We start from the raw sequence: 57,671 nt of genomic DNA, 5'->3' as shown, positions 1-57,671 counted from the left end.
TATTAAACCAAAATCTCCAACACCCTACATCATCATATAAAATTCTTATTTTAATACCTTCCTTAGCTTTTTTTATAAGCTCTTCTTTTAACACCCTACCTATTTCACTGTCTTTGATTATAAAGTACTCTAAATGAATATGGTCTTTAGCTTCTCTTATATCTTCTATAAGTCTCTTGAATTTTTCATTTCCATCTACAAAAACATCTACTTTATTGTTCTTAGTAAATGGAAACATCCCAGTCTTTAGTAGCATACTTATGACTCTTTTTCTATAGCTACCATCTTCCTCATCTCTTAAAAGCTTATTTTGCCTTATAGATTCTTTTTCTAGTTCAACAATTTCTGTTATCTTTTCTAATGTATCAAAAAGTTTCTTTTCTTTTATATTATTAGCTAGTTTTTGAGTTTTAAATAATTTTCGTTTTCTAATATTTCTACCCGAAATAGCATATATAATTAACCCTATCCCAGGAAATATGATAAACATCAATAACCAAGACATGGTTTTTGCAGGATCTCTATTTTCAAGTAATATAATTACAGAAATTATGGCTCCAGCTAGATATGATATAATTAAATAGAACAGAAATATTGTGCCTATCACTCCCATAATTCCTTCCCCCTTAAGTCTATTTTCCTATACCCAACTCTCTTGCATAGTAAAATAGATATTGTTGTGCAAACCCAGACATTTCTCCAAATTTATCAATCCCATAAGTTCTCATTTTAGGTAAACTCATATCTTCATTTATGTAGAACTCTTGCATAACTCTCTTAACCCACACATCAACTGGAAAAGAATCATATTTTTGCATACCAAATAACGCAATACAATCACATACCTTTGGACCTACTCCATTAAATTTTAAAAGCTCTTTTCTACAATCATCTGTACTTAAATTTACATATTCAGATACCTTATCATTATTTTCTATAACTGCCTGTGTAGTACTCTTTATGTACTTGTCTCTAAAACCTGTTTGACATGCTCTTATTTCCTCTTGTGAGGCTTTATTTAACTCTTCTGGTGTTGGAAATGCATAGTATTCTTTACCTTCATACTCACCTATGTATTTACCAAAACTTTTTGATAAGTTTTCTATAGCTCTTTGTATCATAGGAATTCTATTATTAGAAGAAATTATGAATGATATAAGCATTTCCCATCCATCTTGTCTCAAAATTCTTATTCCCCATCCAAATTCAGTAGCTTTATTTAAATATTCATCCATACTTTTTAGATTGTTTTTTATTTCTGTATAATCAGTCCCTAAATCAAAGTAATTATACCAAATGCTATTAAACTCCTCTAAATTTGTATTATTTAAATATACTTTATCATCTTCTTTTTTTACATTTAATATTCTACCTTTTGCAACTCCTGTGTATGAGCCATCTTCTTGTTTATGCCATCTAAAACATTGACCACACTCAAATATATGTTTTGGATCAAAATCTGTTACTCCTTCTAGTATAACTACATTATTCTTTTCATAAACATTCATATAAAAAATCTCCTTAATATTTATATTTTTATTTTATTTATCTACTTAAATACTTAACTGTGATATGTGCATTTTTCTTATTTTAACACAAAGATAAGTAATTTCAAAATTTATAATGTTATTATTATGTAAAATAATATTTTACTTTAAATTTTCACTATAAATAAAAAATGAACTCCAATAAGCTTATACCCATCTACACTTATTAGAATTCATTTTTTATTTATATTATCAGTTATTAATAACATATTATTTTGATTAAGTAAATTGATATTATAATCAATACTTCTATTCTATATAAATATTTTTATCAAAACTATCGCTGATATAACTTGTATTGTTCCTACAAATAGACCATATAAAGAAACTGCTTTACCTTGTCTTACTAAGTCTTTTACATTAACTTTTAATCCAATTGCTGCTAGTGCTATTATTTCAAATTTATTACTTATTTCTTTGCACAATACAGATACTTCTTTTGGTATAATATTAATTGAAAAAAGTGCACAAGTTATGAAAAAACCAATTACATACCATGGTATATTTATTTTTTTCTTTTTTATTTCATCTTTTTCTTCTTCAATAATTTCACTGTTAGACTTATTTTTCAAATGTCCAAATACTAAAACAACTACAACTAAGAATATTACTCTCACTATTTTGAAAATAGTTGCTAAATCCTTTACATTTTCCCCAACTATAGCTCCACTTGCCACAACTTGACCAATTGATTGTAATGTTCCACCTATCATTGCTGATGTTTTTACAAGCTCATGACTATATAAGAATTGAGATATTATTGGAAGTAAAAACATAAGAAATATACCAGTAACATTGACAATAGTTATTGCTATTCCTTTTTCTTTGTCTGTAGCATTAACTACTGGAACTGTTGCTGCTATAGCAGAAGAACCACATACTGCATTCCCACTTGCCATAAGAAATCTAAAGTTTTCACCAAAACCTAGCTTTTTACCTATATAAAGTGCTGATACTATTGTTATTGTCATTTGTAATATTATAAACAATATACCTGAAATTTTTAAATCTATTAGAGTAGATATACTAAGGGTTGCTCCTAATAATACTATTGAATATGATAGCAAATCTGTTTCTGAAAATTTATAGCCCCTTTGAAAGACTTTCTGATTTAAAAATAAATTTCCTACAAACATACCTAAAAATATAGAAATTGATGCTGCTCCTACTTTAGGTATTAATGTTGAAATAAATATACTAATATAACCTACTAATACAGATACAACCAACCCAGGTAATATTTCTTTTATATTCTTTAATGTAAAACTGCTTTTATTCTTTAACATAATATACCTACCTTCTAATTAATATAGTTTTCTTTACAATAATAGTATATAATTGTAATAACCATAAGTAAAATAAATATATAATATCGTAATGATTAATAATTTTAATGATTAACGTATATATTACAATTATCTGTAAGTAACTGATAAAAAATACAAAATTTTTATTATGCAAAGGAGATGTAAAAAATTGTTTGAAGAATTAAAAACATTTGTTGCTGTTGTTGAATATAAAAACTTCACCAAAGCTGGTGAATACCTAAATTTATCACAACCAAGTGTAAGTAAACATATTAAAAACTTAGAAAATTACTTTAAGGTTGTACTTATAAATAGATCTATTAAACAGAAAACTATTTTTATTACAGAAAGTGGACAAATATTATATAAAAGAGCCAAGGAAATACTAAATCTTTTAAGTGTTACATATCACGATGTAAATCAGGTTTCAGATGCTATAACTGGGCGTTTAAAGATTGGCGCAAGTTTAACTATTGGAGAATATATTCTTCCTAATTTTCTTGCACTATTTTCTCAAAAGTATCCTGATATAGATGTAGAAACTTTCATAGAAAATACATCCATTGTATCTTCTCATGTTAAGGATTATATTTTAGATATTGGACTTATTGAAGGGACTTGTTCTTCTCCCTCATTTATGCAAGAATATTTTTTTGAAGATAAGATGGTTTTAGCACTTCCGTATAATAGCCCTTTATTAAAAGATTTTAGTTTTGATAAGCTTCAAAATCAAAAATGGATAGTTAGAGAAGACGGTTCTGGAACTAGAGATTATTTAGATATGTTTTTAAGCATTAAGGAAATTATTCCAAAAAGTATGATGGTCTTTGGAAGTAATTATGCTGTCAAAGAATCAGTTAGAAATAATTTAGGAATTACAATAGTATCTAATCTCGTAACAAGCTTACCTGTTTTAAACAACGAACTGTCTGTCATAGAACTTGGAAGCAACTATAACAGACATTTTTCATATATCTTTCCAAAAGATATAACTTTATCAAAAGCAGCAAGTATTTTCATTGAAGAGTTAAAAGTATTTAGTAATTTAAATAGCATAAAAGATTAATATAATTTAAAGCTAACAATAAATTATAAGTTTTTTGAGAATGTTTATAGATTTGTGTAAATATATTTTTTCTTACTCAATATTACTGGAAATTTCTGATTCCAGTAATATTTTTATTCTCAAAATATTAAGTAAGTAATTATTTATAAATTTTTTGTTTCTTTCCTATTCATATTTAATTATTGTTTAAATAAACTTTTCATAAAGAACTGGATAGTATTTTCAATCATGTAACATTATTCAATAACTATATTTTTTAATGTTTCTATTATGTTTTTTTTATATAATCCACCATGACTAAAAACTATTTCCTCTATATCATAGTTACTTAATTTTTTAATAGCTTTTATCAATTCTTGCTTATCACTATGCATTACATCAACTGGTCTAAGTTTACCATCTTTTATCTCTAATAAATCTCCAGCAATAAGTACTTTAGATTTTTTTAAATAAAGACATATATGACCCCTAGTATGACCACCTGTGTGTATAACCTCTACTTCTTCACTTAAATTTAAAACTTCATGATTGTTTAAAGATACATCTACTGTAGTATATGATGACTTAAATCCAAATTTCATAGCATTTAACATATCAAGCATTTTATCATTAAGACTATCTATTTCTTGTTCTAACATGCAAAGTTTAAATGGGGTTTCTTCCCCTGTTATATAGTTGACTTCACTTTTGTATGCATATACCTTTATATCATTTTTAGATTTTTCTCTTAAATATTTTATATTTCCTATATGGTCTATATCATGGTGAGTTATTACTATATTTTTTAATTTATTAAAACTTGTATTACTATTATTAAGAGCATCAATTATTAAATCTCCTTGACCTGGAAGTCCAGTATCAACAAGAGTTACCTCATCTTCTGTATAGATTACTGGAATATATATAACTTTATCTTTGCCTAATATACTTGATGGAATTTCTAAAATATCTAATCCTTTTTTTAAATTCATAATATTTCTCCTTATAAGTATTGAACTAGAGGTAAATTTAATCAAAAAAATTAAAAAACATAGATTGTCCTCTAGTTACATTATATTTATCAAAAACTATTAAAACCTAGTATATCACTGAAATAGAGAGATTACTCGACTTGATTTTTTTGTTATTTTATGATATAGTATTTAATATAAAAATAAGTAATCCCAATAGTTGTAGCTATTAAAAATATTTTTTAATTCGCATTTGATATATTCATTATTTAAGTTAACATAAAAAAATATTCTACAAGCCTTTTATGACTTTTAGAATCCTTTTTATATTGTAACCTATCCTCAATAAATAGTTATCCCTTTTCTTACTTCCTATTCAATTACAAAATTTATTTATAACATTGGTGCAATAATACCAGCTACCACTATAGAAATCATACCACCAACTACTAGCTTAGGCATTATTTTAGACATCAAATATGTTCTTTCTTCTTCTGTTTCTCCAATAGCATTACATACTTCATTTGAAATCAAATATGTTGTTGGGAATCCTAACATCTGACAGAATCCTACTCCAAAAGCAAGAGGTTTAGAACCAATGATTTTCCAACCTGGAAGAACCTTCATCATAAGGAATATACCAATAATAGAAACTGCAAACATACCTACAATTGGTACAAAAAGACTGATTAAATCTGTCAAAGAAACTTTTGCTAAAGAAGGAATAACAGCTGCGAACACAACCATGTTGATAAAACCTTTGATTTTTACTTTTGCTTCATGATACTCTACTAAAAGACAGTTTGCTTCCTTTTTTACCAATTATGTCTACTAAAAAAGCTGTAGATAAATTTGTTTTGCACAGATTTACTTACAGCCTCAATTTTTTCTAAAAATTTTCTAAAATCTACTTTCAATTACTTTTATCATATAAAAAAAAGTCTGATTTATAGGAGTTGGTATGTTATACTTTCTTCCAAGCTCACAAATATTCTTAGAGAACATATCTACTTCTGTAAGTCTATGAGCCTCTACATCCTGAAGCATTGATGTTCTACCTTCTCTTGAATGTTCTAGTATTCTATGTAATGAATTTTCTACATCATCTTCTGTAAGGCATATACCTTTTACTCGAGCTATATCAACCACTTCTCTCATTGCAGATTTTGCTAACTCTCTTAGATATTCAGAATCTTGAAATACTCCATAAGAAGCGCCAAGTATAGCTGAAGTTTGATTCACCCCAATATTAACCATGTATTTCCACCACATATCTCGTTGAATATTTTTTGATAATACATATTCTATATTTACACTATCAAAAACTTCAGTTATTATATCTGTTTTTCTATCTTCACTATTATCTTTATTTCCAAATACAATTATTCCATCTGTAGTATGTATAATATTATTTTCTATTTTTTTTGCATCTATATTTGTTACATATGAATATACCATTTTTTCAATTCCAAATCTTTCTCCTATTATCTCTTCACTATTAACTCCATTTAGTAAAGACATTAGTACTGTATCTTTTCCAACTAATCCATCTAACTCTTCTATATTTTCTTTTAGGTTATTATATTTTAAACCTATAATTATAAAATCAGCTTCTTGTTTATATTCATCTTTAGTTATATAATCGAAGTCATATCTTTTTCCATTTATTATAAAACCCTCTTCTAAATATCTTTTTTTTCTTTTTTGGTCACAAAGAATTTTAAAATCATATTTAGAATTTAAAAATTGTTCTGCAAAGGTAGCTCCAACAGCACCAACACCAAAAAATACAACCTTTTTTTGATTTTTCTTTAATTGATTACTCATACCGAAACCCTCCCCAATATATATAATAATTTTTTATCTTATAATTATATTGTACTGCTACCAGCTACTGTTTTGTAAATATATTTTTAACAAAAAAACAGCTAGCTTTTTAAATGAAAGCTAGCTGTTTATTATATCTTATTTATATATTTAAATTGATATTTATTTAGTAAAAAAATTTGTATTTACTAAAATAATGTTAAATTTAATTAATTGGTTATTACATTCCTAATTCTTTAAATTCTCTACTTCCAGGTTTAACAACTGGTAATTTTCCTTCTTTACATAAAGGACATTCATCAGCTTCATAAACTTGAATATCAAGTTTTATTGCACTATATATAGGCATACCTATGTCATGATTAGTTCTATCAGCTATACAAGCGACACCTATAACTTCGCCACCTAACGCTTCTAATACTCTTTTTGTTTCCATAGTTGACTTACCAGTAGTAACAACATCTTCAGCAATTATTATCTTTGCACCTTTTTTAACTTCAAATCCTCTTCTTAACTCCATTGTATTATCTTTTCTCTCAGTGAATATAGCTTCTTTTCCTAATTGTCTTCCTAGCTCATAAGAAACTACTACTCCACCCATAGCTGGACCAACTACTAAGTCTATATCTAAATCTTTTATTTGTTCAACAACTGTATTTAATACCTCAGCTGCATACTCTGGAAATCTTAATAGCTTTGCACATTGCACATATCTGTTACTGTGCTTTCCTGAAGATAATAAAAAATGTCCTTCTAATAATGCATCACTTTTCTTTAATATATCTACTACATCTACTTTACTCATATTATTTTTTCCTCCATGTTAAATATTATAAAATTATATTTATTTTAATTTATATTCTTTGCTTTAATTGTACTTATTTGTCATACCTGTAACCTATATAATTCCTCTTATTTCTTCTAAATTCTTTATTCCTTCTCTATCCATAAATTCATTGATTCCATCTATTATCTCAAGCCCAATTTTAGGATTCATGAAATTTGCAGTTCCAACTTGAATACAAGTAGCTCCTGCCATTATAAATTCTATCGCATCTGTAGCTTTAGTTATTCCACCCATTCCCATTACTGGTATATTTACATTTTTACAAACTTCATGTACCATTCTAAGAGCTATAGGCTTTATAGCTGGTCCAGATAATCCAGCATATACATTTTCAAATACTGGCTTTCTATTTTTTATATCAATTGCCATTGCTTTAAAAGTATTAACTAAAGATACTCCATCAGCACCTTCTTCTTCACAAACTTTTGCCATACCCACAATATCTTCAGCATTAGGTGATAATTTTATTACTAGAGGTAGTTTAGTTGCGTTTCTTACCTCACGAACAACTTCTCTTGCCACTTCATTTTTTATACCAAAAGCCATTCCTCCTGCTTTGACATTTGGACAAGATATGTTCAATTCAATAATATCTATAGGTTTATCATTTAACAGCTTAACCCCAAGTAGATAATCTTCTAATGTTCCACCTCCAACATTAGCAATTCTAACTAAATCTAACTCACTGAAGAAAGGAAGTTCACTGTCTATAAATCCTTGAACTCCAGGATTTTCAAGTCCAACACTGTTCATCATACCTGATGGTGTCTCATGAACTCTCATACCATTGTTACCAGGTTTTTTATTTAAAGTAAGACCTTTACTACTTATACCACCAAGTTTTTGTATATCATAAATTTCATTATATTCTCTTCCAAATCCAAAAGTCCCAGACGCCATTATTACTGGATTTTTAAAATCAATATTTCCAAATTTTACGTTTAAATTAGCCATTAAAAATCACGTCCTCTCCCCAAAATACTGGACCGTCTTTGCAAGTTTTTTTATTTCCTTTAGTAGTCTTACATGTACATACTAAACACGCTCCTACTCCACATGCCATATGATTTTCAAGTGACACCATAATCCTTGTTTTAGTACCTTCTACCATTTTAACCAATTTTTCCATCATTGGAGTTGGCCCACATGTTAATATATAGTCATATTTTTCTACATCAATTATGTCTGTTACAAACTTATTTCCTACTGTTGTATATACCTCATTGCAAACTTCTCTATATTCATTTTCTAATATAACATCTTCTCTAAATCCAAGATAAGCATCGCAGTCTTTTATGTTTTTAGCAACTAAATATAATGGTGCTATACCGATTCCACCACCTACTAGAGCTACTTTTCCATCAACTTTACTATATCCATTTCCATAAGGACCCTCTAGTTTTATAGTATCGTTTACTTTTAGATTACTAATAATTTGAGTTCCTTCTCCTACTACTTTATAAAGAAAAGTTATACCTTCTTCATCTATATCATGTATACTTATAGGTCTTGAAAGGACTGGATAAGTATCCCATGCTCTTAGCATATAAAATTGCCCCATCTTACCTTCAAAAGCGCCTTTTACTTTCATTCTATACATATCTTCACCTATGTATATATTTTCTAGAATTTTATACATCCCAAAATCTCCTTTACTTCACTATTATATAATGTAACTACTAACCTTCATTTACACCTAGAAGCTTTATTATTAATGCCATTCTAACGAACATTCCATATTTAGCTTGCTTAAAATAAACAGCTCTATCATCTGTATCTACATCAACATCTATTTCATTTACTCTTGGTAGTGGATGCATTACTAACATACTTTCAGATGCTTTTTCTAATTTAGCTTTATTTAAAATATAATAGTTTTTTAGTCTTTCGTATTCTGATTTATCTTCAAATCTTTCTTGTTGAATTCTAGTCATATATAAAACATCCAAACTTCCTATAACATCATCTAAATTATTAGTTTCATAGTAAGCATGTCCCTTTATAGCTTCTTTTATATAGTCTGGCATTTTTAGTTCTTCAGGTGCTATAAATACAAACTTAGTATTTTTGTATCTCGCCATAGCCTTAACTAAAGAATGTACAGTTCTTCCATATTTTAAATCACCACATAATCCTATTGTGTGATTTTCTAAAGTTCCTTTTAATGATTTTATAGTAAGTAAATCTGTAAGTGTTTGGGTTGGATGCTGATTTCCGCCATCTCCTGCATTTATAAATGGTACTTCTGTAAATTTTGATGCTTCTGTAGCTGCACCTGATTGAGGGTGTCTCATAGCTATTATATCAACATAACTAGATACTATCCTCATCGTATCACCTAAAGTTTCACCCTTTGATGCAGATGATGAATTTGGCTCTGAAAAACCTACGACACGACCTCCTAGTCTGTTCATAGCAGATTCAAAACTTAATCTTGTTCTTGTTGATGGTTCATAAAATAATGTAGCTAATAGTTTACCTTCACATATATGAGAATATTTTGACGGATTGTCAATTATTTTTTGAGCTAATTCTAATATTTCATCTATTTCTTCTATAGAAAAGTCTTCTGGTTGGATTAAATTTCTTGATTTTAACATCTTTCGTCCTCCTTTTTTAGCCTCTCTGAACTAAAATTAAAAGTATTTTTGTACTGTTAGTAGCTTATCACCTTTACCTTATCCTGTCAAGGTATTGCGCAAATAATCATTATCTGGAAAGAATACTATTTAATAGTAATATTAATATAAATCCACATCAAAATTTAAGATAATACAAAAACACTCTATATTGCATTTAACATATAATCATTTTATATTTCCTGATTAAATTAAATATAATATAGAGCATTTGTATTTATGTACTTATCAATTTGTTATAGTACAAATCGATTATAAGATTCTTTTTGCTGTAACAAATCTCGCTGTATAGTATGCTGAATTTATACTAGTTACACGAACTGTTTTTCCTGTTGATGGTGAATGTATCATATTACCTCCACCTACATATATACCAACATGACTAACAGAACCAGAACCATTAGTTGTAAAGAATACTAAGTCTCCTGGCTGTAAATTTGCCTTACTTACAGTTTGTCCATAATTAGATTGTGCCTTAGATGTTCTTGGTATCTTCTTTCCTACTGCATTTCTGTACACATATTGTGTAAATCCTGAACAGTCAAAAGTATTTGGCCCTTCTGCTCCCCAAACATATGGGCAACCTTGCTTAGAATAAGCCAAATTAAGTACAGCTTGAACTGCATTAGAGTTAGCTGTTGGCACATTTGAATTATTATTTTGTTGATTATTATTTATATTGTTTTGTTGAGTGTTATTTGTGTTTGTAGAATCTCCATTTTGAGTAACATTTTGGTCTACTTGCGGTTCTTCTATTACTGGAGCTTTATCAGTTACATAAGATGATTTTACATATCCTTCTGTTTCTCCATCTTTAACTTTCAACCAATCTTCATTTTCCTCTAAAACCAATAAAGAGCTTCCTTTTTCTAGCTCTCCAATTACTTCTGAATTTTCACTTTTATCTTTTCTTAAGTTTACTTTATCAGCGTTAGTGTATCCTACCCCTTCAGATATATCTACATATCTAGTAGCTAACCAACCTTCGCCATCTTCAACTTTAACTTTAACCCATTCTCCTTGAATTCCTAGAACTGTAAATTCATCTCCAGAATAAGCTATATTTTGAACTTGACCTTCTTCTCTTATCTTTATAGCTACTCCATCTTTTATTCTTGCAACTTTATATTTTACTTCTTTATATTCGCCTAAATTTAATTCAGTATTTGTTTTATCATCTTTATTTTGAGATGAATCATTTATTTCATCTGCATTTACAATTGAACTTACTGATAATGCCATAACTGATGCAAATACTGGTATTAATATCTTTTTCTTCACGATAAACCTCCTAAAATTTTCCCATAATTATCTTATGATTCTATTTTGTAGGTGAAGAGTACCTAAGGATAAAATACTAATACACAATACATTAATAAAAGCTCTATCTGTAACTTTTTTGTAAACCTCTTTATATAACTTTTATAGTATCATTATATTAATAAATAATAATTAATTAGTTTATCCAATATGTCACCTAAATATACATTATTTACTTCATTATATAATATGAGTTTGTAAAAGTAAAGAATTTTGTACCTTTTGAAGCTAAAGTACGCATAAATATTGTTTTATGTGTTTTTTTGTGCGTTTTTATGCATCGTATATTTTTTAATAAAACTTCTATAAAGTTAGAAATATAGTGAATTTTTTAACTTATTCTAAGTAAAAAGTCACTTATATAAAAGTGACTTTTTGATTATAATTTTTTTAAAATTTGATTATGGTTTTAATTTATTATAGAATTTTATATGAACTTCTATTTTATCAGAATCTTTTGGAATCTTCCCTAAATTCTCACAGTTTTCTTTATGCTCTTTTCTAACCTTTTCAGGAGCATCTGCATATGTAAATGATACAAATCCAATGATTGCTCTATTAGTAGTTTCTGAATAGTATACTTCTTCAGGTAATACATTTAAATTAGTAATACTAGTTGAATTGACCTTTAAAAAAGTAATAGAAGATAATAAACATAAAATTAATGCCATCAAAATACCATTTTTATATTTTTCATTAAACATATTCATTACTCTTTTTCTAATATCAGATTGTTTATGTAATCCGGCCACAAATTTATTTGAAAAATTTGAACCTCTTCTCATTGCATTTATAATTGTTAAAGCATAATCTTGTTTTTCTTCTTCACTACGGTTCTTTAAAACTCTCTCATCACAATAAAGTTCACAATCTAAGTCTATATGTTTGTCCATTATATATACAAATGGATTAAACCAATATACTATTTTCAAAAATATCATTACATACTTTAGATAAAGGTCTTTACTCTTAAAATGCATAAGTTCGTGCCTAAAAATCCAATCAAGTTCTTTTAAATTATAGTCATGTGGTGGTAAAAGTACGCATGAATCAAAAAATGCTGGTGTTTCAACTTCATAAGAATATTTTAATTTTATATCTTTTGTTATATCAAATTCTTTTAATAAATCTTTATAAAGATTTATTATTTCTTTATCCTCAACATCATAAGATAAATCATTTATTAAATTTTTAAGTTTTAGGTATTTAAATATAGTATAAATTAAATATATTACTACAGTTATAAGCCAAGTATATAAAAAAATATTATTCTTTAAATTTGAAACATTATTAAAGCCTTCTAAATTTATGTTATTAATATTGATATTTTCTTTGCTTCTCAAGATATTTATTGTAAAGGTATAGTATGTAAAAGGTAACAACAGCTTAATAACTATTATCATCCATATGTAATAATTAAATTTTTTACTAAATCTTTTGAATACATTTTTCTTAAAAACCAATATCAGAAAAACACTTAAGCTACTTACTATAGTAGTTCTAAAAATCCCATTTAGAATTAAGTTAGTCATTAATTCTCACCCATCTTATTTTTTAATATTTTATATTTAAGTTTAATTATTTGTTAAATTTTTCATAAAATGTTTTTAAATTTTCAATTTAAATGTTTATTTAATAAAATTATTTTAATATTTATATACATTTAATATTATATTAAATATATATTATTTCTTGTTTTTATTAGATATTCTTTACTCTTTAATATATCTATTTCTTATTGTTTTGAATTATCATAAGTTATAATAATAAATAATCTTTGTTTAATTATAACCTAGCAATAATTAGCTCACAATTTTCATTAGTTAATTAAAATAATTATCTACAAATTTTATTTTTGATGTTGTATCATAATATTATAAATAACAGATGAAAAATGGCTTAAATAATTTTGATTCATCTAATTTTTAATGGTTGTACACAATACAACTTTTTTATACCTTAAATAATTATATTTTATTATTTGATATGGATAAATTCCTATACCCATATCATAATTGAGCATCTATAAGAAGATTTGATTGATAACTCTAGACAATTTAACTATTTCATTAATACATCATTATATTGTATGGGGATATCTATAATATCAGAATCTTTAGGAATCATGCCCAATGCTTCACAATTTTTTTTATATCTTTCTCTAACTTTTTCAGGAGCATCTGCATATGTAAATGGTAAAGTTAAAACTACTGTACTACCAATAATTTGTGTTTCTTCCATATTTTTAGGTAATACATTTAAATTAACAATACTGGTTGAACTAATTTTCAGAAAAGTAATAGAAGATAATAAGCATAAAGTTAATGCCATTAGAATACCATTTTTATATTTTTCATTAAACATATTCATTACTCTTTTTCTAATATCAGATTGTTTATGTAATCCAGCCACAAATTTATTTGAAATGTTTGAACCTCTTCTCATTGCATTTATAATTGTTAGAGCATAATCTTGTTTTTCTTCTTCACTACGATTCTTTAAAACTCTTTCATCACAATAAAGTTCACAATCTAAATCTATATGTTTGTCCATTATATATACAAATGGATTAAACCAATATACTATTTTCAAAAATATCATTACATACTTTAGACAAAGGTCTTTACTCCTGAAATGCATAAGTTCATGCCTAAAAATCCAATCAAGTTCTTTTAGCTTATAGTCATGTGGTGGTAAAAGTACACATGAATCAAAAAATGCTGGTGTTTCAACTTCATAAGAATATTTTAATTTTATATCTTTTGTTATATTAAATTCTTTTAATATATCTTTATAAAGATTTATTACTTCTTTATCCTCAACATCATAGGATAAATCATTTATTAAGTTTTTAAGTTTTATGTATTTAAAGATATTATAAATTAAATATATTACTACAGTTATAAGCCAAGCATACAATAAGATGCTATTCTTTAAAGTTGAAATATTATTGAATCCCTCTAAATTAATATTATTAATATTGATATTTTCTTTGCTTCTCAAGATGTTTATTGTAAAGGTATAGTATGTAAAGGGCAATAACAGCTTAATAACAACTATCATCCATATGTAATAATTAAATTTTTTACTAAATCTTTTAAATACATTTTTCTTGAAAATCAATATCAGAAGAATACTTAAACTACTTACTATAACAGTTCTAAAAATACCATTTAGAATTGAATTAACCATATATTTTCACCTAACTTATTTATTAGTATTTTGTATTTGAATTTAATTAGCTCTCTAAGTTCTTTCTATGACTTTTTATGTAATAATAAATGTCCATCTTACTTCAATGTGTATTGATTCTATATAAACATGGAGATTTAACTAAAGTTAAACTAGTTTTTGATTTCCTTTACAAAACCTCTTTTATTTAAATCATATTTATTTTAGAAATATATTTATTTTTATTTAATATTTTTTCAATTAAGTTTATAAAACTATTTTTATTTAATTATAGCTTATTCATAATTAGCACGTCAATTGACAAGAATTAGTTTAAGTCATAAATATAGACTCTATCTAAAACCCATTAATATTACATTATAAATGTTTTGAAAGTAAATAATTTTAATTGCATCAACTTTAGTTTTATTGCTTCTAATTGTATTTAATTTTTTTCATAAGTTACATTAATATGTTCTACAAAATAAAAAATGACCCAAATCATTTTGAGTCATATAACTTTTAAGGACTGTACATAGTACAGCCCTTTTTATATATTAAATAATTATATCCTATTATTTATTAAGAGTAAATTCTAGTACCATCCTCTTAATTTCATAGCTTCAGCAACTCTCTTAATTGAATGCATATAAGCAGCTTCTCTCATTGTAACATTGTACTCTTCTTTGATTTTCCAAATAGATTCAAATGCTTTAACCATAGCTACTTCTTCTTTTTGCTCTACTTCTTCTTCTGACCAGTAGTATCCATATAAGTTTTGTACCCACTCGAAGTAAGAAACTGTAACTCCACCAGCATTAGTTAATATGTCTGGAGTAAGAACTATTCCTCTTTCAGCAAATACTTCATCAGCTTCTGGAGTAGTTGGTCCATTAGCAGCTTCACAAACTAATTTAGCTTTTATAGATTCAGCAACTTCTTTAGTTATAGAGTTTTCTAATGCAGCTGGGATTACTATATCAACATCTGAAGCCCAGAACTCTTCTAAAGATATTCTCTTAGCTCCTGGGAAGTTTAATAAGTTACCATGCTCTTTCATATGATCTAACATAGCTTGACCATCTAAACCATTTTCATTGTATATAGCATAAGAACCTTCTGATTTACACCATTCAGCCATAGCTACAACAGTACCACCAAGTTTTTCACAGTTAAGAACTGTGTAAGAACCAACGTTTCCTATACCTTGAACAGCTAATTTAGCTTTTTTCATATCTATTCCTAATTTAGCAGCAGCTTCTCTTGCAGTTACAGCAACACCAAATCCAGTAGCAGCTGTTCTTCCTAAAGAACCACCAAATTCAACTGGTTTACCAGTTAAAACACCTATAGCACTTTGTCCAGTTAATTTATTATATTCATCAACCATCCAAGACATTATTTGTCCATTAGTGTTTACGTCTGGTGCAGGAACGTCAACTTTTTCACCTATTAATTTATATATTCCATCTATGTATCCTCTACTTAATCTTTCTAATTCACCTTGAGATAAAGTTGATGGATCTACTATTATTCCACCTTTACCTCCACCATATGGTATACCTGTTACAGAACATTTGAAAGTCATCCATATAGATAAAGCTTTTACTTCGTCTCTTGAAACATTTGGATGGAATCTTATTCCACCTTTTGTTGGCCCTACTGCATCATTATGTTGTGATCTAAATCCTTTAAAAGTTTTTATAGAACCGTCATCCATTTTTACTGGAATTGAAACCTCAATAACTCTCATAGGTTCTTTTAATAATTCATAAACTGCTGGTTCCATACCTAATTTATCACATGCATTTTTTACTTGAGATTGCGCCATCTCGAAGACATTTACATCTTTTCCTGACATTTGAAAGCCCCCTTATAAATACGTTATAATTATGTATACTCCATTTAGAAAAACCATTTCCTAAATTTACAGTTTAATTATAGCACACTTTATTGCAAATTAGTATATCATTTTTTCAGTTTATTTTTTAACATGGGAGGAAGTTTATTTTTTTAATTTTATGAATGTTAATATCTATTTTTTGTACATTAACTAAAGTCATTCTCTCAATAGACTTTTTTATTATCTGTTGCATACTTTCAATTTTTTTTATAATTTCTAAATCATTGATATTTATACTTACAAAAATATTCATAAAATTATTGCAATTCTCTATATTGATTTTATTTATTCTATCAATGCTTCCAAAGTTGTACACTTCATATTCAATTATTTGTTTAATTACATCTGCATCAATATAAACTTTGCCAATATAACTAAAAGTAGGTCTTATAATTGTCTTTTCTAAAACGACCATATTTATATTATTTCCTTTTCTAAAAAGCCTTTTTAATGGATTTATACTAAGACCACTTGTCATATTTTTTATTTCAACTGCTGGAACAGGAATTACATGATTTCCTTCTTTTCTAGATTGTTTTGCTATTTCTATTTCATATTTAGTACTTATATCTTGAATATTTATAAATTTATAAACTTTTCCGATTGATAATCTATCTACAATCTGATTAATCATTTTTTTTGAAGTTCCTATAACAAGAATCTTATTTATATTTTCCTTCTCTATTACCTCTCTAACCTTCTGCCGATGTTCTAAATTATAAAAAATAGCTCTTTTAACTGCCTCAACAGTAGTCTTTGCTTGTTTTGCTGATATACCTGCTAAAACTTTATTTCTATATATTAAAATACCATCATCAATTATATAATCTATGTCATTTTCATATGCAAACTCTAGTGCCTTATAACTTTTTCCTGTACCACTTGACCCAACTAAAGCATATACTTCCATTTGATATCTCCTTTATTAAATAGTTTCAGATTAATTGCTTCAAAACTTTATTATTAATTAAAGTTATTATATCACTACTAATTGAATATTATATCCAATACTAAAATTTATAAAATAAATAAAATACTAAAAGATAAGATTCCTTTATAAAGTAAAAAGTTGATTCAACGAAAAATCAACAAAAAAAATTTTACTTTTTAAAAAAAAGGAATATAATATACTTTAAAGCAAGGAAAACTTACTGGATTTACATTAAAAGGAGCTGGTAATATGAACATTACAAAAAATTTTTTAAAAGACTATTTAGAAAAATTTAATGAAACACCATTTCTAGTTAGGCTTAAAGACGGGGAAGAATTTCTAGTTGGAGATAGCTCTCCTCAATTTAAAGTTATTGTAAATAATGATATTAGCAAATCTGAATTATTAAAAAGTACATCTTTAGCACTTGGAGAGGCCTATATAAATAGAGACATTGAAATTGAAGGAGATTTATTTTTAACCTTAAATCTACTTCTAAAACAAATAGACAAATTTAGTATTGATAACTCAGCTGTAAAACATTTGCTACATTCATCTAATTCGATGAGACATCAAAAGAAGGAAATACACGCTCATTATGACATTGGAAATGATTTTTATAGTTTATGGCTAGACAAAACACTTAGTTATTCTTGTGCATATTTTAAAGATGATAATGATAATCTTTACGAGGCTCAGGTTAATAAAGTTCATCACATATTAACTAAACTAAATTTAGAAGAAGGTATGAGTCTTCTTGATATTGGTTGTGGATGGGGATTTCTATTAATAGAAGCTGCAAAAAAATATAAAATTCATGGTGTGGGAATTACACTTAGCGAAGAACAATTTAAAGAGTTTAATACTAGAATTAAAGAAGAGAATCTTCAAGATTACCTTGAAGTAAAACTTATGGACTATCGAGAACTTAAAGAATCAAACCTTACATTTGATAGAGTTGTTAGCGTTGGTATGCTTGAACATGTTGGCAGAGAAAACTATGAACTTTTTATTAAAAATGTAAATGCTGTCCTAAAAGATAGTGGATTATTTTTGCTTCACTATATAAGTGGCTTAAAAGAATCTTATGGAGACCCTTGGATAAAAAAATATATTTTCCCAGGTGGAGTTATCCCTAGCTTAAGAGAAATGATACATATTTGTAGCGATTATAACTATCATACTATAGATGTTGAAAGTTTAAGATTACATTATGTAAAAACTTTATTATCTTGGCATGAAAATTTCTATGATAATCTTCCTAAGATTAAAGAAATGTTTGATGATAAATTTATAAGAATGTGGGATTTATATCTTTGTTCTTGTGCTGCTGCTTTTAATACTGGCATTATAGATATACATCAAATACTTTTCACTAAAGGCATAAAAAATGATTTACCTCTAACTAGAGATTACATGTATTCTTGTTCAAAATAGATATTTTTATAAATTAATCAAATTTTGAACTTAATTATAAAAATAGAGCTATCTTTAAGTAAAGATTTTTATAAAGTAAAAATTCTCTATATTAAAATAGCTCTATTTATTATATTCTTATAAGCTTCTATTCAGCTATGTATTATACACTATAACAAAACTCTCCATTTTCTTTTATGTTAAAGAAGTCTGCATAACACACATCAAATATCCTATTTTCTAAATCAGATATTTCAACCTTATTTTTTATCAAATAAGTTAATACACCTACATATGAAATATCTCCTTGTATAACTGCTCCATAGATTATATTATCTTTAAAAATAAACTTTTTATAACAATCATTTCCATGTCTAGTTAATACTTTATAACTATCATCTACAGGTGTATTCATGCCTATAGAAATGGTTGGTATATCCATAAAATTCATACTATTTTTAAAAGCAAATTCATCTTCTACCTTTTTATCTTTTCCAACCATATTGTGTGCAGCTATAATTCCTTGTTTTACAGCTATAGGCCAGATAGCATTTTTACCTACAACATCCCCTGCTGCATAGATATCTTTTTGCGTTGTTTGGCATCTATCATCTATTATTATGCCTCTATCATATTCTATTCCTGTTTCATCTAAAAAGTCAGCATTAGGTTTCACTCCTGTAGCTACGATTACCATGTCTGCATCAAGAATTTCTCCATTTGAAAATGCAACGCCTTTAACATCTTTACTATCATCTAAAACAATTTCTTGTATTGATGCACTTGGATAAAATTTTACGCCTTTTTCTTTAAATTTATTTTCGTATACTGATGCTGTATATTCATCTAATTGTCTATCTAGAATATATTTTTCCATAAAGGCCACTGAAATATCCAGCTGTTCATATTTAAATAGACCAATTAAAGCATCTATTCCAACTAATCCTGCCCCTATTATAACAACTTTCTTTGATTTTTCTGCCTTCTCTTTTATTTTATAAATATCATCTATGTTTCTTACAGAGTATACAAAATTTCCTTCTCTTAAATTCTTTATAGGAGGAATAGCAGAAGATGCACCTGTAGCTATTAAAAGCTTATCATAATTTACAGCGATGTCTTCCATTTGAACTAGTTTTTTATCTGTATCTATTCCTTTAACCGTTTTACCTGAAATCCAGTTTATGTTGTTTTTCTCCATAAAGTCTTCATCAACAAAGTTTATTTGCTTTAAAGTTCTGTGTTCAGATATAACATGATGTAGCATACATCTTGAGTATATATTTTCATCTTTAGAAATTACCACTATATTAGAATCTTTATCTAATTCTCTCAATGTTTTTGCTGCATTTATACCAGCAGCACTAGCCCCTAACACTACATAATTCATCATTTTCCTCCTTCTGTAATTCAATTGCACCACTTGGACAATTAGCTACACATCTAGGATATTCTTCATCTTTACATAAATCACATTTAAGTATGTTTTGCTTGCTTCTATCATCTGGTTTTAATAATCCATATGGACAAGACATTACACACATATAACATGAACCACATTTTTCTTCATCATATGAAACGATTCCACTCTGACTATCTTTATGCATTGCACCACTCATACATGCTAAAGCACATTCTGGCTCATCACAGTGTCTGCAAAGAATTGGAACTGGATTATTATGTTTGCTATCTAGTTCTATATGCCCTCTACTATCATTATCTACATTTTCTAAATCAAGAGTATACATGTTATAATCTTTATTATGCTTTAACATACAAGCTAATACACAACTTTTACAGCCTGTACATAAATCTTTATTTATAAAAATTCTATGCATTACATTCCACATCCTTTAACCCTAAATTTTTTCTTCTGTCTATTATTATTTGTTCTAATTGATCAGCTGAAGATTTAGGATCTGGATTCACTATAACATGTCCTCCTGTTAAGTCTTTTAATTTTTCTGTTAATACCTCTGTTACTAACTTTCCTCCTGTTATAAATGGAGGTAATGCTAAATGAAGAGGTAAACCAAGAGCAAGTCCAAAAGCTCCATCAGCTAATGCTTGTTCTTCCAACCATTGTGGAGCTGAAAGCACTAATGGTAATTGTGGTAAATCTATTCCAAGCTCAGCCGCTAACTCTGTTGCTACTATTTCAAGTCTACCTATAGCTAAACATGGCCCGAAATTTAATACTGGTGGTATTCCTAAAGTCTTACATACTTCTTTTAAGTTTTCCCCTGCTAATTCTTCTGCTCCAGGTGACATAAGACCAACATTTTCTAATCCTCCAGTAGAACATCCTGCTGAAAGTACTATAATATCTTTTTTAATTAACTCCTTAGTCAATTCAACAGTATTTATATCATGACCTCCTGCTGTCATATTTGAACATCCTACAACAGCTGCAACCCCTTTAATTTTTCCTTCTGCAATTAAATTAATAAGAGGTTTCCATGAATCTCCTAAAAATGCTTTTAAATTCTTTTCACTTACACCAGTTAAAGACTGCTCAAATCCATGGTCTTTTGGTATATCTATTTCAACACTTCCTCTTCTCTCCTTATAAGATTCTAGTGATTTTTGTATTAATGAATTACTAAGTTCATCTAAATTACTTCTATCTAATTCTATATATTCTGCATTTGCTTTTTTAGCAACATCATCTAAGCAAACCATTTTTACTTTATACTTATCTGCTATTGGCTCAAGTCCAGGTATAGTACAGTTAAATTCAGAAAGAACTATATCTATTGCTCCAGTTGATAAAACAGCTTCACTTGTAAAGTTATTACCCGCATGACCAGCAAATACTTCTTGATAATGTTCTCCTCTTAATTGTAAGTCTTGACCAACACATGTACATCCTACTAACTTAAATCCTTTTGCCCCAACAGATTGAGCTAACTTTATAACATCTTCATCTTTTAATCTATCTTGGAAATTTGCAAATGTTGAATGTTGATGACCTGTTATCATTATATTTATGTAGTCTGGATCTATTACATTAAATCCTACAGGAGCCATTCTTATAACTGGTTCTCCTAACATAACATCATTTAAAAGATTCGTTAGAGTAAGACCATATAACCCTGTTGATATTCCTAAATTTAAACAGTTAACTAACATGTCTACTGGGTCACTGTTTAAGTTTGTTGATGATTTTACTATTGCATCAAATACTTCTGATTTTGCACCACCAGGCATTATGCCTAACTCTTTCCATTTTTTTACTCTAGGTGCATAAGCTATTTTTTCTACTAATTCCATCTTGTCATCTCTTGATTTATATAAATCATTTATAACTTTATCAGCTACTTTTATACATTTATCGTATTTTTCATCACTTTCTATTCCAAACATCTCTGCTAATTGATTTAATGTTTTTTCTCCCTTAATAACACCTTTAGTTATTCCAACATTTTTTAAATTCTTAGCTGTATTTTCTACCACATGTAAATAACAAGCTGCTCCTGATGCTACTGCTCTTAAAAAGTTTCTTGCTACTATAGTATCTGCATCTGCTCCACATACACCTCTTGGTGATTTTGGAGTTACTCTACATGGTCCATTTGAACAGAGTCTACAACAGACTCCTTGAAGTCCAAAACCACATTTAACCTTTTGATCTTCTGTTCTATGAAATGCTGTTTCAACATCCTTTGAAGCTACAAAACTTTCTAATTTCTTGTCCGCACTTTCGCACATTTTACAAGTGTTACAAGCCATTACAAATTCCCCCTTATATTTTTATATTAAAAAAGTAGATTTGATAGTATTATAGCAATTGACTATAATTTAACTATTAAAATCTACTTATTTAATACCACGTTTTCCCAACTTTAAAACAAAATATAAATTATTAAAATAAATATATATATTTATTTTTTTTTACACTTTTAATTATTTAAATCTTTACTTATTTTTTCTAGCTTATTTAAAACTCTACCTTTCTCACTTCCATCTAGTACTTTTGGTTGATAATTATTCCTAGAACTACTAGATGTTATTGCTGTTGGTATTATATTTGGCTCTTTAATTGAAGATAGTTTATTATCTGAGAAGGTAAAAGTTTGTTGATATATATAGCTATCTGTATCAGAAGGATTTTTATTTCCTCCAAAACAAAAATTTCCTAAACTGTAAGCTATATACTTATCTTTATACTTTTCTATACCTTGAACTACATGAGGATGAGAACCTATAACCAGGTCTGCACCCTTATCTATTGCATAATGAGCAAAATCTTTTTGTTTTTTATCTGGATAATATTCCAGTTCTATTCCCCAGTGAAAATAAACCATAACAACATCTGACTTCTCTTTTATGGCTTTAATATCATCTTCCATTTGTTTTAAGTTTTTTTCATTGTATTCAGTTGACAATCCATTATATCCCAATAAACCTACTTTAATTCCATTAACATCTATTACTGCGTCTTTACCTAAACCAAAATAATTTATCTTATTTTCATCCAGTATGAACTTTGTATCTTTCATACCTTCCTCAAAATAATCCTCTGAATGGTTATTTGCAACACTTACTGCTTCTACACTTCCAGACTTCAAAATGTTTATATATTCTGGTTTGCCTTTAAATGCAAACTTCTTCTCTTTCGCCTTTGATGCATTAGTAAGAGGACCTTCTAAATTAACTACTGTTAAATCATCTTTTTCAAATATAGATTTTACATTTTTAAGAAAATAATCATTATCTTTTCCTTGTCTTTCAAATTCATGGTCGAAACTACCATAGTATGATGAACCTTTATAGTTTCCCATAGTTACATCACCAGCAAAACTTATAGTTATATCTTGTTTTACAGGCTCTCTTTTTTGTTCTTCAACCTGACTTTGATTATTATTAGAATCTTTTTTAATGTTATTTTCCTTCTCAGAATTATTAGAACACCCTACTACAAATAACAATAAACTCATAATACATATGTAAACTAACTTATTTTTCATGTTAAATCTCCTTTAAAGCAACAAATTCTTAATAAAATATACTCTTTTAAAAGTATAACATTTTTAAATGTACTCCATACATAGCTTTTAAACTTTAATTTTATTTTTAAGGTAAACTTCTTTAAGATAAATAAAAATATAAGCAGATTAAACTTTATTGTAAAACTTTAAAATAAGAATATCATAATAAAGTTTTTGTTGTAGAATTAATTTAATTGTTATATTCAATAATATTTGTTATAATGTTATTGAATTACAATACATATAAAAGGGAGGATTTCAAAATGGCATATAAAATTACTGACGCTTGTATAAGCTGTGGTGCTTGTGAGGCTGAATGCCCTGTTAGCTGTATATCAGCTGGAGACGACGCATATGTTATAGATGCTGGTTCTTGTATAGACTGTGGTTCTTGTGCAGGAGCTTGTCCTGTAGATGCACCTCAACCAGAATAATAATTGGTTATTCATAAAGAGACTGGCTTAATTTGATTTTATCAATATTAATCAGTCTCTTTTATTTATAGCTTAATTGTATTTTATATTTTAGAATGATACTCTGATATATAAATAAATCAGTTTTAAATTATTCGTTAAATATGACTCATTTCTAAGCTATTAATTTTAATATCACCTATATACCATATTCTATTTCCACAAGTTATATCTTGTTTTGCATCAAAAAAATTCAAATATAATCTATGAATATTATTATAAGTTTCTTTACATATGTTTATTTCTCAAGTCCACAGGATTCTTATTTTCTACTTTTCTATAAATAGCATATAATATGGAGTTAAATATAAATCTAATATTTTTAAAAACTATTTTATATATTCAATACTCTTATACTTTATTTCTAAAAATATACACCGTACTCTCATTACTCAAAACCTGATTTTTTATTATTTTAAAATATTTTTTAGTTTATTTGTTTTAGTTTTTTCAATAAAAAGGCATTGAACAGATATGTTATTATTTAAATATGTGTATTATCACAAGCTTATCTATTACAGGATGCTTATTTTGTATACTAAAAAGAGAGGCTCTATTGCATGATCTTTAAAACCATTTTGGAGCACTCTCTTCTTTATCCAATACCACATTCATATTCTTGTTCATTTAAAAAACTATAATAATATTTTCCAGTATTTATAAGTTCCTCATGAGTTCCCTCCTCTACAGATTTTCCGTCCTTGATGACATATATCTTGTCTACATTTTTTATTGTCGATAGTCTATGTGCTATAATTATAGTTGTTTTATTTTTCAAAAACTCATTTATATTTTTTAATATATCTCTTTGTGATATATTGTCCAATGCTGATGTTGCTTCATCAAATATCAATATTTTAGAATTGCTTAGCAACGCTCTTGCAATAGATATTTTCTGTTTCTGTCCCCCAGATAGTTTTACACCTTTCTCTCCAACTATAGTTTCAAAACTATTCTCAAGGTTGCTTATAAAATCATACACATCGATTTTTTTACAGATATACTCTACATCGTTTTTAGATATATTTTTATTCCCTAAAGTTAAATTGTTGAAAATTGTATCATCAAATAATAGTAAGTCTTGAGTTATAACAGATATCTGTTTTCTTATATCCACTAAATTATAATCCTTTAAATCAACATCATCTACTTTTATACTTCCTTTATCAATATCCCAAAGTCTAAATATCAACCTAGCTATTGTAGATTTACCACATCCGCTAGATCCAACTAATGCAGTTGTTTTTCCATTTTTAAACTCTAAAGTTAGATTATCTATAGTCTTAATCTCATTATCATAGGAAAATTCAACATTCTTAAATTCGATATTGCCTACAAAATTTTCTTTACACCTATTTCCATTATTATTTTGTTTTATAATTACTGGTTCATCCAATGCATTAAATATCCTATCTATGGAGACTGATGCCTGTTGAATTCTAGTATTAGACTTAATTATACTTGTGCAAGGCATAATCAGCATACTTGTATATTGTTGAAATGCAATAAGTTCCCCTATACTCATTTCCCCCTTTATTATTTTTATTCCTCCATAACAATAAATTGATATTGTTATTAAACTGCTCAATATCATTGCTATTGAAATATTTGTTGAAATTATTGTATTGAGCCTTATCCATTTATCTACTATTCCTTTTTCTTTTTTTACATATGTTCTAAAAAACTTTAATACTGATTTTGATATCACTATATTCATCATATTAGAAACATATTCTTGAACTAAGTTTGACACATCTCCTGAATCTGTTCTTATTTCTTTTGTCTTAAGTGCTATTTTTTTTGTAAATTTCGATTGACTAAATATTATTACTATCTGAATTACTAAAACTATAAGTAATAAATCAAATCTAATATTAACTAAAAATACTAATGCCGAAAAAGCTGTTATAACATTTACAATCAAAGAAAATATCATTTCTATCCCAAAATTCTCAACTATAAATATGTCATTTTCTAATATGGTTAATATATTTCCAGATTTTATATTTGTGTAATAGTTGCCAGATAGTTTTGATAGATGTTTTAGTAGCTTTAATTTTAGATTTATTGTTATTCTTTTTTTCATCTTTGAATATATATATTGTAGAGCTATTTCAGATAATGCCACGGTTATCTTTATTACAGAAAATACTATAACAAGCTTTATCAGCAATTCTACATTCCCTAGTTGTATAGCATCATCTAATATAATTTTTATCACTTGAGGAATTACTAAATACAAAGCAGATATTGTCAATACGATAATAAATGCCATCATAATAACAACTCTATTATTTTTAAAAGCCATTCTTAGAAATTTCTTTATATTTTTTTATTTTTCAAAAGTTTACCTCCCAAGCATCTAAACATAACAAAACTTCATAAATAAAATATTATTCACACTTGTCCATTTATATTTAACTCAACAAGTTTTGTTAGAGTATGTACTGACACAAAGTCATATCTTGAGACATTTATGTATTCAATTTTTATATTAAATTTCTCTTCCATTTTTCTTATTACACTGAAACAATTATGATCATTTAAACCAACTCTATTACTAAACAAATTATAATCATATATATCTTCACTCTTATTATCTATTTTTAATACTTCTTTCAAAGTTTCCTTTACACTTTTTAAAATATAATTATTACTGTCATATGGTTCAACTTTATTATCATAATATCTTTTACTTGATAATAAGTCACTCTCAGACCATCTATTTTTTAATGCTAAAGATTCAAGTTCTTCACTCAAACCTTCCAATTCTATTTTGGGATATTTTTACATAACCTTAGCTGTTTTTCCTGTTAATCTAGCTGTAGCTTGGCTGTTGCTTTTCCCAAATAATTGATATGAGTTATTTAAACTACAACTTAAATAAGAATTGTTGTCTATTACACATTGTATGTCATAATCCTTATTGTACCAAAATGAATCCTTTAATATAAATGACATTTCTCCAATTATATTTTCTTTTAAATAGTCATGTTTAATATCTATTCCAGTATCTAATATTGCTACTTTCACTCTGCTCATTGTAAAATCACCTATTCTTTTATTTTCCCATCAATTATAGAAATAACTCTATCTGAAATTTTGGCAATATTATTATCATGAGTTACAAGAAGTAATGTTTTATTAAGCCTTTTAGTAGACATCTTTAAAAGATCTATAACTATATCGCTATTTTTACTGTCTAGATTTCCTGTAGGTTCATCTGCTAATATAATGCTTGGAGATGTAGATAATGCTCGTCCTATAGCAACTCTTTGCTGTTGACCCCCAGATAACTGACTTGGAAGGGATTTCCTCTTATCTTTAAGCCCAAGCATATCTATTAATTCGTTTATATAATTCTCATCAACTTTTTCTTTTCCCATTAACAGTGGAAGTTTAATATTTTCTTCAACTGTAAGTATTGGGATTAGATTATACTGTTGAAATACAAAACCAATTTTTTTCCTTCTATATTCTGACATAGTTATATCTGAAAATATATTTATATCCTTATTATCAACAATTATTTTTCCAGAAGTAGCTCTCTCAATACCTCCTAATAAATAAAGCAATGTGCTTTTTCCACTTCCACTTGGACCCATTATTGATACAAATTCGCCTTTATCAATTTCAATATTTATATTTCTTAGAACTTCAACTCTTGATTCCTTTCTCCCATATATCTTGCACAAGTCTATTGTTTTTAATATATTCATTTTTCCTCCTGTAACTTTATTCTACTCCATTTATACATTCAACCACACGTTTGCTTTTAATTTGCTTGAATTGCAAATGAGCAGTTACAGCTCCTATAATTATATTTACTGCTGTAATTAATATATAATCCCAATATAGTAGGCTAAATTCTATTCCTAAACTTGATACTCCACTATTGAGATATATTCTTTTCTGCAAAATACATGATAATATAACAGTAACTAAACTTGACAATACTCCATAAGATATACCTTCATATACTATCATTTTATTTAAAATCTTTTGATTTGCTCCTATTGCTATTAATATTCCAAATTCATTGATTCTTGAGATTATGCTATATCCTATATTATTTATCACATTTATAATAGTAATTATAAAAATTATAAATACTATTCCTGTATTATAAATTTTGATTTTTTTATTTAATATCTCAACATCTTGTTTCTGCTTCACTATATTTGTCAATATTATTCTTTTAGCATTTGATTTTGATATGATTCTTGATATTTTATCTTCTATATTTTTATCATCTGCTCCTCTATCTAAGTTGATATTAACAGAATAATAATCATTTATACCTGTGCTAGCTTTAAATGTTTCTTGGTCGACAATAACATCCACGCTATTACTAGTTGTATTATACGCTTCATGCATATAATCATATGATACTATAGCTCCAACTTTAAATTGTTTATATACATATTCTGAATCGTAATCAGTTAATTTATAATACTTATCATCTATAATATTATCTTTCCTAAATTTTATACTAATTTCGTCACCAGGTTTTATATCTACAACACTTTTTCCATTTACTTGTGGAACAGGATTTTTTCCATTTATTTGAGGGATATATACAATAGCCAAATTATTTTCTTTAATTTTATTTATATCTATATTTCCTTCTATAATATAATCTTTCAATCTATTAAGAGCATTATCATTATATCCTCTAAAGTTGTTCTTTAAAATAGTCTCTTTTCTTAATTTATCATTCATCAAATACTCTTTTTTAGGAGTATCTTTATTATAATAATTTAAATCATTAAAATAATCCTTATTCAAAATTTTTATATTATTCATTATTAACTTTGAATATGTAACTTGAGATGACTCTATATTTTTTACACCTTCAATTTTTTCTATCTCTTCTAAAATACTTTCATTTATTCCACTACTCTTATTATCATTGTATATATTCATCATAAAATCAGAATTCATATGTAAATTAGAAAAATAAACTGGATATCTCTTCTCTTTTAGATACCCATTATAGTTCAATAGAACAAACATAGTTCCACAAATACACATAGAAAGGATTATCATAAAAAAAGTTTTTTTATTTCTAAATATATTTTTAAGCGAAATTGCCTTAGAAAATTCTACAAACCTATTAAAGAAACTAAAACTAACAAAATTTCTTTCAAATACATTATCATTGCTTCTTTTTATCAAACTTATAATAGTATTGTTCATAATATTCCTACAAGTTAAAAAAGCTATTAATATTATAATAACTCCAATTGATAAGATTGATAAAATTATTATGTCTGCTGGAAAAATCAAGCCTATTTTTATGATTTCACCATTTAATATAAATTTTGTATTTATATTTTCACCTAATTTATAAAAAATTTTAGCTCCTAAATATCCTGTTATTATACCTATAGGTATCGAAATAAAATATAAAATTCTTAGTTCTTGTAATATAACTTTAAACATGCCATTTCTATTAGTTCCTATTGCTCTTAATACACCATATTCTCCCATTCTGTTATATATAGATATATTGAATATTCCATATATAACAATTCCACATATTAAACTTACTACTAAAACTATTTTAAACTTATTATAAATTTCTTTATTTTCTGATGTTTCTAAACCTATTAAATCATTATGAGGTCTGATATTTTCCTTAGGGATAGAATTTTCTTTTGCTATTTTATTTATTTCATTGTTTATATCAATATTATTTTTAAATGCTATATATGTATTTATTTTATCCATATTATACAAATCAAGTGGTAACATTAGTTCCATATTAGCAATTGCCTTATGACTCTCTCTATCTTTAATAATACCAACTATCTTGAATTTTTCTTTTTTAAATCCTTTTTTATCATCTTTAACTTTCAACTCAATTTCTTGATTAATGTCAGGTTTAATACTTAAATTTTTCAATACCCAACTTTCAGCAATCATTTCATTTTTTTTATTTGGAAATCTTCCTTTTATTATTTCGGAGTCGCTTTTTATATAATCTTCGTTTACTAAAGTGAGCTCGACTAATTGCTTTTCTTCTTTTGATGTTGAAGCATTGTATACTTTCAAACCCATGTTAGCTATATTAGCTTTATCTTCAATCCTTTTAATCTGTTTTTTATTCAAATCACTAAATATAACATGATAAATTCCTTGAGTATACCTCATATTTTGTATTTCTGCATATCTTGTTGTCTCTAATAAACTTCCGATACCAACAATGAGAGCTATAGAAAGTATCATGCTTAATACTATTGATATAGATCTTTTTCTATACATTTTTATATATTTTTTACTTAAATTAAAACAATCTTTATTCATTCAGCATCATGTCCTCCTTATGTCTCATATAATTAATATCATTTAAAATATGCTGGTTTATCGTCAGCTGTACAGTCATCCCAACAAGGTGCATAATAATTACCATCTGGATCTGCTTGTGTTGAGCAATCTCTACTTTGAGATAAAACTTCTACCTCTTGTTTGTCCTGTATTTTTTCTACCTTTAACATATACATTTCCCCCTTTTATAAATCTATAATTTATCTTAAAATACTATGTGTATTTCAAAATCATAGCTATCAAATTTATCTATATAAAGATATTTTTTATATTAAATTTATATCTCATTTTCTACATAGCACATTGCATAGGAGGTGTTAAAAGATAATCTCCTGTAATTATTTTATTAATTATCTTACATCTAGCGCCATCACAGTACTGGTATAAATCGCATCCATTACACTCTGGATTTATCTTTTTAGAATAGCTCAATATTTTTTCTAGTTTATTTTCGTCCATCCCATCCTTCAAATTCCCTATACAAAATTCATTAATACCAACTGATAAAATACAAGGATATAAGTTTCCATCAGGATCTATATCAAATCCTGACTTTCCTGCATTTTGTTTTTCTAATGTAAAAAATTTCATCTAATAAAAATTTAAATACCAAACATTCTATTACTATTGTCAAAATATCTATTTTATTGTCAGAATAAGTAATTCTCTAACATAGCGTCTCCTCCAATACATAAGATAACTTATCTTTTAATTTCTTTAATTATGCTTACTTACAGGTATATTATCACTATAAATTGAAATCACACCTTCTTTTAAATACTCAATCTGCTTTAGATTGACTAAAAAGCTTTTATGACATCTAAAAAAATTATGCGTTTCTAATTCTAGCTCCATTTTCCAATACTTTTCCTAATCTTGTAGTCCTTATATCTAGTATGTATTGTTAAATTTTTTCTATCAATTTCTATGTATGTGTTATATCATTAATAAAAATTTTATTTATTTCTCCATTATTTGTAACTACTATAAATTTTTGCAAATTCTCTCTTATCTTTTTAAGACAATTTAAAAGATAAGTCTCTAGTTCATCATCACATATAACTATTTTATACATAAAAAGTTTCTCTCCCCTTATTTCAATCTATAAACTAATCTTAATAATAATTATGCACAAATTATATATACTTTTTTAAATTTAAGTTATTCTATATCATAAATATTTTTCAAAACAAAAATGCTATCTAATAACGTTAAAAATTTAAGTATCCATTTAAATTTTTTGCTTAATGTTAAAAATATAGCATCTTATCTTTTATACATAATTTTAAATTTTTTTATTAATCTTCTTCATAAAACCTTTCATATTTACTAAAACAATCAAGACATACTTTTTTTGTATTTTGAATTCTTATATATTGCTCAGGTGCAAACTCTCCACACACTTCACATTTAAGAGACTTAAATATTCTTGCCTTTTCTGGAAGTCTTAATTTTGTGTCTGTAATTTCAAATATATCTTCAAATTCACTTTCCAATAAGTATTTTTTATACCCTTCTCTATCCATATCAAATGGTTTTGACTTTACATATATTCTTATAGACTTTCCATTTTCCCTATTAAAAAAATGGTATACTGATTTCCCTGTCATTCTAAGCAGCAAATTCCCTTTACCCATTGTACAACTTAATACAACTTGTATACCATCTATTCCACATGCATCATTTTCAGAAATACATACAATTTCCTCATCTCCTGATTGTTTACATCCTAAATATTCTCTTGCTGCAAGTGCTGCTTTAAATCCTATAGCTAAACCTGGACATTCATGACCATGAAATTCAATTGCTTTTTTCCATAATTCCTCCACAAAACTCACGCTCCCTAATATTATTTATTTGCATACATTATTTAAACTTTTATCCTAATATTTTAAAAAGCCAGATGATTTAATATTAAATCTTCTGACTTTCTCAATACTCTTCATAGTTACTTATTATTAATATATTTAAGTTGTCTACTTTCCTTCTTTCATCAAATATGATAAAGTAAATAAGCTTTCTGTTAGGTTTACATTTTCAACTATAACACCTTTCGGAACTTCTAAATCTAATGGTGCAAAATTCCATACACCTTTTATTCCAGCTTTTACAACTCTATTAATAACTTCTTGTGCTCCATTTTTAGGTATACATAATACAGCAATATCTATATCATTGTTTTTTATAAACTCTTCTAAAGTGTCTGAATCTAACACTTCAAATTCTCTTATCTTTAAACCTATCATTCTAGGATTTGCATCAAATAAAGCTTTTATCTCGAATCCAGCTTTTCTAAATCCTGCATAATTGGCTATAGCTTGTCCTAAGTTACCTGCTCCTACAAGAACTGCATTATATGGTCGGTCTAATCCAAGTATTTTACCTATCTCAGTATGAAGGGCCTCTACATTATAACCATACCCTTGTTGTCCAAATCCACCAAAGTTGTTCAAATCTTGTCTTATTTGAGAAGCAGTAAAACCTATTATATCACTCAATTCTTTAGAAGATATTCTTTGTATATCCCTATCTAATAAGTCTCCAAGATATCTATGATATTTTGGGAGCCTTCTTATAACTGCCATTGATATATTTTTATTTCCCAACATTTTCACCTCCTAAAAGTGTCCTCTTTTTTGTTTGATTCACAATAAAATATTTCTTTTTCAAAACTAATACATATAACCTTGATTATATTATATCAAAACATTATAATTTTAGATAGTTCAAGGAGGTAGAAATTTATGATTGTTTTGTCATGTAACAACTTAAATAAAAGTTTTGGTATAGATTCTATATTGGAAAATATTAGTTTTACAGTAAATGAAGGCGATAAAATTGGTATAATTGGCATTAATGGTACTGGAAAAACTACTTTATTTAAAATAATATCAGGAATTTATGGCTATGATAGTGGAGATATTTACACTTCTAAAGATTGTGAAATCGGATATTTAGAACAAAATACCAATTTTTATTCGGATAATACCATTTTAGAAGAAGTGTTGGAAGTTTTTAAAGATTTGATAGATATGGAGTCCTATTTAAGAGAATTGGAAGTTAAAATATCTGAGGAAAGCACAAAAACAAACTCTCCAATTTTAGAAAAAATCATGGATGAATATTCACATAAGTTGGAATTATTTTCAGATTTAAATGGATATGGATATAAGTCTGAAGCTAAGGGAGTTTTAAAAGGATTAGGATTTAGTGACAATGATATGGATAAACCAATAAGTATACTTTCTGGTGGTGAAAAAACTAGGGTTCTTTTAGGAAAATTACTTCTTAAAAAACCAACTTTATTATTACTTGACGAGCCTACTAACCACTTAGATTCTGAAGCAATAGAATGGTTAGAAGTATTTTTAAAACAATACAAAGGTACTGTTATGCTAATATCTCATGATAGATATTTCTTAGACCAAGCTGTAAATAGAATTTTTGAAATTCACAATAAAAGACTTAGAGTATATAATGGTAACTATTCTAAATTTGTTGAACTGTCTAAAATAGAAAAAGAACTAGAACTAAAAAAATTCGAAGACCAACAAAAAGAAATAAAAAAACAAGAAGAATCTATTGAAAGACTAAAAGCGTATGGTCGGGAAAAGCACCTAAAACGTGCAAGAAGCAAAGAAAAAGCATTGGATAAAGTGGATGTTTTAGATAAGCCTGAAGCTTATAGAAAAAAAGCTCGTATACAATTTACTCCATCTGTTCAAAGTGGGAATGATGTCCTTCAAATTAGAGACGTCTCTATGGGATATGGAAAAAGAATACTTTTTAAAGATTTAAACTTAGACATATATAGAGGAGAAAAAGTTGCTCTTATAGGTGCAAATGGCATTGGTAAGTCTACATTATTTAAAATAATAACTAATGAGCTACAACCTATTAATGGTAATATTAAATTTGGAACTAATGTCCATGTTTCTTACTTCCATCAGGAACAAAAAACTCTTAATTTGGATAACACTATAATTGATGAAATTTGGGAAAACAATAATCATCTTACTCAAACCACTTTAAGAAATATGTTAGGAGCATTTTTATTTGTTGATGAAGAAGTTTTCAAGAAAATTTCTACATTAAGTGGTGGAGAAAGAGCTAGAGTGGCTATACTTAAACTTATATTATCAAATGCAAATTTCTTATTGTTAGATGAGCCTACTAACCATCTAGATATTGATTCTAAAGAGGTTCTTGAGGAAGCATTAACTAATTATGATGGTACTATATTTACAATATCACATGATAGATATTTTCTAAATACTGTTGTAGATAAGATTCTTGTTTTAGATGAAGATGGAGTTACTGAATATTTAGGTAACTATGATTATTATATTGATAAGAAAAGACAAGTTCAAGAAATGAGTATTGTTGAAGAGAAAGAAGAAAAAACAAGGACTCAAATAAAAGATGAAAAAAGAAAAGAAAGAGAACAAAGAGAATCAGAAAAGAAAAATAGAATAAAAAGGCAAAGTATAGAAAAAGAAATTGAAAAACTAGAACTTAAAATTGAAGAATTAGATGTGCTATTGTGTCAAGAAGAAGTATACTCTAATCCTGAGAAAGCTAAAGAAGTCAGTCAAGAAAAAATCAGTTTAGAAAATGACCTTTCCTCTCTATATGATGAGTGGGAAGAGTTTATGTAAAAAGGAGAGGATTATTTGCAAGCATTGTTTTCTTTAAAGGATGAAAATAAAAGGTTTTACAAGATACTTCTATCTTTATGTATACCTATTATCATACAAAACTTAATTTCTACATCTGTAAATGTAATAGATACAGTTATGATAAGTAGTTTAGGTGAAGTATCTGTAGCTTCAGTTGGAGTTGCAAACCAATTTTTCTTTCTTTTTAATATGTCTCTGTCTGGTATTACAGGCGGGGCTGGAGTTTTTATTTCACAGTTTTATGGAAAAAAAGATATTAGTAATATAAGAAAGGTTACAGGTCTTACCTGTATATTAGCACTTGCTTTAAGCTTTGTATTTGTTATCCCTGCTCTACTAACACCAAAACCAATAATACACATATTTTCTTATGATTCAGAGGTTGTAAGACTTTGTATAGACTATTTTAGTATTGCAGTATTTAGTTATCCATTGATAGCTATAAGTACAGTGTTTAGTACTGGTTCTAGAGGTGTTAGGAATCCTAAGTTGGGTATGATTTGCAGTGCATTTGCTCTTGTAACAAATGTTATTTTAAATTATGGATTTATATTTGGTAATTTAGGGCTTCCTGCATTAGGCGTAAAAGGAGCTGCTTTAGCAACTGTAATTGCAAGAATATGCGAATTAATTTTAATGCTTACTTATGTGTATTTTTATAAAAAAGACTATATATTAAAATTTGGGTTGAAAAATCTAAAGGCTATCGATAAGATTTTTATCAAATCTTTTTCATCAAAGAGTTTCCCTATATTTGTAAATGACTCTGCATGGGCAGTTGGAACTGTCCTGTATTCTGTTGCTTATTCAAGAGCAGGTACATCTGCTATAGCAGCAAGTCAAATAGCAACTAGTACAGGTAACTTCTTTATAATGACTGCTGTATGTATTGCATCTGGTGCATCTATTATGCTTGGTAATGAACTTGGTGCTGACCATATCAAAAGAGCCATTGAATATGCTAAGAAATTTTCTATACTAGTGTTTTTAGCTGGTTTAATACTTGGAGTTATTTTAATTTTAAATATCCCATTATTATTAAAGATGTTCAGTGTTTCTGATAGCTTGTCTTCTGATATAACTAAAATATTTTTTATAATGGGTATACTAATGGCTCTAAAATCATTTAATACATTAATTATAATTGGTATTTTGAGAAGTGGTGGAGATACTAAATATGCTCTATTTTTAGAATTAGGATGTATGTGGTTAGCTTCACTTCCTTTAACTTTTATAGCTGCATTTAAAGGTGCACCTATATTCATCCTTGTTCTACTCACTTACAGTGAAGAAGTTGTAAAATTTATATTTGGGGTACCTAGAGCATTATCTAAAAAATGGGCTATTAACATAGTTAAGGAAATTGATTAATAACAATAGTGTATTTTAGTAGTATATAATACTTTAAAATAGTATCACTGAAAACAGCTAAATTATTTCTAGTTTTCAGTGAAGCTATTTTTTATTTTTTATATAAATTATTATATTATATTTTAATTAAATAATAATAATATTAATAACTATTTATCTTCTAAAAATTCCTTTACTTCAAAGGCTAATCTATGTAATTTATCATAATTCAAAACTTCATATGTGCTATCTATTTTTTTAATTATACCCTTTTCAATTAAATTCAATAGGGAGTGGTATCTACTCTTTCTACTGATTGAATAAATTTCACTAAAATTACGAATATGCTTTGCTTTACATATACTATGCTCTTGTTTTTTTAAGATACAATAAGCAATAACTTCCGTACAAGAAAATAATTCTCTTACCATTCTAGTTTTGTACAACTCATATATTCTTCTTGTACATTTACTGTGAAATAATTCAATAAAATCTCTTTTAAGATATAACTCATCAAATACATCTTTTTTAAATCTAAATAATCTTATATTAGTTTTTGCAAATATATCACATTTCAAGTTATGTTCATATATATAACTAATTTTACCTATAAATTCATTTTCTGGTACAATATCAACAAGAAATTTATTTCCTCCTCTAGTGGAACATTCTACTAATGCAACTCCCTCTATTATAAAAAAGACTTCTTGCAAATCTTCATCTGATGCTACAAATCTTTGCCCTTTTTTATATTCAACAATGGATACTTGATTTAAATTATTTTTAATAATTGGGTATATGCTCGTCTCTTCTGCTTTCATTAAATTCTCCTTTTATGATATATTGTATAAAATATTCTATTTATATATTTTAATTTAGATTAATTTTTAACAAAAGATAATATAACAATTAAATTAATCTTGACAAATCTATTCTACTCAAGCAGAATAAACTTATACATATATATTTTCATATATTATTTATTTTAATATAATTCTATATTTATGAAATTGTATTATCAATAGAATTTGTTAAAATAAATTTTTTAGATGTATATTATAATTTAATCGAATAGAAATGAAAAATATACATACATTTTGAATTTTAAGCAACAATTAGGGGGATTTGGTGACAAGATTTAATTATAAGGAAGAAGGTTTCTATGTATGATTCTCAAAAAATCATATCTAGGCACCTTCTTTTTTGTATAAAACGCTATTAAATTTAAAAGGTTAGATATAAAGTTATTGATGTCATATAAAAAAGATATTAAAATTAAATTATTTTATAGTATTAATAATGTTTAATAGTTTAAGTATTAATATTATATAAGTTTTGTACAATTTTAGATACAATAAGATATATTGATTATGGAAATAACCTTCCTGTAAATATTATTAAAAACTATTTATTATATAAATAAGGAGAAATCAATGAAAAAATCAGTAGCTTTGATAAATGATAGCAGAAAAGATTTAATAGATTTTTTGGAAAATAACTTAAAGTTAGTTTTTGGAGATTACATAAAAATTAACAGATACTTTATAGATGAAATAAATAATGATGATATTATAAATGATGATGTAATATTGGTAATGTCTGTAGAAAGATTAGACAAAATTATAAATAATATATTAGACAAGAAAAAAGTTATTGTAATAAGAAGAACTTTTAAGGAAGATAAAGTATATGATTTATTATCCTTACCACAAGGTACAAATGCTTTAATTGTAAATGATTCTGATGAAACTACTTTAGAGACTATAAGCTTATTTTATAAGATTGGAGTAACTAATATTAGACCAGTTCCATATATGAACGAAAATAATTATAAAGATATAAAGATAGCTATAACTCCAGGAGTTCCAGAAAAAGTCCCTAGTTCTATCTCAGATATTTTTGATTTAGGTCATAGATATATAGATATTTCTACCTTTATAGAAATAATAAACTTATTACAAATAGACTCAAAAGAAATACAGTCTAATCTGGTTAAATACTCAGAAGAAATAATAAGTTTAGACACAGGTATAAAAGATAAATATAAAGAACTGTTTTTAAAGATAGAAGAATTAGATACAATATTGAACTTATCAAAAGATGGAATATTATTTACTTCAAAAGATGGTGTAATAAATACATATAATAGTAAAGTAAAAGACATCTTAAACATAAAAGAGGATATCTATGGTAAATATATTCAAGAAGTGTTTATAGATAGTTTAAAGGTTTTATTAAATGAAAAAGAGATATTGGACAAGGTTATTATATTTGATAAAAAGTATATAAATGTAAATAAAAAAAACATATACAATAAAGATGAAAAAATGGGTACATATTACAGTTTACAAGAAATAACATACATAAAAAAGCTGGAACAAAATTTAACTAAAAAATTAAGAGAAAAAGGGCAAATAGCGAAATATACATTCAAAGATATAAAAACAAATAGCCCAAAGATGCTTGAATGCATAGATTTAGCTAAAAAAGTTTCTAAATCTGATTTAAGTATACTTATTAGAGGTGAAAGTGGAACTGGTAAAGAACTCATAGCCCAATCTATACACAATAATTCAACTAGAAAAAATCAGCCATTTATAGCAGTAAATTGCGCAGCTGTTCCTGAAAACTTACTAGAAAGTCAGTTATTTGGATATGATAAAGGTACTTTTACTGGGGGTCTAAAAGAAGGAAAACAGGGATTATTTGAATTAGCAAATAATGGAACTATATTCTTAGATGAAATTGGAGACATGCCCTTAGAACTACAAACAAAGCTACTTAGAGTTCTCCAATAAAAACAAATAATGCCTGTTGGTTCTCATAATATAATTAACATAGATGTTAGAATCATATCGGCTACTAATAAAAACCTAGAACAAATGATTGATAATAGTAGATTTAGAGAGGATTTATATTATAGATTAAATACAATTCCAATAAATATACCTCCTTTAAGGGAGAGAAAAGAAGATATCTTAATTATTATGGAAGATTTAATTAATAAAAAGTTATTGATTACACCAGAGGCAAAAGAACTTATACAAAACTATAAATGGAAAGGTAATATAAGAGAACTCCAAAATGTAACATCTTACTTAAATATTATGTGTGATGATATTGTACTTGAAAAGGACTTACCTCCAAACTTAAGGACTTTAGATAATAAGAATTCCCCATTAAAACTAAAGTATAATAAAAATGATATTTTAAATATACTAGAAGTATTGATTTTAAATAAAGAATCAGATGTTGGTATTGGTAGAGGACTAATTTTGCAAAGATTACTAGATAAAAATATTCAAATTACTGAAGGGAAAATAAAAAAAATATTTGAATATCTAAAAAAAGAAGAATTTATAATTTGTAATTCGGGAAGATATGGAAGTAAAATAACTCAAAAAGGAGAAATCTTTTATAGTAAATTAAAGTATGAAACTCTATAAGTTTATCAACTATTAAATAAAAAATCTATTAGGGAATAGTTTGTCTCCTTAGTAGATTTTTTTGTTTGCTAAATACATCAAAATTATAGTCTATTTTTATCTAATTAATAGGAATTAATAGGAATAGGATAAATAACAATTTTCCTATTTTTTTTATAAATACTCATATATAGTGCAATCTTTATCTAAAACAAAATTTTTTACTGAAAATTGCAATATAATATTTATTTTTCATACTTTCCATACAATATAATGATTTTTTTTATTCAATATTTTTATAAAAAACAAAATTCTTAAGTAAAAAAACATGGCATAATAATTGCTTAACTATATTAACAAGACAATAAAAAGTAATTGGAGGAATAAAAATGCAACCAGCTTTAAAATTAAAAAATCAAGTTAAAGAATTGGAAAAAGATTTTGTAATAGAAAGTTGTAATTCTATAAAACCTTGGTTAATAGATGTTAGAAGAGAATTACATAGAATACCAGAATTAGCTCTTGAGGAAAATCTTACAAAACAAAAAGTCATTTCTTATTTAAAAGAAATAGGAATTGATTATATGGAATTTACAAAACACAATGGAATTATGGCATACATTTTAAAAGAAAATGCAGATAAAACTATTTGTATAAGAGCAGATATGGATGCGCTTCCTATAGAAGAAGAAAACGATATACCTTATAAATCAATACATAATGGAAAAATGCACGCTTGTGGTCATGATGCGCATACAACAATGTTACTTGGAGCATGCAAAGTACTTTATTCAATGAAAGATAATCTAAATGTAAATGTAAAATTTTTATTTCAACCAGCAGAAGAAGGTTTTGGTGGAGCAAAGTTCTTGGTTGAGGATGGGTGTTTAGAAAACCCTAAAGCTGATTATATATTTGGGCTTCATGTCATGCCACACATTAAAACAGGATTTATTGAAACGAAATACGACACATTAAATGCAAGTGTTGATACTATAGAAATAAGTGTTAAGGGTAAAAGAGCTCATGGTGCGTATCCTGAAAATGGTATTGATGCAATAGTCACAGCTTCACAAATTGTTACATCACTACAAACCATAATAAGTAGAAACCTAGAACCAAATAATGCTGCAGTTTTGACTATAGGCAAAATATATGGTGGTGATGCACATAATGTAATATGTGAAGATGTAAAATTAGAGGGTACATTGAGAACTTTAAATAGCGAGACAAGAGATTTTGTAATTAATAAGATTACTAAAATTGTTGAAGATACAGCATCTGCATTTGGATGTATTGGAACATTACACGTGAGCGATGAAAATTACCCTGCTGTTATAAATGAAAGGGAATTAGTAGATACTGTTATTTCAAGTACTAAGGAATTACTTGGAGAAGAAAAATTTATACTGAGAGCAAACCCTTCATTAGGTGGTGAAGATTTTTCTTTTTATACAGAACATTGCAAAGGAGCATTCTTCCATTTAGGGTGCAAAAACGAGGAAAAAGGACTGACTTCACCTCTTCATACCTCTAAATTTAATGTAGATGAGGATTGTCTTCCAATAGGAGTTATGATGCATGTAATGAATACTTTATATTTTAATTAATATGGTAATTAATAAAAGAATAGGAGATAAATTAATATGGAAAAAGCTAAAAAATTAGGGTTATTTAGTATGATATTATTAGGAATTAATAGTATCATAGGTTCAGGTATATTCTTACTACCAGGTAAAGTTTACAATCTAGCGAGCCAAAATAGTATATTTATATATATTTTTGCTACACTTCTGGTTCTATCAATACTTTTATGTTTTGCAGAGGCTGGAAGTATGTTTGACAAAAATGGAGGTGCATATTTATACTCCAAAAAGGCATTTGGTGATTTTATAGGTTTTGAAGTTGGTACAATGTCTTGGGTTATTAGAATCATATCATGGTCTACACTAGCAGTAGGATTTGCAACAGCTTTAGGTGCATTTTGGCCAGAAGCTGCTACTGAATATAAAGGATATATCGCAGTGGCATTAGTAACATTACTTTCAATAAACAGCTTATTTGGAATTAAAAGTACAAAGATAATGAATAATGTAATAACCATAGCTAAATTAGTACCATTAATAGTTTTTGTAATAGTAGGAATATTCTTTATAAAATTTGGTAATGTTGTTCCTTCAGGCAATGTTGTAAATTCTAGTATAGGACCAGCTATAATATTAGTATTTTACGCGTTTACTGGATTTGAATCATTTGTTGTAGCAAGTGGAGAAATGGATAATCCTAAAAAAAATCTTCCAATAGCATTAATAACTACAATATTTATATGTGCAATAATTTATATCTTAATTCAAGTTGTCTGTATGGGTATACTTGGAGACAAATTATTTGAAAATAGTATTCCAATCGCAGACGCTTCAAGCGTATTTTTAGGCAATTATGGTAAAGTATTTATATCTGTAGCAACATTAATATCTATATTTGGAATAAATATAGGTTCTTCAATAGTAACTCCCAAGTGTGGTTCTGCTCTAGCAGAAGAAGGCTCTCTTCCAGCATTTATAGGAAAAACAAATAAATATGATGCTCCATATGTAGCAATAATAATATCTTTAATCTTCTGCATACCACTTGTATTAACTGGAAGTTTTGAACAGCTTGCAGTAATGAGTGTAATTGCCAGATTTGCTCAATACATACCAACTTGTTTAGCAGTAATAGTTTTAAGAAAAAGAGCAGATATCCAGGCTTCATTTAAAATTCCTTTTGGCCCTGTTATACCAACAGTAGCTATATTAGGTAGTATATGGTTGTTACAACAAGCTTGGGTTGAAGATATGTCAAAACCTATAACTCAAAATAGAGTTTTGATAGGATTAGGAGCAATGTTATTGATAGCACCTTTATATGTACTTATGAAAAAAAACAAAAAAATTGAATGTGAGTGCAAAGATAAGTCAGAAGATTCAAAATTATATGTTCCAAGAGAAAAAATTCAGTAATATTTTATAGATTGCTTGACATTCTTTTTTATTTAAAATCTATAGAAAAAGTTAATAAAGACCTAAACTTTATTATTTACACAAAGTTTAGGCCTTTATTTTTTCTAATAAGTAACATATATCAAATACTATAATCAAACATCAAAATTCAAACAAGTTTCAGGTTCATCTTCTATTTTTGCTATTTTAAACTTACATGCAATTAATGCTAGAGATACCAATGGATTTATGATATTTAATAATGCATATGGACCATACGTTAATGCAGATACACCTAATGTTGCTGTTATATACGCTCCACATGTATTCCATGGTACCAATGGAGAACTTAAAGTTCCACTATCTTCTAAAGCTCTTGATAACATCTTAGGATGTATACCTCTCTTTTTATATTCCTTATTATACATTCTTCCTGGTATAACTATAGACAAGTATTGTTCTCCTGCTATTATGTTAGTAACTGTGCAAGTTACCATTGTACATAATACTGTTCCAAATACACCCTTTGCTAACCTTAGTAAAGAAGAAGCTACTGCTTCAAGCATGCCTGTTTTTTCTAAAATACCTCCAAGAGATAAGGCACATATTGTTAAAGATACAGTAGACATCATATTCATAATCCCACCTTTAGACAATAAAGCATCTACCTCTTCTACTTGTGTTGATGAAACATATCCATTTTGTGCTGCATCTAATATTACATTCATAGATTCTCCTTGGAAAACTACTGCAAACAATACTCCTAATACAGCACCTACTATAAGCCCTGGTATAGCAGGAACTTTGAATATAACCAATCCAATTACTATTGCTGGAGCTAATAATAATACTGGTGATAAAGTATTAAATGTAGAATCTAATGTAGACCTAATTAGCTCTATCTGTTTTATATCTAATGCTTGACCTGAATACTTCATTCCGATTACACCATAAATTACTAGGCAAATTAATAATGATGGTATAGTTGAATATAACATATATTTTATATGTGTAAACAAATCTGTTCCTGCCATTGCTGGTGCTAAGTTAGTCGTTTCAGATAAAGGTGATAGTTTATCTCCAAAGTAAGCTCCAGATATTATAGAACCCACTATTAATCCAGTTGGCATACCTAAACTTTGCCCAATTCCTAAAAGTGCCACGCCTACTGTACCCATTGTACTCCAAGATGACCCTGTTGCAAGAGACACTATTGAGCAGACTAATGTGGATGCTACTAAAAAAATATTTGGTGATAAAATTTTTAGTCCCCAGTAAATCATACATGGAACTACTCCACTTACTATCCAAGTTCCTATAAGCACACCTATTATAATTATGATTAAGATTGCTTGCATTGCCATCTTTATACTATTAAACATACTTAATTCTAGGTCTTTCCATTTAAATCCAAGCCTATATACAGCTACAAGGCCTGCTACTGCTGCAGCTCCTATTAGTGGTACATGAGGTGATGAGCCATACATTAATACCCCTAAACTTAAAAATAATATCAAGCAAGTAATTGGTATCATTGCATCAAACAGATTTGCTTTTCTACATTCTCGCTCTTTCATAAAATAATTTCCTCCTAATTATTTGAACACTATACTATAATTTTCTTTGAAACATATTCGCTTGTACTAGATGACATGATACCTCCATAAGTTAATAAAAAATCTACATTGTCGCCTAATTTATAATCACATTTTGTATTACTTACATCTAATATCATGTGGTCTGAACTTGCCCCTAATATCTCTATATCAGTGTCTATTGGAATTAAAGAGTCAATATTTATGTCCTGCTTACCTATGGCTATAATTGCCCTTTTTAAGATTCCTTTATCTTCATAAACAGGTTTATTTCTAAACGCATCAACTCCTATTTCTCCAATAGGAACTGATGGTTTTTCTTTACATTCAACTATTTGACATATTAATTTGAATACATCTTGATATGTCCCATTTATATTTTTACCGTATGCCGTTTCTCTACCAAGTAAAATAGATTCACCTATTCTCAAATTATTAATACCTTCTGGCATATTATTACTTGTCATTAAATGTATAGAACTTGAATTACCTCCTGATACTATTTCTAGATTTATTCCAAATTTACCTTCTATCTTTTGAGCTATACTTACTAGCCTACCTGTATTTTCTTTAGATGGTATAATAGCTCCATAACAAGTTAAGTTTGTGGCTATACCAATTATTTTAATATTTTTTAGTTTTACTATCTCTTTTATACTATTAAAGAGGTCTTCTTCATAAAAATACCCTTCTCGTAAATCTCCTAAGTCAAACATAAGAACTATATTATGAATAATATTTTTACTTTCACATAATTCATTTAATTTCTCTATAGTTTCTAATTCTGAGTTAAAACTTATATCACAATAATTGATAACTTCTTCTAGTTCACTTATCATGGGTATTCTAATTAGTATTTTAGGTAAATTTATATTTTGTAATTTTTTTAAGTTTTGTATTCTTGAATCTGCTATATGGTCTATTCCTTCATTATATACTGCTTCTACTATTTCTTTTCGTGCACAAAATGATTTAGTTACGAAAGATACCTTAATGTTTCTTTCATGACAACTCTGTAAAATTACTTTAGCATTATGTCTTAATTTTTCTATATCTATTTCTAATCTAGGGTACATAGTCTTTCCTCCTTGAAGTTTAAACTTTTTAGTAGGAGCTTAAGAGATGCTTCTTCGTATTTTTTAGATAAAACCCCTATAGATGCCATAATATAGTCATTATCTATCAATATCTTTGTTTTTTCCTTTGGAAATAGTAATTCTTTATTTTTATTGTATTTAGTTATACCATCTAATATTTTAATTCTACTAGGGAGCCTAGTAAGTGCTCCCCCTGTACCCACTATATATCTTACTTCTGTTAAATCTTTTCCTTCTGCAATTTTGGTTTTTCCAGTTGTTCCATAAATATTTCTTATTTTCCCTGAATGCCTTAACATAGCTTTAATAACAGCTTCTTTTGTCAATCTCTCCACAAATAATATTTCTTCTTTTGATTTTGGTATTGGTGGATAATTATCTATTACTTTATCAATATCTATAGATAATTCATTTTGTAAATTTTCTTTGCCTATAACTTCTACTATATTTTTCATATTTACATATACACCTAAATCTCCCTCAACACTTCTCTTAGCTACAGGTTCAGGATTAACTAATATTTTATTAATATAGTCACTTCCATATGTAACAGAATGCACATCAGTAGTTGCTCCACCTACATCTAAAGTTAATAAATCTCCAATATTTTTATATAAAAGTTTAGAAGCTTCCATTACAGCCCCTGGAGTTGGAGTAATATTTTCATTAACCATTTCTTTAATATACTTCATTCCTGGTGCTGTAGTTATGTGGTCTTCAAATACACCTTGAATAATTTTTCTTGTAGGTTCTATATTCAATAAATCTATTTTAGGATATACATTTTCTGTTATATAAAGCTTATAATTCGTATCTTCAAATATTAACCTTACTTCTTCTTGATTTTCAACATTACCAGCATATATAACTGGTATACCTAAACTCATAGAAGCTATCATTTCAGCATTATAAATAGCTGTATCTCTTTCTCCATAGTCAACTCCACCAGCTATTAAGATTATGTTGGGATTTATTTCTTTTATTTTCTTTAAATCAGTTCTTTTAATTCTACCTGATGTTACTTGACGAATAACAGCTCCAGCTCCTAGAGCAGCTTCTTTAGCTGCTTTTACTGTCATATCATACACTAATCCATGAACAGTCATTTTTAATCCACCAGCTGCACTAGAAGTTGCAAACATATCATTATACTTTATATCATCTACAGATAATTTATTAGCTAAATCTTTAATAGCACCCGATAAGCCATTTCTTACATCGCCACCTTCAAACACTGTTGTTGGAGCCTGACCTTGACCCGAAAATACAGGATTATCAGAATCAATATTATGGAAAGCGTTTACTACAGTGGTAGTACTTCCTATTTCAGCTACCAACACATCTATTTTTAAAGAAACTTTTTTATTCTCCATTATTTATTATTCATTTCTCTTCTTTTTTCAACTAAGAAAGTGGCTACATGTATACCTTTGCTGTTTCTTCCAAATCCAGCATCTATTCCTTGTTCAATGGCTATTTCAGGTGTTACCTGTGTTCCTCCACAAGCAATCATTACTTTATCTCTTATACCTTTTTCTACACAATAATCGTGTAATTTCTTCATATTTTTATAATGAATATCATCATGACTTATTATTGTAGATGCAAGTATTGCATCTGCATTTAGCTCTATTGCTGCGTCTACTAATTTTTCTACAGGTACAGAAGTTCCCAAGTAATGACATTCTATACCATATTTTTCAATACCACCATGTTTTATATCTATTATTTCTCTTAAACCAACTGAGTGTTCGTCTTCTCCAACTGTAGCTGAAACTATTTTCATAGGCTTTTCTTCTATATCTGCTCTTATTTCTTCATCAGTTAGTACTTTAGGTTCTTCTGGTATTACTAAGTCATTTAAATCTATATCAAATGGAACTCTTCCCTTCACTTCTATCCTAGTGCCTTCGGATTCATGCATAACTTCTCTACTTATAACTTCAACTTCTTGTAAATTCATTTTTTTGACAAATTCCAATGCTGCAAACTCAGCTGTTCTTTTATCAGTAGGAAGCATCATTGTTATCATCACAATTCCATCTGCACACCATTCCATTTCAGGTTTGATTTTAGTTCCACCTCTGTATTCCTCTGATTCTTTTAGTCTATTTTCTACATTATCAAAATCATCAAGTTCATCGATATATATTATTTTGTTTGGATTTTCAAATGTACATCCATCTATTAATATTGATGGATTATCTATAGCTTTTTCATCATATTGAGCTACATTATTGTATCCAAAGTGAGCAGTTACAGGTGCTAAATAATCTTTATCTCTTTCATAAACAGTACCCTCACCAACTCCACCTTTTATTTTTCTAGATATACCATCACCATTTCTTTCTGGATAATTTCCTGAGTCAACGAAGAATCCTTGTTCTACTGATTCAAAATATCCTCCAACTTCAAAGATTTCTTCCATATATAGTACAGCTCTTTCTTTAATCTCTCTTGCTTTGTATCTTAATTCTCCAACATCTTTAAGTTCTATCATATCCATAAGACCATCCATTCCAACTAAAGCTTGCTTTGCTGTATCACATGCTTCTATGTTGTATATATGCCAAGGTACATTTCTACCTTCGTCAGGTGTTATAGTTGATTGTATGTCAGCTCTAGTTAAGACTGATGTTAATAAATTTAATACATGAGTAACTGTTGCTTCTCTAGTTGATGATTCCATATATTTAGTATTCATTTGAGCTCTCATCTTATAATCACTAAATAATTCTCTAAGTGCAACAGCATAAGGTAAATCTATTCTTAAACATGGTGCTGGAGGGGCTGTTGGTGGCACTGTTGATAAGCATATATTACTTTTATCTATTCCTATTTTTTCTGAAAATATAGAATTTAAAGCGTGTTGAACCATAAGTTCAGGCATTACCTTCCATGCTTCTCTAGCAGTAGCATTAGCATTATGTGCTCCATCTATTTGAGCTATATTTGCAAAAGCCATTATTTGCTTAGCTTCACAAGCATCTACAAAAGATCTTACCATGTTTATATTTCTATATAGAACATTATATTGTGGGTCTTGATGTGCTCCATTGACCCCTTCTTCAGCAAACATTACTGCTACTTCAGGACCCGCAACACCACTTACATATGAATGGTAATTAATAGGTCTACCAACTTCTTCTTCTATAAAGTCAAGAGCTTTTCTTTGAGCTCTTACTTGTTTTCTTGTTATTGGAACACCTCCTATACCTTGAGGGGTTCCTTCTATAAGTCCGTCAAAATGTGATTGCCCAGCAGTTCTAATGACCATTAAGTGGTCAGCACCGTGATGAGCTGCCATCCTCATTCTTCTTATATCATCTTCAAATCTTCCAGAAGCTATTTCAGTAGTAATAATTGGGCTTGGTTGAGGGTCTATATTATTAAAATATTTAGATGATGGTAACCCTACACTCTTCTTTAAAGGTTTTGTACAGTCTTTATATTCAAAAGGTCCCATTTCAAGATTTTCCAAGTGTTCTCTCCAAACCCAACCTCTTCTTTTTGGTTTATATTTATCCAAATCTTTTAATATATAGTCTATATCTAATTTTTTATTTTCCTTTAACATGATTCTACCCCTTCTCTAAATAAACATGTAACTTCATCCCAATATTCACCATTAACTAATAATAAACCAGCTTCTCTAACTGATATATTTTTAGATTTAGCAAGCTTATAAACTACATGCCCTGCTCCCTTACCTATAAGACCTCTTTCCATAACACCTTCTAAAATAGGTTTTACCTCAAGAGAAGAAAATCCCATTCTTAACAAAACAGACCTTTCTATTGATGGTGTTGTATTCTTTTTGCCAAGGTCTATCATTGGTTCTACTATCTGGGCAGCTAAACTCCAAAATCTTTCTTTTAACTCATCATCGCTCAATTTCTGAAGATGTTTTCTTCTAACCTCAAAATCATCCTCTCTTTTTTTCATGAACATTCCCCCATTCATATTAATTTAAGTGAATTTTCCAACTATTCATTTCATGGTAAATTAAAAAATAGTAATTATTATAAATTATCTAACGTATCAATAACAAAATCTCTTGAACTTTTTACTTCTTTCATTAGAAATTCTATATCTTCATTACTTAGACTATTAACATTATCAATACCATTATGAGATACACAATTTTTTATAAATGATTTTCTTATTTTATTTATGTCGATATCAACACATTTTAATAATTCTGGTCTTTCTGGTAATATTAAGTTTACTCCTGCAATTTCTTCTCTTGGATTTCCAAATTTTATATCTATTCCATTTTCTTTTGCAAATGTAAGCTGTGGACATATGTGTTTACCTGCACCTGTATACTCTGTCTCTTGTACTACTACAACTTTATCTTCATCCAATTCTTGTGCTAAGGAAAATGCTGCTGCTAAAGATGTATTTCCAGCAGGTCCTCTTTCTATACCTTCCAACTGTGCCAATAATTCAGTTGTATAGAAAACTTCTCCTTGTTTTACTAACACATATCTGTCCATATATCTAAGTGGTCTAGCTGCAGACCTAGGTACATCTGACCTATCAGGCCATGTACAGAATGGTATACCAAAACCTGTATGTCCTGTTGTAAATGATTTTTTATTAAATTGACTATCACTAGCCATGTGTAATCCTTTTAAATCAACACTTGCTCCAACTACTTTTGTGTTAAGAGAACCAGCTTTTATTAGTCCTCTTGCTGTTCCAGTGAGATTACCTCCACCTGCATTTGTACAAACAACTACATCAGGGTCTTTTTTATATTTTTCTCTAAATTGAATAGCTAGCTCATATCCTAAAGTTTCTACACCTGCAATTCCAAATGGTGAATATAACGATGCGTTAAAATAGCTTGTTTCTTCTAGTAGGACTAAGAATGTATAAAATAATTCTGGTCCAACAGTTAATTGAATAACTTCTGCACCATATGCCTCACATTTTCTTGCTTTCTCTATAATCTCAGGTTGACCTAGACCATTAGAATCATAACATTCTTGAACTATTATACATTTTAAACCCTGCATTGCTGCCTGAGATGCTACAGCTGCTCCATAGTTACCACTAGTAGCTGCTATTACACCTTTATATCCCATTTTTTTAGCATGATATACTGCAGTAGCTGCTCTTCTTGCTTTAAAACTACCAGATGCATTCATTGCTTCATCTTTTACAAATATTCTAGCACCTTTACCTTCTGGAGCACATCTTCTGGCCAACTTAGTTAAATTTTTAAGTTCTATTATAGGAGTATTTCCAACAGCATATTGTGATTGAATTGCTTCAATATCTTGTAATGTATATCCTGTTTCACCCATCATTTTTTCATAGTCAAATCCTATTCCTTCTTGTTCAAAAGATGAGTAATCCAATCCAATTGCGTTTTTCATTATTTCATTGTTTCTTCCCATGACAGCTTGATAGCTCATATCTTTCATTGATGCTGCATTATTCATTATATACACCTCCAAATAATATTTCTTTAGCCTGTATTCCTATTTGGAGTAACTCAGGTATACATTTACCATAATCATGAGTATAATATGGATTTACTTTAAGTAAATTACCTTTTACAAGTCTACCCGTAATTGTTTTAACTTCTACTAAATCACCTATAGAGGCATCCTTTTGTATAAACCCTTTAACCCACATTTCTAAGGATACTTTCTTAGTATCCTCTGGAACTTGTGGAGCTCTTTCTTCTGGAGTCAACACTATATTGTGTATAATAACCCAATCATTAATTTTAGCATCCATTTTTTCATCCCCTTATCAGCTAACTGTTATTTTATTAATTTGCTTTTGACTCTTCTTCTAACTCAATTTCTATCTGATTTCTTATATCTCCCATTATTGCTCTAGGTACTGGTATATCCAACATAGTTTTAAGGCCTGGTCTAGCATTTATTATTAATGGAATAGAGTTTACTATCATTGCATAAGTACCTACCCCTCCAGGTATTTCAGGATTTATTTGTAAATCAATATTTGGTATCCCTTTTATTGATACATAGTCTCCTGTTTTAATACCTTCTGCTTCAGGTATTATCTGTTGTGGATGCTCCATTTCAATTAAAACGTCTCCATTTACATATCCATATCCACATTGTCTACAACCAGCAACATTTCCAGCCAATGCCTCTCCGTACTTAGATTTTCTATCTACTGTAGTCATTATTGGTTCTTTTGTTTGTTCTATCTTATCTAGTTTCCACCCTAATCCATCAGCTATCATATTTATTGATTCTACAAATCCTACATGACCTGCTATAGTATTATTTTCTACACCTTTTATGAACTCTTCTTTTGTTACTCCAACACCTTGTTCTACCATAACAGATTTTCCAAATGGTGATAAATCATTTACCCTCTTCGCTTTTATACTATTAACTTCTTCACAAGTACCTGAAAGCGCTAATACTAGTAAATCTAGTACAAACCCTGGATTGATTCCTGTTCCAAGAATACTTACTCCATTCTCTTTTGCAACTTCATCCATTTTCTTAGCCAAGTCTGCATCATCAGCTTGTGGATATGCCATTTGTTCTGCTGTTGATATAACATTTATTTTTCTATTTAATAAGAACATTATTTTATCAAAAGCCTTTTTAGTAAATGAATCAGTTGCTAATAAAACAACATCTACACTTTTTTCTTTAAAAACTTCTTCATAATTTCCATTGATAATAACTTCTGTTCTTTCTCCTCTTTCAATTCCTAGGACATCATACATACTTTTACCTGAAGTACTTCTACTGCAAACAGATACTATTTCTATACCTTCTTTTTTTAAAATCATATTAGCCATGCCTATCCCCATAGCTCCAAATCCCCATATACCAACTCTTACTTTTCTCATATATACACCCTCCTAAAAATTTATATTCTTAATTATTAGTTAAAGCATGAATCGTGCCAACTTCAAAACAAAAATAAATATTTATTAGAACGTTGAAACTATAATTATCTTGTTATGTATTTTCATAAATAAAAAATAATATTTTTTCTGAGAAACAAAAAAAGAGCAAAAAAATTTGCTCTTTTATAATAATTTTGCGCCTTTATTTTTCTTTTTTATTTTACTTCTTTATAGGACTTTAATGTTATATTTTTTTATTTTATATTGTAAATTTTGCCTATTCATACCTAAAATTGATGCAGCCTTAGTTATATTATATGATGCCTTTTCTAATGATTCATATATATACTTCTCTTCTATCTCACTGAGAACATTATTAAGTGTCTTATTCTCTAAATCATTTAAAGAATAATTATTACGCTCTTTATTCTCTTTAAGATTGTAATAGTCATTTAAATTAATCATGCTTGTTTCTATTTGTATCTCGTTTTCCATCATACTCATAGTACAATAAATTATGTTTTCTAGTTCTCTTATGTTCCCTTGCCAGTCATAATTTTTTAAAACCCTGATAGCTTCATCTGAAATACCTACTACTTTTTTATTTAACTTTTTATTATACTTTGAAATAAATTTTTTGCATAATACAGATATATCCTCTTTTCTATCTCTAAGAGGAGGAATTTTTATATCTATTATGTTAAGCCTATAATATAAATCTTTTCTCATTTTATTCTCATTTAAAATAACTTTTGGACTTTCATTTGTTGTTGCAATAATTCTTACATCAACAGGTATATCCTTAGTCCCTCCAACTCTTCTTACATAACCTTCCTGCAAAACTCTTAGCAATTTAGCCTGTAACATAATAGGCATGGAGTTTATTTCATCCAATAATAATGTCCCTTTGTTAGCTTGCTCAAATAAACCTGGCCTGTCTATTGCCCCTGTAAATCCTCCCTTAGCAGTTCCAAATAGTATTCCTTCGAATAATGATTCTGGTAAAGCTGCACAATTTTGTGCTATAAATGGATAATTTTTTCTATTACTTCCATAGTGAATGGACTGGCTAAATAGCTCTTTGCCTGTCCCAGTTTCACCATATATAAATACTGAGGCATCAGACTTACAAGCTTTCTTAGATTTTGCTATTGCCTCTTTAATCAGATTACTTTCCCCTAAAATATCATCAAATTCATAACCCTTTTTTTGTTTATTGTCAACTTTATTAATTAAATTTTTTTTATAGCTTCTGTTTAATAAATTTTCTATAGTTGTCATATTCTTTGATATTTCAAGTGCCCCTACAAATTCTCCTTTAATATCAATTGGTATCGTAGTATTTATTGCTGTTATTTCTTTTCCATTTTTATCTAGATATTTTTGAATATTGTCTTTAATAATTTCCCTTTTTTCCAAAACTTCTACTAGTGTACTTCTATTTATTTTCATTTTGCTGACTATATCAAAAAATGAATTAGTTAAAACATCATGTCTATTCATTTTTTCCATTTTTTGTACAGAATCATTGTAGATTATAGTTTTCCCTTCTTTATTAACAAAATGTACCCCTTCATCAATATTTTCCAATATTTCATTCATTACTTTAAAAAATATTTCTTGGTTCAACTATATCACCCCAGTACCTAAATATATAACAACCCAAAAATAAGTAAAATATTTCTATATATTTATCTTATCACATATTTATGATATTTTTTATGTCCATTATATTTTTAATTAATACTTGATGAACTACATAGTAAAGCATGAATAGTAATGGTTATATTCTTAGTATTTTCCCTTTTGTTGATATTTCCTTATTAAAAAAAATATTCTAAATATATTATTTATACTCAAATATTATCTAAAAAAGAGTATTTGTATACCTTTATTCTCGTACATATTTTTAACTTAAAATATAAACTTTATATAAAACAAGTTAAAATATACTTAATTAAAATACGTAAAAAAGAGCTATCACAGAACAAATTTAATTTACTCATGCGATAACTCGATTCTACAAACTAATATTTAATTTTCATAATATTTATTTCTAAAAAGCAGTCTCATGCCCAACATAACAGGCTATGCCATTATCTAAAAATATGTCCTGTAATTCTTCAAGATGCTCTTCATCAACATCTCCTTTATCAGAATACTCATATTCTTTACCTAATTGAATCCATTTTGACTCTCCTAGTCTATGAAATGGTAACAGATTAATTTCTACTAAATTATTTTTATGCATAAAAGATATAATATCATTTATATTTTCTATACTATCATTAAATCCTGAAATAACTGGTACTCTAAGTACTAATCTTCCACCCCAGTCAGAGTTTACAAGATTTGATATGTTTTCTAATACTAAATCATTATACACACCTGTTTGTTCCTTATGCTTTTCTCTATCCATATGTTTTATATCAATAAATGCAAAGTCGATATCCTTAAATATATTATTAAAAATTTCATTTGAAACACATGCACTCGTTTCAATAGCAGTGTGCACATTTGTTTCATGACATTTTAATAGCACTTCATGTAAAAATTCATGTTGAAGTAGTGGCTCTCCTCCACTAAATGTTACTCCTCCATTACTTCTCCAGTTATTAGAATCACGCTTAATCACCTTTACAAGTTCCTCTACAGTATATGGCTTTGCACATAATTTAAACGCATTATAATAACACGAGTTGACACATTCAAAACTCTCACAATTCTTACATATGCCCCAATCTATGACTGGCTTATTGTCAAGGTCAAAACTCAATGCACCATTTTTACATTTACCATGACATACAGTACATCCATTTTCATATTGACAAGACAACTCACTAAACATCATATGTGGTCTAACAGTCCAACTTTCAGGATTTGCACACCACTTACAACTAAGTGGACATCCATTTAAAAACACAGTTGTTCTACAACCTGGCCCATCATGAACTGAAAAGCTTTGTATATCAAAAATCATTCCTTCTAATTGTCTTTGACTATTCATTAAACACATGCCCTTCACAAGTAATTGCGTTTAATGTTGAGTATACCCAATCTTCATTCTCTAGCCCAACACATTTACCTATACCTTCATCATTAGCATCAACAAAATTTTTACAATTTTTACATTTTGGCATTACTTTTATTTCTGAACATGCTTCATCATCTAAATTAATCATTTGTTTTGATAATCTACAAATCCCTTTAGTCGCATCTACTGCGCAAAAATTCATACAATCACTATGTTTTCTCATATTTTACACCCCTTCATACTCTGTTCTAGCAATTACTTCATCTTGTATTGGTTTACCTAGTTCACACCAGTATTGAGTAAATCCAGCAACACGTACCATTAGTTGACGATAATTATCAGGATTTTTTTGTGCGTCTTTCAAAGTTTCTGAGTCCACAACATTGTATTGAATATGGAATCCACCTTTTCTCAAGTAACTTCTTGTTAAATCTAACAGTTTTTTTGTTCCTTGTTGTCCTCTAATAGTTGTAGGATGAAGTTTTAAATTCATTTGAGAATTTTGAACTACTGCTTGATCCCAAATAGTCGCAGATTCAAATAATGCATACACACCATTTTTATCTGTTCCTGCATATGCAGAAACTGAACCATCTGAATATGTTGTTCCACTTAATCTACCATCTGGGGTAGCTAAAGTAGCAGCTCCTTGTGGTCCATGTGTAGATACAGAAATTTGACAAGGATACATTTTTTTAGCATATAAAGATTGTGCTTCTTCACACACTTTTGCTAGCCATATTTCATAATTTTTAAGAATCATATCTGCATACAAATCATTGTTTCCATATTTAGGTGCATCAAGACAGGCCTTATAAATAGCATCATATTTGCCAGTCTTATCCACTTTTACTTGGTCTGCCATAGAATAATTACCAACTTCTAATGCATCTTTAAATCCAAAATTATTTAATACAGCATCCTTCATTTCTTCAACTGTAAAAGCTTTGTCATCATATACAAGTTTTTTAAGTGCAGCAAATGAGTTAACCATAGTAACAGTTCCACAAGTTTCTACATTTAATGTTGCATTATAACGATATCCCATATTTCCTATATGTTGACCTTTATCTAAACAGTCTGGTTTTAATAGAGAATTTATTATAGAAGTATCAAACTTTCTCCATATATCTAACTCAATATTATTTGCTCTCTCAAGAACATTTATTGCTTGTTTATAATAGTCTTTAAATACTTCTACAACTTCTTCATAAGTATCTAATGGCTTATTATGAGGTTCAAATACTTGTATATTCATACGATGGTCTTTACCATTCATAAGAACAAGTTCTAATATTTTAGGATTAGCAATAAAGTGAACTCCAGAACCAGCAGATTGTCCTGCTCCACCTGCAATAGAATATGTCTTTCCATTTAAAGTCAGTTGTTTCCAGCATCCTGGAGATGTTTCCAGACATCCACCTAATGCAAATGCTCTAGCTTCTTCAACAGTCATTCCTTCATCAGCAAATTGCTTCATCATAAATGTTGTCCCATTTGAATTGTTTACCCATGCTGGATAACCAGAACCAAGTTTTGTACATTCAACAGCTTTCATTAAAAAATCTTCTGGAAGTTTTTCATCATATAACATAGTTAAGCTAGGCTGAGGAGTTCTACATCTCATACTTGCCTCTAATAATAATTCTTCTAATTCATTAGCTCCTGTAGAACCATCTTCTCTTAACCCACCTATAGATAAAGTATTGAATGTATTTCCTGATAAGACTCCTCCATTTACACCTGCTGAAGCAAAACAGTCAATACAAGTGATTTTTATTCTATAAAGTTCTAATAATTCAATAACTTCTTCTTTTGTAATTAGTCCTTTTTCCATATCCTGTTCATACCAAGGATATAAAATTTGACCAAAACGACCTATAGACATACCAGATATAGCATCTTCATTTACTGATGCTATATGAATTGTATAAGT

50 protein-coding genes and 1 pseudogene (2 of these 51 cut by a window edge) are annotated in these 57,671 nt (G+C 27.9%); 8 read left to right on the top strand and 43 right to left on the bottom strand.

The genetic code is table 11. The features are described from left to right. The 3 genes from cls to IR151_RS11255 all read right to left on the bottom strand — a co-directional run. Positions 1–613, bottom strand: partial view of a cardiolipin synthase gene (gene cls / locus IR151_RS11265; protein ID WP_227434617.1) — the 5' end (the start) only. Its footprint begins 878 nt before the window's first position; only the first 613 of its 1,491 coding nucleotides appear in the window; the start codon lies at positions 611–613; its stop codon lies beyond the left edge, outside the window. Between the two features lie 19 nt (positions 614–632). Beyond that, a complete protein-coding gene (locus IR151_RS11260; RefSeq protein ID WP_227434616.1) occupies positions 633–1,508 on the bottom strand; it encodes a DNA glycosylase in 876 nt (291 codons plus the stop codon). A gap of 293 nt (positions 1,509–1,801) precedes the next feature. Beyond that, entirely contained in the window at positions 1,802–2,833 is a 1,032-nt protein-coding gene (locus IR151_RS11255) for a YeiH family protein (protein WP_227434615.1), read from the bottom strand. A gap of 190 nt (positions 2,834–3,023) precedes the next feature. Here IR151_RS11255 and IR151_RS11250 point away from each other — a divergent pair, with 190 nt between their 5' ends. Beyond that, positions 3,024–3,920 (top strand): LysR family transcriptional regulator, encoded by an 897-nt coding sequence (locus IR151_RS11250; RefSeq protein ID WP_227434614.1) that lies wholly within the window; start codon positions 3,024–3,026, stop codon positions 3,918–3,920. 236 nt (positions 3,921–4,156) lie between these two features. Here IR151_RS11250 and IR151_RS11245 read toward each other — a convergent pair whose 3' ends face one another. The 12 genes from IR151_RS11245 to IR151_RS11190 all read right to left on the bottom strand — a co-directional run bounded on the left by IR151_RS11245 (position 4,157) and on the right by IR151_RS11190 (position 17,487). Further along, positions 4,157–4,891, bottom strand: coding sequence for an MBL fold metallo-hydrolase (locus IR151_RS11245; protein WP_227434613.1), 735 nt, complete (start codon positions 4,889–4,891; stop codon positions 4,157–4,159). A 372-nt stretch (positions 4,892–5,263) separates the two neighbouring features. Further along, on the bottom strand, positions 5,264–5,692 hold the full coding sequence (locus tag IR151_RS11240) for a hypothetical protein (protein WP_227434612.1): 429 nt from the start codon (positions 5,690–5,692) through the stop codon (positions 5,264–5,266). Between the two features lie 78 nt (positions 5,693–5,770). After that, the gene (locus IR151_RS11235; protein ID WP_227434611.1) at positions 5,771–6,697 is read right to left on the bottom strand and encodes a ketopantoate reductase family protein; all 927 of its coding nucleotides are present in this window, start codon (positions 6,695–6,697) and stop codon (positions 5,771–5,773) included. Positions 6,698–6,917: 220 nt separating this feature from the next. Continuing rightward, entirely contained in the window at positions 6,918–7,502 is a 585-nt protein-coding gene (pyrE, locus tag IR151_RS11230) for an orotate phosphoribosyltransferase (protein ID WP_227434610.1), read from the bottom strand. A gap of 93 nt (positions 7,503–7,595) precedes the next feature. After that, complete coding sequence (locus IR151_RS11225) at positions 7,596–8,498, bottom strand: dihydroorotate dehydrogenase (RefSeq protein ID WP_227434609.1); 903 nt, start codon at positions 8,496–8,498, stop codon at positions 7,596–7,598. Beyond that, positions 8,491–9,183 carry a dihydroorotate dehydrogenase electron transfer subunit gene (locus tag IR151_RS11220; RefSeq protein WP_227434608.1) on the bottom strand — a complete coding sequence of 231 codons (693 nt, stop codon included), beginning with the start codon at positions 9,181–9,183 and terminating at the stop codon, positions 8,491–8,493. The genes IR151_RS11225 and IR151_RS11220 overlap by 8 nt, the downstream gene beginning before the upstream one ends. A gap of 40 nt (positions 9,184–9,223) precedes the next feature. Further along, positions 9,224–10,144, bottom strand: coding sequence for an aspartate carbamoyltransferase (gene pyrB / locus IR151_RS11215; RefSeq protein ID WP_227434607.1), 921 nt, complete (start codon positions 10,142–10,144; stop codon positions 9,224–9,226). Between the two features lie 291 nt (positions 10,145–10,435). Then, entirely contained in the window at positions 10,436–11,464 is a 1,029-nt protein-coding gene (locus IR151_RS11210) for an NlpC/P60 family protein (protein ID WP_227434606.1), read from the bottom strand. 440 nt (positions 11,465–11,904) lie between these two features. Continuing rightward, complete coding sequence (locus IR151_RS11205) at positions 11,905–13,035, bottom strand: M56 family metallopeptidase (RefSeq protein ID WP_227434605.1); 1,131 nt, start codon at positions 13,033–13,035, stop codon at positions 11,905–11,907. Between the two features lie 529 nt (positions 13,036–13,564). Further along, positions 13,565–14,695 carry a M56 family metallopeptidase gene (locus IR151_RS11200; protein WP_227434604.1) on the bottom strand — a complete coding sequence of 377 codons (1,131 nt, stop codon included), beginning with the start codon at positions 14,693–14,695 and terminating at the stop codon, positions 13,565–13,567. 574 nt (positions 14,696–15,269) lie between these two features. Beyond that, positions 15,270–16,535 carry a Glu/Leu/Phe/Val family dehydrogenase gene (gluD, locus tag IR151_RS11195; RefSeq protein WP_227434603.1) on the bottom strand — a complete coding sequence of 422 codons (1,266 nt, stop codon included), beginning with the start codon at positions 16,533–16,535 and terminating at the stop codon, positions 15,270–15,272. A gap of 127 nt (positions 16,536–16,662) precedes the next feature. Then, complete coding sequence (locus IR151_RS11190; RefSeq protein WP_227434602.1) at positions 16,663–17,487, bottom strand: ATP-binding protein; 825 nt, start codon at positions 17,485–17,487, stop codon at positions 16,663–16,665. Positions 17,488–17,757: 270 nt separating this feature from the next. Between IR151_RS11190 and IR151_RS11185 the strand changes: the two genes are divergently transcribed. Then, positions 17,758–18,945 carry an SAM-dependent methyltransferase gene (locus IR151_RS11185; RefSeq protein ID WP_227434601.1) on the top strand — a complete coding sequence of 396 codons (1,188 nt, stop codon included), beginning with the start codon at positions 17,758–17,760 and terminating at the stop codon, positions 18,943–18,945. Positions 18,946–19,087: 142 nt separating this feature from the next. Here the strand turns inward: IR151_RS11185 and IR151_RS11180 are convergent, their stop codons facing one another. The 4 genes from IR151_RS11180 to IR151_RS11165 all read right to left on the bottom strand — a co-directional run bounded on the left by IR151_RS11180 (position 19,088) and on the right by IR151_RS11165 (position 23,894). Further along, positions 19,088–20,314: an NAD(P)/FAD-dependent oxidoreductase gene (locus tag IR151_RS11180; protein WP_227434600.1), complete on the bottom strand. Its 1,227-nt coding sequence runs from the start codon at positions 20,312–20,314 to the stop codon at positions 19,088–19,090. Beyond that, positions 20,289–20,762 carry a 4Fe-4S dicluster domain-containing protein gene (locus tag IR151_RS11175; protein WP_227434599.1) on the bottom strand — a complete coding sequence of 158 codons (474 nt, stop codon included), beginning with the start codon at positions 20,760–20,762 and terminating at the stop codon, positions 20,289–20,291. Before IR151_RS11175 ends, IR151_RS11180 begins: the two co-directional genes overlap by 26 nt. Continuing rightward, positions 20,755–22,656 (bottom strand): anaerobic carbon-monoxide dehydrogenase catalytic subunit, encoded by a 1,902-nt coding sequence (gene cooS / locus IR151_RS11170; protein WP_227434598.1) that lies wholly within the window; start codon positions 22,654–22,656, stop codon positions 20,755–20,757. Before cooS ends, IR151_RS11175 begins: the two co-directional genes overlap by 8 nt. Before the next feature lie 170 nt (positions 22,657–22,826). Continuing rightward, a complete protein-coding gene (locus tag IR151_RS11165; protein ID WP_227434597.1) occupies positions 22,827–23,894 on the bottom strand; it encodes a CapA family protein in 1,068 nt (355 codons plus the stop codon). Between the two features lie 284 nt (positions 23,895–24,178). Between IR151_RS11165 and IR151_RS11160 the strand changes: the two genes are divergently transcribed. Beyond that, positions 24,179–24,349 carry a DUF362 domain-containing protein gene (locus IR151_RS11160; protein ID WP_009888017.1) on the top strand — a complete coding sequence of 57 codons (171 nt, stop codon included), beginning with the start codon at positions 24,179–24,181 and terminating at the stop codon, positions 24,347–24,349. A 634-nt stretch (positions 24,350–24,983) separates the two neighbouring features. On the opposite strand, the gene IR151_RS11155 is transcribed toward IR151_RS11160, so the two are convergent. From IR151_RS11155 to IR151_RS11105, 11 genes are all read right to left on the bottom strand, one after another. Next, a complete protein-coding gene (locus IR151_RS11155) occupies positions 24,984–26,696 on the bottom strand; it encodes an ABC transporter ATP-binding protein (RefSeq protein WP_227434596.1) in 1,713 nt (570 codons plus the stop codon). Between the two features lie 89 nt (positions 26,697–26,785). Next, positions 26,786–27,148 (bottom strand): hypothetical protein, encoded by a 363-nt coding sequence (locus IR151_RS11150; protein WP_227434595.1) that lies wholly within the window; start codon positions 27,146–27,148, stop codon positions 26,786–26,788. Positions 27,149–27,175: 27 nt separating this feature from the next. Then, positions 27,176–27,430, bottom strand: coding sequence for a S8 family serine peptidase (locus tag IR151_RS11145; protein ID WP_227434594.1), 255 nt, complete (start codon positions 27,428–27,430; stop codon positions 27,176–27,178). A gap of 11 nt (positions 27,431–27,441) precedes the next feature. Beyond that, entirely contained in the window at positions 27,442–28,107 is a 666-nt protein-coding gene (locus IR151_RS11140; RefSeq protein ID WP_227434593.1) for an ABC transporter ATP-binding protein, read from the bottom strand. Positions 28,108–28,123: 16 nt separating this feature from the next. Next, positions 28,124–30,697 carry an ABC transporter permease gene (locus IR151_RS11135; protein ID WP_227434592.1) on the bottom strand — a complete coding sequence of 858 codons (2,574 nt, stop codon included), beginning with the start codon at positions 30,695–30,697 and terminating at the stop codon, positions 28,124–28,126. A 38-nt stretch (positions 30,698–30,735) separates the two neighbouring features. Next, positions 30,736–30,888, bottom strand: coding sequence for a hypothetical protein (locus tag IR151_RS11130; RefSeq protein ID WP_227434591.1), 153 nt, complete (start codon positions 30,886–30,888; stop codon positions 30,736–30,738). Positions 30,889–31,009: 121 nt separating this feature from the next. Then, entirely contained in the window at positions 31,010–31,309 is a 300-nt protein-coding gene (locus tag IR151_RS11125; protein ID WP_227434590.1) for an SPASM domain-containing protein, read from the bottom strand. A 126-nt stretch (positions 31,310–31,435) separates the two neighbouring features. Beyond that, on the bottom strand, positions 31,436–31,573 hold the full coding sequence (locus IR151_RS20460; RefSeq protein ID WP_227434589.1) for a LytTR family transcriptional regulator DNA-binding domain-containing protein: 138 nt from the start codon (positions 31,571–31,573) through the stop codon (positions 31,436–31,438). 70 nt (positions 31,574–31,643) lie between these two features. Next, positions 31,644–31,793, bottom strand: a complete 150-nt coding sequence (locus tag IR151_RS11115) for a hypothetical protein (protein ID WP_227434588.1) — start codon at positions 31,791–31,793, stop codon at positions 31,644–31,646. A 223-nt stretch (positions 31,794–32,016) separates the two neighbouring features. Continuing rightward, on the bottom strand, positions 32,017–32,547 hold the full coding sequence (locus IR151_RS11110) for an FmdE family protein (protein WP_413926674.1): 531 nt from the start codon (positions 32,545–32,547) through the stop codon (positions 32,017–32,019). Between the two features lie 147 nt (positions 32,548–32,694). Beyond that, positions 32,695–33,327: a redox-sensing transcriptional repressor Rex gene (locus tag IR151_RS11105; protein ID WP_227434586.1), complete on the bottom strand. Its 633-nt coding sequence runs from the start codon at positions 33,325–33,327 to the stop codon at positions 32,695–32,697. A gap of 135 nt (positions 33,328–33,462) precedes the next feature. Between IR151_RS11105 and IR151_RS11100 the strand changes: the two genes are divergently transcribed. Next, entirely contained in the window at positions 33,463–35,376 is a 1,914-nt protein-coding gene (locus IR151_RS11100; protein WP_227434585.1) for an ABC-F family ATP-binding cassette domain-containing protein, read from the top strand. Between the two features lie 15 nt (positions 35,377–35,391). Beyond that, complete coding sequence (locus IR151_RS11095) at positions 35,392–36,768, top strand: MATE family efflux transporter (protein ID WP_227434584.1); 1,377 nt, start codon at positions 35,392–35,394, stop codon at positions 36,766–36,768. A 149-nt stretch (positions 36,769–36,917) separates the two neighbouring features. On the opposite strand, the gene IR151_RS11090 is transcribed toward IR151_RS11095, so the two are convergent. Beyond that, positions 36,918–37,568, bottom strand: coding sequence for a Crp/Fnr family transcriptional regulator (locus IR151_RS11090; protein WP_227434583.1), 651 nt, complete (start codon positions 37,566–37,568; stop codon positions 36,918–36,920). A 612-nt stretch (positions 37,569–38,180) separates the two neighbouring features. Here IR151_RS11090 and IR151_RS11085 point away from each other — a divergent pair. From IR151_RS11085 to IR151_RS11075, 3 genes and pseudogenes are all read left to right on the top strand, one after another. Beyond that, positions 38,181–40,193, top strand: a pseudogene (locus tag IR151_RS11085) (sigma-54 interaction domain-containing protein). Between the two features lie 368 nt (positions 40,194–40,561). Then, positions 40,562–41,782 (top strand): M20 metallopeptidase family protein, encoded by a 1,221-nt coding sequence (locus IR151_RS11080; RefSeq protein ID WP_227434582.1) that lies wholly within the window; start codon positions 40,562–40,564, stop codon positions 41,780–41,782. A 36-nt stretch (positions 41,783–41,818) separates the two neighbouring features. Continuing rightward, a complete protein-coding gene (locus tag IR151_RS11075) occupies positions 41,819–43,174 on the top strand; it encodes an APC family permease (protein ID WP_227434581.1) in 1,356 nt (451 codons plus the stop codon). A gap of 134 nt (positions 43,175–43,308) precedes the next feature. Here the strand turns inward: IR151_RS11075 and nhaC are convergent, their stop codons facing one another. The 12 genes from nhaC to hpdB form a co-directional block, all read right to left on the bottom strand. Next, entirely contained in the window at positions 43,309–44,730 is a 1,422-nt protein-coding gene (gene nhaC, locus IR151_RS11070) for a Na+/H+ antiporter NhaC (RefSeq protein WP_227434580.1), read from the bottom strand. 29 nt (positions 44,731–44,759) lie between these two features. After that, positions 44,760–45,824 (bottom strand): ornithine racemase Orr, encoded by a 1,065-nt coding sequence (orr, locus tag IR151_RS11065; protein WP_227434579.1) that lies wholly within the window; start codon positions 45,822–45,824, stop codon positions 44,760–44,762. After that, positions 45,809–47,218: a GlmL-related ornithine degradation protein gene (locus tag IR151_RS11060; RefSeq protein ID WP_227434578.1), complete on the bottom strand. Its 1,410-nt coding sequence runs from the start codon at positions 47,216–47,218 to the stop codon at positions 45,809–45,811. Before IR151_RS11060 ends, orr begins: the two co-directional genes overlap by 16 nt. Beyond that, the gene (gene oraE, locus IR151_RS11055) at positions 47,218–49,422 is read right to left on the bottom strand and encodes a D-ornithine 4,5-aminomutase subunit OraE (protein ID WP_227434577.1); all 2,205 of its coding nucleotides are present in this window, start codon (positions 49,420–49,422) and stop codon (positions 47,218–47,220) included. The genes IR151_RS11060 and oraE overlap by 1 nt, the downstream gene beginning before the upstream one ends. Continuing rightward, on the bottom strand, positions 49,416–49,790 hold the full coding sequence (locus tag IR151_RS11050) for an ornithine aminomutase subunit alpha (protein WP_227434576.1): 375 nt from the start codon (positions 49,788–49,790) through the stop codon (positions 49,416–49,418). Before IR151_RS11050 ends, oraE begins: the two co-directional genes overlap by 7 nt. A gap of 77 nt (positions 49,791–49,867) precedes the next feature. Further along, the gene (gene ortB / locus IR151_RS11045) at positions 49,868–51,298 is read right to left on the bottom strand and encodes a 2-amino-4-oxopentanoate thiolase subunit OrtB (RefSeq protein ID WP_227434575.1); all 1,431 of its coding nucleotides are present in this window, start codon (positions 51,296–51,298) and stop codon (positions 49,868–49,870) included. Further along, positions 51,291–51,599 (bottom strand): 2-amino-4-oxopentanoate thiolase subunit OrtA, encoded by a 309-nt coding sequence (gene ortA, locus IR151_RS11040; RefSeq protein WP_227434574.1) that lies wholly within the window; start codon positions 51,597–51,599, stop codon positions 51,291–51,293. The genes ortB and ortA overlap by 8 nt, the downstream gene beginning before the upstream one ends. A gap of 34 nt (positions 51,600–51,633) precedes the next feature. Further along, complete coding sequence (ord, locus tag IR151_RS11035) at positions 51,634–52,701, bottom strand: 2,4-diaminopentanoate dehydrogenase (RefSeq protein ID WP_227434573.1); 1,068 nt, start codon at positions 52,699–52,701, stop codon at positions 51,634–51,636. Positions 52,702–52,929: 228 nt separating this feature from the next. Beyond that, positions 52,930–54,330 carry a sigma 54-interacting transcriptional regulator gene (locus IR151_RS11030; protein WP_285891632.1) on the bottom strand — a complete coding sequence of 467 codons (1,401 nt, stop codon included), beginning with the start codon at positions 54,328–54,330 and terminating at the stop codon, positions 52,930–52,932. Positions 54,331–54,757: 427 nt separating this feature from the next. Next, positions 54,758–55,708, bottom strand: coding sequence for a 4-hydroxyphenylacetate decarboxylase activase (gene hpdA / locus IR151_RS11025; protein ID WP_227434572.1), 951 nt, complete (start codon positions 55,706–55,708; stop codon positions 54,758–54,760). Then, positions 55,701–55,958 carry a 4-hydroxyphenylacetate decarboxylase small subunit gene (gene hpdC / locus IR151_RS11020; protein ID WP_227434571.1) on the bottom strand — a complete coding sequence of 86 codons (258 nt, stop codon included), beginning with the start codon at positions 55,956–55,958 and terminating at the stop codon, positions 55,701–55,703. Before hpdC ends, hpdA begins: the two co-directional genes overlap by 8 nt. Positions 55,959–55,961: 3 nt before the next feature. Further along, positions 55,962–57,671 carry the 3' portion of a 4-hydroxyphenylacetate decarboxylase large subunit gene (hpdB, locus tag IR151_RS11015; protein ID WP_227434570.1) on the bottom strand. It continues 999 nt past the right edge of the window, so the window shows 1,710 of its 2,709 coding nt (coding positions 1,000–2,709); its start codon lies beyond the right edge, outside the window; the stop codon is at positions 55,962–55,964.

Origin of the sequence: Clostridioides sp. ES-S-0006-03 (assembly GCF_020662275.1) — a bacterium.
Taxonomy (GTDB): Bacteria; Bacillota; Clostridia; order Peptostreptococcales; family Peptostreptococcaceae; genus Clostridioides.
This window is presented reverse-complemented; position numbering and strand designations above follow the sequence as displayed.

What these genes read in the sequence shown, in the direction of transcription:
- IR151_RS11135 (WP_227434592.1), bottom strand. Translation starts at nt 30,697, where the DNA reads ATGAATAAAGATTGTTTTAATTTAAGTAAAAAATATATAAAAATGTAT.
- oraE (WP_227434577.1), bottom strand. Translation starts at nt 49,422, where the DNA reads ATGTTAAAGGAAAATAAAAAATTAGATATAGACTATATATTAAAAGAT.
- IR151_RS11190 (WP_227434602.1), bottom strand. Translation starts at nt 17,487, where the DNA reads ATGGAAGTATATGCTTTAGTTGGGTCAAGTGGTACAGGAAAAAGTTAT.
- IR151_RS11165 (WP_227434597.1), bottom strand. Translation starts at nt 23,894, where the DNA reads ATGAAAAATAAGTTAGTTTACATATGTATTATGAGTTTATTGTTATTT.
- nhaC (WP_227434580.1), bottom strand. Translation starts at nt 44,730, where the DNA reads ATGAAAGAGCGAGAATGTAGAAAAGCAAATCTGTTTGATGCAATGATA.
- ortA (WP_227434574.1), bottom strand. Translation starts at nt 51,599, where the DNA reads ATGGATGCTAAAATTAATGATTGGGTTATTATACACAATATAGTGTTG.
- gluD (WP_227434603.1), bottom strand. Translation starts at nt 16,535, where the DNA reads ATGTCAGGAAAAGATGTAAATGTCTTCGAGATGGCGCAATCTCAAGTA.
- IR151_RS11180 (WP_227434600.1), bottom strand. Translation starts at nt 20,314, where the DNA reads ATGAATTATGTAGTGTTAGGGGCTAGTGCTGCTGGTATAAATGCAGCA.
- IR151_RS11185 (WP_227434601.1), top strand. Translation starts at nt 17,758, where the DNA reads ATGAACATTACAAAAAATTTTTTAAAAGACTATTTAGAAAAATTTAAT.
- IR151_RS11205 (WP_227434605.1), bottom strand. Translation starts at nt 13,035, where the DNA reads ATGACTAACTTAATTCTAAATGGGATTTTTAGAACTACTATAGTAAGT.
- IR151_RS11060 (WP_227434578.1), bottom strand. Translation starts at nt 47,218, where the DNA reads ATGGAGAATAAAAAAGTTTCTTTAAAAATAGATGTGTTGGTAGCTGAA.
- IR151_RS11105 (WP_227434586.1), bottom strand. Translation starts at nt 33,327, where the DNA reads ATGTTGGGAAATAAAAATATATCAATGGCAGTTATAAGAAGGCTCCCA.
- IR151_RS11145 (WP_227434594.1), bottom strand. Translation starts at nt 27,430, where the DNA reads ATGAGCAGAGTGAAAGTAGCAATATTAGATACTGGAATAGATATTAAA.
- IR151_RS11100 (WP_227434585.1), top strand. Translation starts at nt 33,463, where the DNA reads ATGATTGTTTTGTCATGTAACAACTTAAATAAAAGTTTTGGTATAGAT.
- IR151_RS11080 (WP_227434582.1), top strand. Translation starts at nt 40,562, where the DNA reads ATGCAACCAGCTTTAAAATTAAAAAATCAAGTTAAAGAATTGGAAAAA.
- IR151_RS11200 (WP_227434604.1), bottom strand. Translation starts at nt 14,695, where the DNA reads ATGGTTAATTCAATTCTAAATGGTATTTTTAGAACTGTTATAGTAAGT.
- IR151_RS11245 (WP_227434613.1), bottom strand. Translation starts at nt 4,891, where the DNA reads ATGAATTTAAAAAAAGGATTAGATATTTTAGAAATTCCATCAAGTATA.
- pyrB (WP_227434607.1), bottom strand. Translation starts at nt 10,144, where the DNA reads ATGTTAAAATCAAGAAATTTAATCCAACCAGAAGACTTTTCTATAGAA.
- IR151_RS11160 (WP_009888017.1), top strand. Translation starts at nt 24,179, where the DNA reads ATGGCATATAAAATTACTGACGCTTGTATAAGCTGTGGTGCTTGTGAG.
- IR151_RS11175 (WP_227434599.1), bottom strand. Translation starts at nt 20,762, where the DNA reads ATGCATAGAATTTTTATAAATAAAGATTTATGTACAGGCTGTAAAAGT.
- IR151_RS11155 (WP_227434596.1), bottom strand. Translation starts at nt 26,696, where the DNA reads ATGGCTTTTAAAAATAATAGAGTTGTTATTATGATGGCATTTATTATC.
- IR151_RS11235 (WP_227434611.1), bottom strand. Translation starts at nt 6,697, where the DNA reads ATGAGTAATCAATTAAAGAAAAATCAAAAAAAGGTTGTATTTTTTGGT.
- IR151_RS11225 (WP_227434609.1), bottom strand. Translation starts at nt 8,498, where the DNA reads ATGGCTAATTTAAACGTAAAATTTGGAAATATTGATTTTAAAAATCCA.
- hpdA (WP_227434572.1), bottom strand. Translation starts at nt 55,708, where the DNA reads ATGAATAGTCAAAGACAATTAGAAGGAATGATTTTTGATATACAAAGC.
- IR151_RS11125 (WP_227434590.1), bottom strand. Translation starts at nt 31,309, where the DNA reads ATGAAATTTTTTACATTAGAAAAACAAAATGCAGGAAAGTCAGGATTT.
- cooS (WP_227434598.1), bottom strand. Translation starts at nt 22,656, where the DNA reads ATGGCTTGTAACACTTGTAAAATGTGCGAAAGTGCGGACAAGAAATTA.
- IR151_RS11220 (WP_227434608.1), bottom strand. Translation starts at nt 9,183, where the DNA reads ATGTATAAAATTCTAGAAAATATATACATAGGTGAAGATATGTATAGA.
- pyrE (WP_227434610.1), bottom strand. Translation starts at nt 7,502, where the DNA reads ATGAGTAAAGTAGATGTAGTAGATATATTAAAGAAAAGTGATGCATTA.
- IR151_RS11260 (WP_227434616.1), bottom strand. Translation starts at nt 1,508, where the DNA reads ATGAATGTTTATGAAAAGAATAATGTAGTTATACTAGAAGGAGTAACA.
- IR151_RS20460 (WP_227434589.1), bottom strand. Translation starts at nt 31,573, where the DNA reads ATGGAGCTAGAATTAGAAACGCATAATTTTTTTAGATGTCATAAAAGC.
- ortB (WP_227434575.1), bottom strand. Translation starts at nt 51,298, where the DNA reads ATGAATAATGCAGCATCAATGAAAGATATGAGCTATCAAGCTGTCATG.
- IR151_RS11255 (WP_227434615.1), bottom strand. Translation starts at nt 2,833, where the DNA reads ATGTTAAAGAATAAAAGCAGTTTTACATTAAAGAATATAAAAGAAATA.
- hpdC (WP_227434571.1), bottom strand. Translation starts at nt 55,958, where the DNA reads ATGAGAAAACATAGTGATTGTATGAATTTTTGCGCAGTAGATGCGACT.
- IR151_RS11140 (WP_227434593.1), bottom strand. Translation starts at nt 28,107, where the DNA reads ATGAATATATTAAAAACAATAGACTTGTGCAAGATATATGGGAGAAAG.
- IR151_RS11115 (WP_227434588.1), bottom strand. Translation starts at nt 31,793, where the DNA reads ATGTATAAAATAGTTATATGTGATGATGAACTAGAGACTTATCTTTTA.
- orr (WP_227434579.1), bottom strand. Translation starts at nt 45,824, where the DNA reads ATGTACCCTAGATTAGAAATAGATATAGAAAAATTAAGACATAATGCT.
- IR151_RS11050 (WP_227434576.1), bottom strand. Translation starts at nt 49,790, where the DNA reads ATGAAAAAAAGAGAGGATGATTTTGAGGTTAGAAGAAAACATCTTCAG.
- IR151_RS11090 (WP_227434583.1), bottom strand. Translation starts at nt 37,568, where the DNA reads ATGAAAGCAGAAGAGACGAGCATATACCCAATTATTAAAAATAATTTA.
- IR151_RS11075 (WP_227434581.1), top strand. Translation starts at nt 41,819, where the DNA reads ATGGAAAAAGCTAAAAAATTAGGGTTATTTAGTATGATATTATTAGGA.
- IR151_RS11130 (WP_227434591.1), bottom strand. Translation starts at nt 30,888, where the DNA reads ATGTTAAAGGTAGAAAAAATACAGGACAAACAAGAGGTAGAAGTTTTA.
- ord (WP_227434573.1), bottom strand. Translation starts at nt 52,701, where the DNA reads ATGAGAAAAGTAAGAGTTGGTATATGGGGATTTGGAGCTATGGGGATA.